Annotated in this window: 56 protein-coding genes, 1 tRNA gene and 1 pseudogene (1 of these 58 running past the window's edge); 24 read left to right on the forward strand and 34 right to left on the reverse strand. The window is 73.1% G+C overall.

Features of this window, described 5'->3' with window-relative positions; translation table 11 throughout:
* On the reverse strand, positions 1-240 hold the beginning of the coding sequence (locus JOF36_RS33065; RefSeq protein WP_210034599.1) for a L,D-transpeptidase. The gene continues 315 nt to the left of window position 1, outside the view; only the first 240 of its 555 coding nucleotides appear in the window; it begins with the start codon at positions 238-240; its stop codon lies off the left edge, out of view.
* Between the two features lie 256 nt (positions 241-496).
* Here JOF36_RS33065 and glmU point away from each other — a divergent pair, with 256 nt between their 5' ends.
* The 6 genes from glmU to JOF36_RS33095 all read left to right on the forward strand — a co-directional run bounded on the left by glmU (position 497) and on the right by JOF36_RS33095 (position 7540).
* Positions 497-2077 carry a bifunctional UDP-N-acetylglucosamine diphosphorylase/glucosamine-1-phosphate N-acetyltransferase GlmU gene (gene glmU / locus JOF36_RS33070; protein WP_210034600.1) on the forward strand — a complete coding sequence of 527 codons (1581 nt, stop codon included), beginning with the start codon at positions 497-499 and terminating at the stop codon, positions 2075-2077.
* Entirely contained in the window at positions 2074-3054 is a 981-nt protein-coding gene (locus JOF36_RS33075) for a ribose-phosphate diphosphokinase (RefSeq protein ID WP_210034601.1), read from the forward strand. Before glmU ends, JOF36_RS33075 begins: the two co-directional genes overlap by 4 nt.
* Before the next feature lie 324 nt (positions 3055-3378).
* Positions 3379-3888 carry a L,D-transpeptidase gene (locus JOF36_RS33080; RefSeq protein ID WP_210036411.1) on the forward strand — a complete coding sequence of 170 codons (510 nt, stop codon included), beginning with the start codon at positions 3379-3381 and terminating at the stop codon, positions 3886-3888.
* Between the two features lie 223 nt (positions 3889-4111).
* A complete protein-coding gene (locus JOF36_RS33085; RefSeq protein ID WP_210034605.1) occupies positions 4112-4528 on the forward strand; it encodes an ArsR/SmtB family transcription factor in 417 nt (138 codons plus the stop codon).
* Positions 4521-6713, forward strand: a complete 2193-nt coding sequence (locus JOF36_RS33090) for a heavy metal translocating P-type ATPase (protein ID WP_210034608.1) — start codon at positions 4521-4523, stop codon at positions 6711-6713. The genes JOF36_RS33085 and JOF36_RS33090 overlap by 8 nt, the downstream gene beginning before the upstream one ends.
* Positions 6714-7072: 359 nt before the next feature.
* Complete coding sequence (locus JOF36_RS33095; protein WP_210034609.1) at positions 7073-7540, forward strand: ArsI/CadI family heavy metal resistance metalloenzyme; 468 nt, start codon at positions 7073-7075, stop codon at positions 7538-7540.
* A 57-nt stretch (positions 7541-7597) separates the two neighbouring features.
* Here JOF36_RS33095 and JOF36_RS33100 read toward each other — a convergent pair whose 3' ends face one another.
* Complete coding sequence (locus tag JOF36_RS33100) at positions 7598-8197, reverse strand: sigma-70 family RNA polymerase sigma factor (protein ID WP_210034610.1); 600 nt, start codon at positions 8195-8197, stop codon at positions 7598-7600.
* A 142-nt stretch (positions 8198-8339) separates the two neighbouring features.
* Positions 8340-8867: a DinB family protein gene (locus JOF36_RS33105; protein ID WP_210034612.1), complete on the reverse strand. Its 528-nt coding sequence runs from the start codon at positions 8865-8867 to the stop codon at positions 8340-8342.
* A 61-nt stretch (positions 8868-8928) separates the two neighbouring features.
* On the opposite strand from JOF36_RS33105, the gene JOF36_RS33110 reads away from it, so the two are divergent.
* Entirely contained in the window at positions 8929-9276 is a 348-nt protein-coding gene (locus JOF36_RS33110; RefSeq protein ID WP_210034614.1) for a hypothetical protein, read from the forward strand.
* Positions 9277-9311: 35 nt separating this feature from the next.
* On the forward strand, positions 9312-9713 hold the full coding sequence (locus JOF36_RS33115) for a MerR family transcriptional regulator (protein ID WP_210034616.1): 402 nt from the start codon (positions 9312-9314) through the stop codon (positions 9711-9713).
* A gap of 21 nt (positions 9714-9734) precedes the next feature.
* Here the strand turns inward: JOF36_RS33115 and istB are convergent, their stop codons facing one another.
* Positions 9735-10517, reverse strand: coding sequence for an IS21-like element helper ATPase IstB (istB, locus tag JOF36_RS33120; protein WP_210025094.1), 783 nt, complete (start codon positions 10515-10517; stop codon positions 9735-9737).
* Complete coding sequence (istA, locus tag JOF36_RS33125; protein ID WP_245350681.1) at positions 10514-12094, reverse strand: IS21 family transposase; 1581 nt, start codon at positions 12092-12094, stop codon at positions 10514-10516. The genes istB and istA overlap by 4 nt, the downstream gene beginning before the upstream one ends.
* A 298-nt stretch (positions 12095-12392) precedes the next feature.
* Here istA and JOF36_RS33130 point away from each other — a divergent pair, with 298 nt between their 5' ends.
* Positions 12393-12680 carry a hypothetical protein gene (locus tag JOF36_RS33130; RefSeq protein WP_210034617.1) on the forward strand — a complete coding sequence of 96 codons (288 nt, stop codon included), beginning with the start codon at positions 12393-12395 and terminating at the stop codon, positions 12678-12680.
* 197 nt (positions 12681-12877) lie between these two features.
* On the opposite strand, the gene JOF36_RS33135 is transcribed toward JOF36_RS33130, so the two are convergent.
* Positions 12878-13489: a TetR family transcriptional regulator gene (locus JOF36_RS33135; protein WP_210034618.1), complete on the reverse strand. Its 612-nt coding sequence runs from the start codon at positions 13487-13489 to the stop codon at positions 12878-12880.
* Positions 13490-13747: 258 nt separating this feature from the next.
* Here JOF36_RS33135 and JOF36_RS33140 point away from each other — a divergent pair, with 258 nt between their 5' ends.
* The 5 genes from JOF36_RS33140 to JOF36_RS39595 all read left to right on the forward strand — a co-directional run bounded on the left by JOF36_RS33140 (position 13748) and on the right by JOF36_RS39595 (position 18404).
* A complete protein-coding gene (locus tag JOF36_RS33140; protein WP_210034619.1) occupies positions 13748-15157 on the forward strand; it encodes an amidase family protein in 1410 nt (469 codons plus the stop codon).
* Positions 15154-15705, forward strand: coding sequence for a DinB family protein (locus tag JOF36_RS33145; RefSeq protein ID WP_210034620.1), 552 nt, complete (start codon positions 15154-15156; stop codon positions 15703-15705). Before JOF36_RS33140 ends, JOF36_RS33145 begins: the two co-directional genes overlap by 4 nt.
* A 58-nt stretch (positions 15706-15763) precedes the next feature.
* Positions 15764-16627 (forward strand): Vgb family protein, encoded by an 864-nt coding sequence (locus JOF36_RS33150; protein WP_210034621.1) that lies wholly within the window; start codon positions 15764-15766, stop codon positions 16625-16627.
* Positions 16628-16772: 145 nt separating this feature from the next.
* Entirely contained in the window at positions 16773-17534 is a 762-nt protein-coding gene (locus JOF36_RS33155; protein WP_210034622.1) for a dienelactone hydrolase family protein, read from the forward strand.
* A gap of 420 nt (positions 17535-17954) precedes the next feature.
* The gene (locus JOF36_RS39595) at positions 17955-18404 is read left to right on the forward strand and encodes an MBL fold metallo-hydrolase (RefSeq protein WP_307862709.1); all 450 of its coding nucleotides are present in this window, start codon (positions 17955-17957) and stop codon (positions 18402-18404) included.
* A 443-nt stretch (positions 18405-18847) separates the two neighbouring features.
* Here the strand turns inward: JOF36_RS39595 and JOF36_RS33165 are convergent, their stop codons facing one another.
* The 11 genes and pseudogenes from JOF36_RS33165 to JOF36_RS33210 all read right to left on the reverse strand — a co-directional run bounded on the left by JOF36_RS33165 (position 18848) and on the right by JOF36_RS33210 (position 28817).
* On the reverse strand, positions 18848-19438 hold the full coding sequence (locus JOF36_RS33165; protein WP_210034623.1) for a TetR/AcrR family transcriptional regulator: 591 nt from the start codon (positions 19436-19438) through the stop codon (positions 18848-18850).
* Positions 19439-19512: 74 nt separating this feature from the next.
* Positions 19513-20274 carry an SDR family NAD(P)-dependent oxidoreductase gene (locus JOF36_RS33170; protein WP_210034625.1) on the reverse strand — a complete coding sequence of 254 codons (762 nt, stop codon included), beginning with the start codon at positions 20272-20274 and terminating at the stop codon, positions 19513-19515.
* A complete protein-coding gene (locus JOF36_RS33175; RefSeq protein ID WP_210034626.1) occupies positions 20271-21053 on the reverse strand; it encodes an enoyl-CoA hydratase/isomerase family protein in 783 nt (260 codons plus the stop codon). The genes JOF36_RS33170 and JOF36_RS33175 overlap by 4 nt, the downstream gene beginning before the upstream one ends.
* Entirely contained in the window at positions 21050-21940 is an 891-nt protein-coding gene (locus JOF36_RS33180; protein ID WP_210034628.1) for an enoyl-CoA hydratase, read from the reverse strand. The genes JOF36_RS33175 and JOF36_RS33180 overlap by 4 nt, the downstream gene beginning before the upstream one ends.
* Entirely contained in the window at positions 21937-23130 is a 1194-nt protein-coding gene (locus JOF36_RS41150) for a thiolase family protein (protein WP_210034630.1), read from the reverse strand. The genes JOF36_RS33180 and JOF36_RS41150 overlap by 4 nt, the downstream gene beginning before the upstream one ends.
* Before the next feature lie 85 nt (positions 23131-23215).
* Positions 23216-24826, reverse strand: a complete 1611-nt coding sequence (locus JOF36_RS33190) for a class I adenylate-forming enzyme family protein (protein ID WP_210034631.1) — start codon at positions 24824-24826, stop codon at positions 23216-23218.
* Complete coding sequence (locus tag JOF36_RS41490) at positions 24823-25113, reverse strand: SMP-30/gluconolactonase/LRE family protein (RefSeq protein WP_210034632.1); 291 nt, start codon at positions 25111-25113, stop codon at positions 24823-24825. The genes JOF36_RS33190 and JOF36_RS41490 overlap by 4 nt, the downstream gene beginning before the upstream one ends.
* Positions 25114-25151: 38 nt before the next feature.
* A pseudogene (locus JOF36_RS39600) lies at positions 25152-25715 on the reverse strand (SMP-30/gluconolactonase/LRE family protein); the annotation flags it as partial.
* Between the two features lie 42 nt (positions 25716-25757).
* Positions 25758-26906: an acyl-CoA dehydrogenase family protein gene (locus tag JOF36_RS33200; protein ID WP_245351064.1), complete on the reverse strand. Its 1149-nt coding sequence runs from the start codon at positions 26904-26906 to the stop codon at positions 25758-25760.
* A gap of 28 nt (positions 26907-26934) precedes the next feature.
* Positions 26935-27693 carry an SDR family NAD(P)-dependent oxidoreductase gene (locus JOF36_RS33205; protein ID WP_210034633.1) on the reverse strand — a complete coding sequence of 253 codons (759 nt, stop codon included), beginning with the start codon at positions 27691-27693 and terminating at the stop codon, positions 26935-26937.
* Positions 27693-28817 (reverse strand): SMP-30/gluconolactonase/LRE family protein, encoded by a 1125-nt coding sequence (locus tag JOF36_RS33210; protein ID WP_210034634.1) that lies wholly within the window; start codon positions 28815-28817, stop codon positions 27693-27695. The genes JOF36_RS33205 and JOF36_RS33210 overlap by 1 nt, the downstream gene beginning before the upstream one ends.
* A gap of 282 nt (positions 28818-29099) precedes the next feature.
* On the opposite strand from JOF36_RS33210, the gene JOF36_RS33215 reads away from it, so the two are divergent.
* Both JOF36_RS33215 and pth read left to right on the forward strand, forming a co-directional pair.
* Positions 29100-29795, forward strand: a complete 696-nt coding sequence (locus tag JOF36_RS33215) for a 50S ribosomal protein L25/general stress protein Ctc (RefSeq protein ID WP_210034635.1) — start codon at positions 29100-29102, stop codon at positions 29793-29795.
* Entirely contained in the window at positions 29792-30385 is a 594-nt protein-coding gene (gene pth, locus JOF36_RS33220) for an aminoacyl-tRNA hydrolase (protein ID WP_210034637.1), read from the forward strand. The genes JOF36_RS33215 and pth overlap by 4 nt, the downstream gene beginning before the upstream one ends.
* Before the next feature lie 28 nt (positions 30386-30413).
* On the opposite strand, the gene JOF36_RS33225 is transcribed toward pth, so the two are convergent.
* Entirely contained in the window at positions 30414-32087 is a 1674-nt protein-coding gene (locus tag JOF36_RS33225; RefSeq protein WP_210034639.1) for a fatty acyl-AMP ligase, read from the reverse strand.
* 89 nt (positions 32088-32176) lie between these two features.
* Here JOF36_RS33225 and JOF36_RS33230 point away from each other — a divergent pair, with 89 nt between their 5' ends.
* Entirely contained in the window at positions 32177-33544 is a 1368-nt protein-coding gene (locus JOF36_RS33230) for a dipeptidase (RefSeq protein WP_210034640.1), read from the forward strand.
* Between the two features lie 37 nt (positions 33545-33581).
* Positions 33582-34412 carry an LLM class F420-dependent oxidoreductase gene (locus JOF36_RS33235; RefSeq protein ID WP_210034643.1) on the forward strand — a complete coding sequence of 277 codons (831 nt, stop codon included), beginning with the start codon at positions 33582-33584 and terminating at the stop codon, positions 34410-34412.
* A 214-nt stretch (positions 34413-34626) separates the two neighbouring features.
* Here JOF36_RS33235 and JOF36_RS33240 read toward each other — a convergent pair whose 3' ends face one another.
* The 8 genes from JOF36_RS33240 to rsmI all read right to left on the reverse strand — a co-directional run bounded on the left by JOF36_RS33240 (position 34627) and on the right by rsmI (position 44864).
* Positions 34627-36426, reverse strand: a complete 1800-nt coding sequence (locus JOF36_RS33240; RefSeq protein ID WP_210034645.1) for an ABC-F family ATP-binding cassette domain-containing protein — start codon at positions 36424-36426, stop codon at positions 34627-34629.
* 16 nt (positions 36427-36442) lie between these two features.
* Complete coding sequence (locus JOF36_RS33245) at positions 36443-37417, reverse strand: 4-(cytidine 5'-diphospho)-2-C-methyl-D-erythritol kinase (protein WP_210034647.1); 975 nt, start codon at positions 37415-37417, stop codon at positions 36443-36445.
* Between the two features lie 108 nt (positions 37418-37525).
* Complete coding sequence (locus tag JOF36_RS33250) at positions 37526-39130, reverse strand: DHA2 family efflux MFS transporter permease subunit (RefSeq protein ID WP_307862711.1); 1605 nt, start codon at positions 39128-39130, stop codon at positions 37526-37528.
* Positions 39131-39155: 25 nt separating this feature from the next.
* The gene (gene rsmA / locus JOF36_RS33255) at positions 39156-40028 is read right to left on the reverse strand and encodes a 16S rRNA (adenine(1518)-N(6)/adenine(1519)-N(6))-dimethyltransferase RsmA (protein ID WP_210034649.1); all 873 of its coding nucleotides are present in this window, start codon (positions 40026-40028) and stop codon (positions 39156-39158) included.
* 45 nt (positions 40029-40073) lie between these two features.
* Positions 40074-41009 carry a resuscitation-promoting factor gene (locus JOF36_RS40465; RefSeq protein ID WP_210034651.1) on the reverse strand — a complete coding sequence of 312 codons (936 nt, stop codon included), beginning with the start codon at positions 41007-41009 and terminating at the stop codon, positions 40074-40076.
* A 266-nt stretch (positions 41010-41275) separates the two neighbouring features.
* Positions 41276-42130, reverse strand: a complete 855-nt coding sequence (locus JOF36_RS33265; protein ID WP_210034652.1) for a TatD family hydrolase — start codon at positions 42128-42130, stop codon at positions 41276-41278.
* Entirely contained in the window at positions 42127-43917 is a 1791-nt protein-coding gene (gene metG, locus JOF36_RS33270) for a methionine--tRNA ligase (RefSeq protein WP_210034654.1), read from the reverse strand. Before metG ends, JOF36_RS33265 begins: the two co-directional genes overlap by 4 nt.
* Positions 43918-43982: 65 nt before the next feature.
* Entirely contained in the window at positions 43983-44864 is an 882-nt protein-coding gene (gene rsmI / locus JOF36_RS33275; RefSeq protein ID WP_307862712.1) for a 16S rRNA (cytidine(1402)-2'-O)-methyltransferase, read from the reverse strand.
* Positions 44865-44889: 25 nt separating this feature from the next.
* On the opposite strand from rsmI, the gene JOF36_RS33280 reads away from it, so the two are divergent.
* From JOF36_RS33280 to JOF36_RS41155, 3 genes are all read left to right on the forward strand, one after another.
* Entirely contained in the window at positions 44890-46485 is a 1596-nt protein-coding gene (locus tag JOF36_RS33280; protein ID WP_210034656.1) for a dolichyl-phosphate-mannose--protein mannosyltransferase, read from the forward strand.
* An 89-nt stretch (positions 46486-46574) separates the two neighbouring features.
* Positions 46575-47186, forward strand: coding sequence for a copper resistance CopC family protein (locus tag JOF36_RS33285; protein WP_307862713.1), 612 nt, complete (start codon positions 46575-46577; stop codon positions 47184-47186).
* Positions 47117-48133, forward strand: a complete 1017-nt coding sequence (locus JOF36_RS41155) for a CopD family protein (RefSeq protein WP_210034658.1) — start codon at positions 47117-47119, stop codon at positions 48131-48133. The genes JOF36_RS33285 and JOF36_RS41155 overlap by 70 nt, the downstream gene beginning before the upstream one ends.
* On the opposite strand, the gene JOF36_RS33295 is transcribed toward JOF36_RS41155, so the two are convergent.
* From JOF36_RS33295 to JOF36_RS33320, 6 genes are all read right to left on the reverse strand, one after another.
* Positions 48121-48738 (reverse strand): DUF5701 family protein, encoded by a 618-nt coding sequence (locus JOF36_RS33295; protein WP_210034660.1) that lies wholly within the window; start codon positions 48736-48738, stop codon positions 48121-48123. The genes JOF36_RS41155 and JOF36_RS33295 overlap by 13 nt on opposite strands.
* 63 nt (positions 48739-48801) lie before the next feature.
* Positions 48802-48877, reverse strand: a tRNA-Ala gene (locus JOF36_RS33300).
* 44 nt (positions 48878-48921) lie between these two features.
* Positions 48922-50196, reverse strand: coding sequence for a divisome protein SepX/GlpR (gene sepX / locus JOF36_RS41160; protein WP_210034662.1), 1275 nt, complete (start codon positions 50194-50196; stop codon positions 48922-48924).
* A 218-nt stretch (positions 50197-50414) separates the two neighbouring features.
* Positions 50415-51080 carry a GNAT family N-acetyltransferase gene (locus tag JOF36_RS33310; protein ID WP_307862714.1) on the reverse strand — a complete coding sequence of 222 codons (666 nt, stop codon included), beginning with the start codon at positions 51078-51080 and terminating at the stop codon, positions 50415-50417.
* 4 nt (positions 51081-51084) lie between these two features.
* Positions 51085-52305: a molybdotransferase-like divisome protein Glp gene (glp, locus tag JOF36_RS33315; RefSeq protein ID WP_210034664.1), complete on the reverse strand. Its 1221-nt coding sequence runs from the start codon at positions 52303-52305 to the stop codon at positions 51085-51087.
* Between the two features lies 1 nt (position 52306).
* A complete protein-coding gene (locus tag JOF36_RS33320; RefSeq protein ID WP_210034665.1) occupies positions 52307-53209 on the reverse strand; it encodes a UTP--glucose-1-phosphate uridylyltransferase in 903 nt (300 codons plus the stop codon).
* Between the two features lie 36 nt (positions 53210-53245).
* Here JOF36_RS33320 and JOF36_RS33325 point away from each other — a divergent pair, with 36 nt between their 5' ends.
* Positions 53246-53893: a 5-formyltetrahydrofolate cyclo-ligase gene (locus JOF36_RS33325; RefSeq protein ID WP_307862715.1), complete on the forward strand. Its 648-nt coding sequence runs from the start codon at positions 53246-53248 to the stop codon at positions 53891-53893.
* Between the two features lie 264 nt (positions 53894-54157).
* On the opposite strand, the gene JOF36_RS41170 is transcribed toward JOF36_RS33325, so the two are convergent.
* Complete coding sequence (locus JOF36_RS41170; protein WP_307862775.1) at positions 54158-54430, reverse strand: hypothetical protein; 273 nt, start codon at positions 54428-54430, stop codon at positions 54158-54160.
* 72 nt (positions 54431-54502) lie between these two features.
* Here JOF36_RS41170 and JOF36_RS33335 point away from each other — a divergent pair, with 72 nt between their 5' ends.
* Complete coding sequence (locus JOF36_RS33335) at positions 54503-55156, forward strand: SAF domain-containing protein (protein ID WP_210034667.1); 654 nt, start codon at positions 54503-54505, stop codon at positions 55154-55156.
* A 56-nt stretch (positions 55157-55212) separates the two neighbouring features.
* On the opposite strand, the gene JOF36_RS33340 is transcribed toward JOF36_RS33335, so the two are convergent.
* On the reverse strand, positions 55213-55380 hold the full coding sequence (locus JOF36_RS33340) for a hypothetical protein (RefSeq protein ID WP_210034669.1): 168 nt from the start codon (positions 55378-55380) through the stop codon (positions 55213-55215).
* A 140-nt stretch (positions 55381-55520) separates the two neighbouring features.
* Here JOF36_RS33340 and JOF36_RS33345 point away from each other — a divergent pair, with 140 nt between their 5' ends.
* Positions 55521-55940: an antitoxin gene (locus JOF36_RS33345; RefSeq protein WP_210034671.1), complete on the forward strand. Its 420-nt coding sequence runs from the start codon at positions 55521-55523 to the stop codon at positions 55938-55940.
* Positions 55941-56001 lie beyond the last annotated feature (61 nt).

Below are 56001 nucleotides of genomic sequence, written 5' to 3' on the forward strand. Positions count from 1 at the left end.
GTCGACGCAGGCGCGGGCCTCGGTGCTGCACGGGGTGCCCTCGATGAGCCCGCCGGGCGCCCCGTCCTCCGCACCGGGGTCGTGCTCCGCCGATGGCGCGTGATCGCGGTCGTCCGGCCCGTCCGGCGGCGCCGCCGAGGCCGTGCCGACCAGCAGCGCACCGAGCACGAGTCCGAGCACCGTGACCAGGACCGTCGCCCCGCGGGACCGCCTGCGGCGTCTCCCGAACTCGCGCTTCATCGCGCTCCCGCCGTCGCCGCCCGTGGGGCCGGTTCGGCCGCCGCGTCCGGTTGAACGAGGGGCGCCGGACGGGGTTACCACCCGAAAGTTTGATCTTCGTCGGATTCCCGTCCGCGGCGGGGAGAGGCGCGTACGACCGGGCCCGTACGATCCCGTACCGGTGCGGCGGACCGGCGCACGCCGGTCCGTCCCGCGCAGCTGAGCGCACGGGCCGCCCGCGCCGGGCGGCGGTGAACCCCCAGCAGGAGGACCGAACATGCCCGAGCCCCACCAGGGCGCGACCGACGACCATCCCGTCCCCGCTCGCGCCGCGGTCGCCGCGGGGGTGGTGCTCGCCGCCGGCGCCGGCACCCGGATGCGCTCGGCGACGCCCAAGGTGCTGCACCCCATCGGGGGCCGTCCCATGCTCGGCCACGCGCTGCACGCGGTCGCCGGCGTGGCACCGGAGCACCTCGTGGTCGTCGTCGGGCACCAGCACGAGCGGGTGACCGAGGCCGTCACCGGCGTCGCCGGCGAGCTGGGCCGCGACATGACGACGGCGCTGCAGCACCAGCGGCTGGGTACCGGCGACGCCGTGCGCTGCGGCCTGTCGGCCCTGCCGCCGGAGCTCACCGGCACCGTGCTCGTCACCTACGGCGATGTCCCGCTGCTCGACACCGGCACGCTGTCCGCGCTCGTCGAGGAGCACGAGGCGGCCGGGGCCGCGGTGACCCTGCTGACCGGCGAGCCCGCCGACCCCACCGGCTACGGCCGGATCGTCCGCAACACCGACGACCCGGCCCATCCCGTCACCGCGATCGTCGAGCACGGCGACGCCACCGAGGCACAGCGCGCCATCACCGAGGTCAACTCGGGTGTCTACGCCTTCGACGCGCGGTTCCTGCGCGAGGGCATCGGCGGGCTGGCCGCGCACAACGAGCAGCAGGAGCTGTACCTGACCGACCTGGTCGAGACCGCGGTCGCGGACGGCCGGCCGGTGCACGCGCTGCGCTGCACCGACGAGTGGCTGCTGCGCGGGGTCAACGACCGCGTGCAGCTGGCGGAGCTCGCTGCCGAGCTGAACCGGCGGCTGCTGCGGCGGTGGATGCTCGACGGCGTCACCGTCGTCGACCCGGCCACGACCTGGGTCGACGTCCAGGTGCGACTGGGGACCGACGTCGTGCTGCACCCGGGCACCCAGCTGCACGGCGCCTGCACGGTCGGCGACGGCGCCGAGATCGGGCCGGACACCACGCTGGCCGCCTGCGTCGTCGGCGCGGGCGCGACCGTGGTCCGCACGCACGGCTCGGACTCCGAGATCGGTGAGAACGCGTCAGTCGGACCGTTCGCCTACCTGCGCCCGAACGCGCACCTGGGCGCGGGCGGCAAGATCGGCACCTTCGTCGAGGTGAAGAACGCCGACATCGGTGCCGGTAGCAAGGTGCCGCACCTGACCTACGTCGGCGACGCGTCGATCGGCGAGCTGAGCAACATCGGTGCGTCGTCGGTGTTCGTGAACTACGACGGCGTCCGCAAGCAGCGGACGACGATCGGTTCGCACGTCCGGACCGGATCCGACACCATGTTCATCGCCCCGGTCACGGTCGGGGACGGCGCCTACACCGGTGCCGGCACGGTGCTCCGCGAGGACGTCCCGCCGGGGGCGCTGGCGGTGTCGGGTGGGACACAGCGCACCATCGAGGGGTGGGTGACCCGCAAGCGCCCGGGCACCCCGGCCGCCGAGGCGGCCGAACGGGCGGGCTCCGGCCCCTCCGGGAACGGCGTGGCCGGCCAGAACGACCCCGAGCACGATGCCGGGACCAACAGAGACCTCAGCCGAGGAGGCACCGCACGGTGAGCGCGATCGCAGGCACGCCGAAGAAGAACATGATGCTCTTCTCGGGGAGGGCGCACCCGGAGCTGGCCGAGCACGTGGCCAAGGAGCTCGACGTCACGGTCACTCCGCAGTCGGCGTACTCCTTCGCCAACGGGGAGATCTTCTGCCGGTTCGAGGAGTCGGTCCGCGGCAGCGACGCGTTCGTGATCCAGGCGCATTCCGCGCCGATCAACGACGCGATCATGGAGCAGCTGATCATGGTCGACGCGCTGAAGCGCGGCTCGGCCAAGCGGATCACCGCCGTCATGCCGTTCTGGGGCTACGCCCGCCAGGACAAGAAGCACCGCGGGCGCGAGCCCATCTCGGCCCGGCTCGTCGCCGACATGTTCAAGACCGCGGGCGCCGACCGGATCCTCACCGTGGACCTGCACACCTCGCAGATCCAGGGCTTCTTCGACGGCCCGGTGGACCACCTGTTCGCCCTTCCGGTGCTGGCCCGGCACATCAAGAACACCCGGCCGGACGAGGCCATCGCGGTCGTCTCGCCCGACTCCGGCCGCGTGCGGCTCGCCGAGCGCTGGGCCGAGACCCTGGGCGGCACGCCGCTGGCCTTCATCCACAAGACCCGTGACCCGATGAAGCCGAACGAGGCCGTCGCGAACCGTGTGGTCGGTGACATCGAGGGCCGCTGCTGCGTGGTCATCGACGACATGATCGACACCGGTGGCACCGTGGCGAAGGCGGTCGAGGCGCTGCTCGCCCAGGGCGCCTCCAAGGTCGTCGTCGCCGCGACCCACGGCGTGCTCTCCGGCCCGGCGACCGAGCGGCTGGCCAACTGCGGCGCCGACGAGGTGATCTTCACCGACTCGCTGCCGATCCCGGACGAGAAGCGCTTCCCGAAGATGACCGTGCTGCCGATCGCCCCGCTGCTGGCCGAGGCGATCCACCAGGTCTTCGAGGACGGCTCGGTGACGAGCCTGTTCGACGGCAACGCCTGACCGGCGGTTCCGCTCCGCACCACCCACCAGCCGGGACGCGCGCGCCACCCCTTCTGACCTCCCGCGCGATCCCGGCTGATCCACCTCTGCTGCTGTTGATCATCCGCCGTCAGGAAGAAGACGGGCCCGGCACGGCATCCGACCGCTCGTCCTGCGTGCCGATCCGGTCACCGACCGGCCGCCTGATGGAGCAACCCCGCATCGCGTCAGCCCGTCGTAGACAGGGGCCGGACGAGCGGTAGGCAGGCTCTTCGGCGCAACCGATGTACGGAGGTATCTCAGGTGGGCTACCGACAGCGACGGGTCGGCGCACTCGTCGCGGGGATGGTCGCGGTGATCGGAGTGGGGCTGGCCGGTACCGCGGTCGCAGCCACCGGCCCGGAGAGCAGCACCGTCGCGCAGGAGGCCCACGCCGAGGCGCTGGTGCCGGGTACCCCGTGCACGGTGTCCACACGGGCGTGTGTCGACCTGGAGTCCCAGCGGGCGTGGCTCATCACCGACGGCGCCGTCTCGTACGGGCCCGTTCCGATCGCCTCCGGCGGCGCCGGGCAGGAGACCCCGTCGGGCCACTCGTTCCGCGTCTACCGCAAGTCCGCCGACCACAAGAGTGGCGAGTTCACGGGTCCGGACGGTCAGCCGGCACCGATGCCGTGGTCGGTGTTCTTCGCCGACGGCGGTGTGGCCTTCCACGGTGGTGACCGGGACAGGGCCTCGGCCGGATGCGTGAAGCTCGATCCCGGGCCGGCGCAGACGTTCTTCAACGACCTGGTCGAGGGTGACAAGGTCCAGGTCGTCGACGCATCGGTCGAACAGAAGGCCCGGGCAGGGAGCTGACCCAGGGCCACCCCGGTGACAGGGCCCCGGCGGCGCCTGCGGCCCGGAGGAGCGCCGAAGGCCCGCTTCGGCACGAAGGGGATCACGACAAGCGTCCGGAGACCCGCTCCTGCACACGATCGATCTCGCGCAGATGTCCACGCGCGTCACGTACCCAGGTGTATCCCCGGGCGTTGCGGAAGTACAGATAGGCAAACATATCGACGATCGTTAGAGTGTTTGTATGGCCGTGGATGACGCGTGTGACCTGCTCTGTCTCGATCTTCCGCACGCCGAACGGATCCGTGCCGCGCTGCCCGACCCCACTCGTGTCGAACCGGCCGCCGACATGGCCCGCGGACTCGGGGATTCCACCCGGCTGCGGATCGCGGCCGCCCTTCTCCAGGGTGCCGAGCTGTGCGTGTGCGACACCGCCTGGGTCGTCGGTGCGTCGCAGGCACTGGTGTCACACCACCTGCGCCAGCTGCGCACGGCCGGGATCGTGACCTCACGCCGGGACGGCCGGATGGTGATGTACCAGCTCTCCGACCGGGGCCGCGCCGTGCTGTCGGTGCTGCTCGACACCGACATCGCCGTCGACACCGCCGTCGACACCGCCGGGGCCGGCGACGCGCTGCCGGAAGGAGCCGATCGTGTCTGACTCCGGCACGGCACCCGCACCCCCCAACGACACGGCTACGGGAGGCGACCAGGGACCCGGCCGCATCTGGCAGGTCCGGGAACTGCAGCTCGCCGCGGTCGCTACGGTGCTGCTCGCCGTCGCCTGGGTGATCGCCCTCGCCGTCGGTGGTCCGACATTACTGATCGGCGGGATCGAGCTGGTCGCGGCCGTGGTCGCGGCGTCGACGTTCGTGCCCGACGCGCTGCGCAACCTGCGCCACGGCCGGATCGGTGTCGGCACCCTGATGACGATCGCCGCGATCGGCGCCGTCGCACTCGGACAGATCGCCGAGGCCGCCCTGCTCGGGATCCTGTTCTCCATCGCCGAAGGGCTCGAACACCATGCCGTGACCCGGACCCGCCGCGGCCTGCGCGCCCTGCTCGGGCTGGTCCCACCATCGGCCTCGGTGCTGCGCGACGGCGACGAGGTCACCATCTCCCCCGACGACCTCGTCATCGGCGACATCCTCATCCTGCGCCCCGGCGAGCGGGCCGCGACCGACGGCACCATCCGGTCCGGGCGAACCAGCCTGGACACCTCCGCGATCACCGGCGAGTCGGTCCCGGCCGAGGCAGGACCGGGCGACGACCTCTACGCCGGGACGATCAACGGCGGCGGCGCCATCGAGGTCGAGGTCACCGCCCCCGCCTCCGACAGCTCGCTCGCCCGCATCGTGCACATCGTCGAGCAGGCCCAGGAACGCAAGGGCTCCGGGCAACGCCTCGCCGACCGGATCGCACGCCCACTGGTCCCCGCCATCATGATCCTCGCCGCTCTGATCGCCGGGATCGGCGCGCTCCTCGGCGACCCGGTGCTCTGGCTCGAACGAGCCCTCGTCGTGCTCGTCGCCGCCTCACCGTGCGCACTGGCGATCTCGGTACCGCTGACCGTGGTCGCCGCGATCGGCGCGTCCAGCCGGCACGGTGCCCTGGTCAAGGGCGGCGCGGCACTGGAGGAACTCGGCCGGATCCGCGCCGTCGCCCTCGACAAGACCGGCACCCTGACCCGCAACCGGCCCGAGGTCATCGAGGTCCTGACCGCACCCGGGCAGGACCGCATCGACGTGCTGGCCACCGCCGCCGCGCTGGAGTCGCGCAGCGAACACCCACTCGCCCGGGCGATCCTCACCGCCGCCCAGGAGCCACCATGGTCGATCGCTGTACAGCCCGCCGACGACGTCACCGCCGTGCCCGGGCACGGCCTGACCGGCACCCGTGACGGAATCGAGCTGCGGCTGGGCAAGCCCGGCTGGATCGACCCCGGCCCGCTGACCGACGATGTCGCCCGGTCACAGGGCCACGGCGCCACCGTCGTCCTCCTCGAACGCGCCGGCACACTGCTCGGCGCCCTCGCCGTCCGCGACGAGCTGCGCCCCGAAGCCGCCGACGCCATTCGCCGCATGCGCGCGCTCGGGATCGAGGTCGCGATGCTCACCGGCGACAACCACCGCACCGCGGCGACGCTCGGTGAGCAGGCCGGGATCGACGTCGTGCACGCCGAACTGCGCCCCGAGGACAAGGCTCGCCTGCTGCCCGAGATCGCCGGTGGCTGCCGGATCGCCATGGTCGGTGACGGCGTCAACGACGCCCCCGCCCTGGCCACTGCCGATGTCGGCATCGCCATGGGGGCGATGGGCACCGACGTCGCCATCGAGACCGCCGACGTCGCACTGATGGGCGAGGACCTGCGCCACCTCCCGCAGAACCTCGCCCACGCCCGCCACGCCCGCACGATCATGCTGCAGAACGTCGGCTTCTCCCTGCTGATCATCGGCACGCTGATCCCGCTCGCCGCATTGGGCGTCCTGGGCCTGGCCACCGTCGTCGTGATCCACGAGGCCGCCGAGGTGCTGGTCATCCTCAACGCCGTCCGCGCCGCGCGAGCACGGACCCTGCCCGGCCTCACGGCCGCCCCGGCCACCTCGGACCGACACCACATCACCGTCGAGCCCGCACCCGAACCGGACGACCCCTGCTGCGCACCAGCACCCCGGGGCTCCACACCCCAGGACGTGGCCACCGGACCGGCAGCCCTCGCCGACTCGCGACCCGCCCCGGCACAGTCGCCGCACCAGGGCGGTTGTGAGGACGGATGCGCATGCTGCAGCGCCGAACCGTCGGCTGCCGACCGGGAGGCACAGAATCACGAGGGCTCTCACCGATGACCACGGCCGATCGGGCGGCACGGCCGGCCGGCACCGTCCTCGCCGCCGCCGTGACTTCTTCACCGGAGGCGCAACGAGCTGGACCGGGACGGAACCCTACGACGGGGAACCCAGCGGACGATGTGGACGGCCTACGCGACCTTCGGACTCCTTCCCAACGGTGTCGAGATCACGACTCATCGGAGGAGCTTCCTCGATGCGGGTGTGTGTCCGGTGCTGACGACGGGCTCTGCCCACGGACGCGCGCATCGGAGCCCGCGCGTCCGTGTCGTCACCGGGGCGTCAGCAGGAGGGCCAGCCGGTGACGACGGTCCACAAGGGCCCGCCGCGCCGGTGTCGGGAACCAGGAGGTAGGACCGATGCCGACCACCACGACCGCATCCACCACGCGGGTCCAGCTCGCGCTCAACGTCACCGACATCGCGGCCGCGACCGACTTCTACTCCGCGCTGTTCGGGGTGCCGCCGCACAAGGAGCACGCGGGCTACGCCAACTTCGAGGTGGCGGACCCGCCACTGAAGCTGGTGCTGATCGAGAACTCCGCCGCGACCGAGTCGCTCAACCACATCGGTGTCGAGGCGACGGCTCCCGCGACCGTGACCGCGGCGCTGACCCGGTTCCGGGCGGCCGGGCTGCAGACGACCGTGGCCGAGCAGGACGTGTGCTGCCACGCCGTGCAGGACAAGGTGTTCGTCACCGCCCCCGACGTGCCCCACGGATGGTGGGAGTTCTACGCCGTCACCGACGACGACCCGGCCAACCCTGAGGGTGAGTCGACCTCCGCGTGTGCGGCGGCCTGTGGGGAAGGCGGGCCCTGCTGCCACTGACCGGTCCCGCGCAAAGGGCCCCGCCGATCCGGCGGGGCCTCGTGCGTGCGGTCGGGCTCAGCCGCAGCGGCAGTCGCGGCGCGGGGTGTAGTCCATCGGAACGCCGCGCGCGTCCAGGACGAGCTCACAACACTGCCCGAGCAGTTCGCCGAGCCGGTGGCGCCCGCGCTGCACCCGGGACTTCATCCCCGACACCGTCAGCCCCTCGCGCTCGGCGGCGCCCGCCTGGCTCAGGCCGTCGAGCTCGGTGAGTTCCACGGCGCGGCGCTGTTCGGGGGACAGGCCGCTGAGCAGTGGGCGCACGCAGTTCGCGAGCTCGGTGAGCACGCCCGCCTGCTCGTCGTCGACCGCCGGGGCCGCTGGCTCGGGCGCGAGGGCGGGCAGCGGGGCAAGCCGGGCCCGCTCGCGCTCCGCGCGCCGGTACTCGTCGATGATCGCGTTGCGGGTGATCCGGTACACCCACCGCACCAGGTGCTCGTGGTCCGTGACCCGGTGCACGTTGCGGTGGATGCGCAGCATGATCTCGGCGTCGTCAGCCCGGTCCGGGTCGAGGATCCGCCGGTGCACGAAACCGCGCAGCTGCGTCCCGAACTCGCGCCAGATCCGCTCGGTGGTCGGCGCAGCCGCGCCGGAAGTGGCGATCGGTGTCTCTGTCATGTCCGGTCCCGTTTCGAGAAGGGCGCCCTGAGGCGGACGCCACACCCTCGGCTGACGACGGTACCGCCGCGGGGACGCAGCGCCGAGCCGCCACGGCCCGGTGGTGCCCGACCACCCGCGCTCGGCGTACAGGAGCGGGTCTCTACGGCTTCTCGGCGGACGGTGTCGTGAGGGTCAGCTGGCGTCGATGGTGGTCGAAGTGCTGGGTCCCGAAGTGGTAGACGTCGAGCACGCTCATCGTCGGCGTGAAGTAGGGATCCCAGTCCGTCGGCATGGACATGCACAGGGCCAGGCTCCGCTCGGTCTCGGTGGCCAGGCGACGTCGTAGCGAGCCGATCACGGCGTCCAGCAGCACCGCGATGGCACGCGACGGCAACAGCCGAGCGGCGAGGCGGGGACCGAGGTAGTTGATCGCGTGGAAGGGCCGGCGCCCGGCGTTCACGGTGGCGGCGAAGCCTCGGCTGTAGCCGAGGCGCCCGAGCGTTCGCACCAGGGGCAGCAGCATCCGGACGACTCCGTAGCCGAGGACCATGTGGAACAACAGCTGCCGGTTCGTCCACCGCGTGCCGTTGGTCGGGCGGTGCAGGTCCTCTCGCGAGGCCGTGGCGATGAGCTGGTGGAACTCGGCCCGGGCTCGCCGCATCTCCTCGCCGATGTCGTACGGGTCCATGCGACCGCCTCCGCCAAGCGATGCTACGGCCGTCGCGGCGGGCGGGGAGCACACTGGTGGGATGCGGGTGGAGCTGCTGGTGGTGCCGAACTGCCCCCACGAGAACGTCGCCTCGGAGCGTCTGCGCCGGGCGCTCGACGACACCGGACATGCCACGACTCCGGTCGAGGTCCGGAGCATGACCGCGGAGGCGGTCGCCGGGGCTCCTGAGTTCGCGGGTTCACCCACGATCCTGATCGACGGAGCGGACCCGTTCGCGGAGCAGGCCAGCGGTTCGGGCGCGTTCTCGTGTCGCATCTACCGCGGCGAGACCGGCCTGTCGGGCGCCCCGTCGGTGGAGCAGCTGCGGCACGTGTTTGCGCCGCTGACGTGCGGTGAGGCCGAGCAGGGCCGGTGCGTTCGCGCTTGACCTTCGACCCGGCTTGAAGGTTTACCGTCTGCCGCGTGGGCCGATACCGCATCTCCCAGCTCGCCGAGCGCGTCGGCGTTCCGGCGACGACGCTGCGCTACTACGAATCCGAGGGCCTGCTGCCCACCCGGCGCACCCCCAACGGCTACCGCACCTATGACGACCAGGACGCCGAACGAATCCGGTTCATCGCCACAGCCAAGGACCTCGGGATCCCGCTCATCCGGATCCGGGACCTGCTCGGGGTGTGGCAGGACGGCATGTGCCGTGATGTCCGCGGGCGACTGCTGCCGCTGGTGGCCGAGCAGCTCGCCGACCTCGACTCCAGGATGCGAGACCTCCAGGACGTGCGCCGCGATCTGCGTGGCGCCCAGGACCGACTCCGGGCGCTGCCCGTGTCAATGGCCAGTTTGTGGTCCCCGCTGGTGGCCGGGTGAAAGTCCCCGGTCCGGGGTTGTTCAGCTGGTGTTGATGGCGGCTCCCTTCTTCGCGTTTCGGGCTTCGCGCATGCGGTAGGAGTCGCCGCTGGTGACGACGACCTGGGCGTGGTGCAGGAGCCGGTCGAGCAGGCTGACCGCGGTGGTGTGTTCGGGCATGAACCGCCCCCATCGGTCGAAGGGCCAGTGGGAGCTGATGGCGAGGCTGCGGCGTTCGTAGGCGGCGGCGACGAGCCGGAACAGCAGTTGGGCGGCGGTGTCGTCGAGTGGGGCGAACCCGATCTCGTCGATGATGATCAGGTCATGGCGCAGTGTGTGGTCGATGAGTCGGCCGACGGAGTTGTCGGCCAGGCCGCGGTAGAGCGCTTCGACCAGGTCGGCGGCGGTGAAGTAGCGGACCCGGTGCCCGGCCTCGACCGCCGCCGTGCCAAGCGCGACGAGCAGATGCGACTTCCCGGTGCCGGCCGGGCCGACCAGGGCGAGGTTCTCCGGGGCGCGGATCCATTCCAGCGAGGCGAGGTAGTCGAACGTGGCCTGGGGGATCGAGGAGGCGGACAGGTCGAACTCGTCGAGGGTCTTGGCGACCGGGAACCCGGCCGCCTTGCGCCGGTTGGCGATGTTGGAGGCGTCCCGGGCGGCGACCTCGGCCTCGACCAGGACCCGCAGCAGCTCCTCAGGACGCCAGCGCTGGGTGCGGGCGGTGAGCAGCAGCTCCGGCGCGAGGCGGCGCATCGCGGCGAGCTTGAGTCGTTTGAGCCCGGCCTCGAGGTCCGCGTCGAGCGCCGGGGGCTTGCTCGCAGTCATGACGCATCACCCTCGACGACACCGCCGGCGGGTGTGGCGGTGTCGGTGAAGACGGCGTAGTCGGTCAGCGAGCGGGTCGGGACCGCGGGCAGCTCGACCACCAACGCCTGCCCGGCCGGTTGGGGTCTCGGTGCGGCAGCGCCGGCGGCGAGGATGGACCGGACGTCCTCGGCCCGCCAACGACGGAACGCCGTCGCTCGGGCCAGCGCGTCGAGCAGAGCCTGTTCGCCGTGAGCCTGGCCGAGTGCGAGGAGCTCGCCGAGCTCGGTGCCCAGGCGGGCCGATCCGGCTGCGACAGCACCGGTCAGGAACGCCTGCGCGGCGGGCCCGAGTGCGCAGAACGTCTTCTCGTCAGCGGTCTTCGGGCGGGCCGCCCGAACCGGAGTCGTGGGGCGCGGCCCGCCGTAGTGGGCGTCGATCACCGACGCCTCGCCCGGCCCGACCAGGCGGTGCTCGGCCAACACCACCCCGGCCCCGGCAACTGCGCCGACCCTGCCGCCGGGTGTGGCGGTGGACAGGATGGTGAGGCGGTCGGCGTGGGTGCGGACCTCGACCCGGGTGCCGATCGCGGTGGTGGGGACCGAGTAGCGGGCCGACCCGAACCTCACGCAGGACAACCGGTCGACTTTGCGGATCACCGCCGGGCCGGTGATCCGAGGGCGCAGCGACGGGAGCCCGCCCAAGACGTCGAGCTCGTGTTCGGCCAGCCGCTCAGCGGGGATCGCCGCGATCTCCGAGTGCGTCACCGCGTTGACCTCCGCGCACCACTGCTGCGCTGCGGCGTTGGCCGCGGCCAGGTCGGGGCGTCCCGGCCCCCCGGTGTCCCCGGTGTCGAGGTCGACCAGGTCGCAGCCGATGATCAGGTCGGCTTTGGCGTAGCCGACGAGGTTCTCCACGATGCCCTTGGACTCCGGATCGTTGCCGTGGCAGAAGTCCGGGCGGAACCGGTAGTGGCTGGCGAAGCGCACGTAGTCCGGTGTCGGGACCACGAGGTCGGCGACCACGGCGGCCTTCAGACACCCCATCCGGTCGGCGAGCACGACCTTCGGGACCCCGCCGATGGTCTCGAAGCACTCGGCCAGCATGTTCAGGGTGGTCTCGGCGCGTTCGTCGACGGCGAAGCGGACGAACCGCACCCTCGACCAGGCCAGCACGGCGCAGAACACGTGCAGCCCGGCGATCACGCCCCAGTCGATGACCAGGTGCTCGCCCGGGGACCACACCGCCGGACGCCGCCCGCGGTGATGATCGCGGCGCCAGTCGGCCTTCGCTTGCGCGACGAGGCGGCGGAAGTTGCGCGCCGAGCCCTCGTAGCCCGCGGCGCGAGCATCGGGCAGCAGCCGCTTCGCCGAGATCCTGCCCTTGGTCTTCTCCACTCGCCCGGCGACCAGCTCGGCGACCGACTCATAGTTCCGGGAGCGTGGTTTGCGTTGCGGGACAACACCCCCCGCGTCATGACGCTCGATGACCCGACGCACGGTCTTCGGTGTCGTGGCGCAGATCGCGGCCGCGCCGCGATAACTGCCGACATCCCGATAGGCCGAAATGATGTCCATCCGTTCCCTCGCAGACTTCAATGGGAGACCCCTGGGTGGTGCGGCGGCTGGCTTCGACAACCACCACCGTCACCGCCCAGGGCCTCAACCCGGCGTACGACACGACGAGGGACCGGGGACTTCTATCTGGCCACCAGCGGGGACCTCACAAGGCCACCCGCGGGGACCTGAACCTGGCCACCAGCGGGGACTTTTTCATGGCCACGGACAGCCCGCGCGTGACGCGCCCTGTGATCCGGACTGTACGTCCCTGACCGGCGACCAGGCCGACATCGCCGACACGACCGGGGAGACGGATTCGGTGCCGATCGCGTGTTCGTTGGGACCGGACGACCATGCCGACCGTCTCGCGCGCTGGCGGACGGTCCTGGCGGGAACGACCACACAGCCGGTCGACGAGACCACCGTTCGGGTCGAGCTACCGACCGAGCGGACCGCGGAGATCGCCGCCCTCGTCGCCGACGAGGTGGCGTGTTGCCCGTTCTTCACCTTCACCCTCACCGTCACCCACAACGGGTTGCACCTCGACGCCACCGCTCCGGCCGATGCCCGGCCGCTGCTCGACGACCTGTTCACCGCCGACACGACCGGACGCCGCCCTTGCTGATCATCAAGTCCATCGCGCTGTCCACCCCTCGCCGCACTGTTCGAGGTCGAGGACCAGGTCCACAACAACACGATCTGGCAGGTCTCCGACGGTGGCTCCGGACCGAGCGGAGGCTGGGGCAAGGGCGAGAGCCGATGCGCAGCCGCCGCCCGGGGGGCGCACCGGGATCGGAAGAACGACCCCATATCGGCCGACGGTCAGCGTTCTGACTGTTCGTCACTCGAGCGACGAGCGCCGCGCAGGACCAGTTCGGTAGCGGTCACCACGGCATCTGCCGGGACCCCGTCCGGGTCGAGGGCACGTTGAATAGCCAGACCGTCCTCCAGTGCGTGCACCACGAGAGCGGCGAAGGACGCCTCGGTGGCATCGATCCCCAACTCGCGGGCCACGGCACCGGTCAGTGCTTCACGAGCGATCTCTTCCCGATCGGCGAGGACAGATCGCCGGCCGGGTGTGCGCTGAAGCGCGTGGCGAACCAGCTCCAACCGCAATGCCAGCCACTCCTCGACGTGGGCAGATCGGGTGCGATGCCAGGCGCGCAGCCCTTCCCATGTGTCGCCTTCGGCCGCGGCGAGTCCGGCCACCTCGTCGCGCTCGCGGCGGGTGCGCTCCTCCAGCAGCGCCGCGACAAGGGCGTCCTTGTCGGCGAAGTGGCCGTAGAACGCTCCGCGCGTGTAGCCGGCTCGATCGGCGATCCGTTCCACCGAGGCCCCTGCCACTCCGGTCTCCGCGAACACCTCGGCGGCGGCGTCGAGCAGCCGGGACCGAGTTCGTTCCTGCGATTCCTGACGGGACAGGCGCCTAGCCACGACCGCTCCCGCGAGTGGTCGGACGCCGGACCTTGATGTCGTCCAGACAGGTCACGTCGACGCGATCGGCGATCACATCGACGCCGTGGCGATCGGCCCAGGCCCTCAATGCGTGCCTGCCCTCGGTCTCGGCCCGTAGGCGACCACCAGCCGGTTCGGGCAGCTCGACGAAGCAGCCCCTGACCGTCACTCGGTAGGTGCGCACGACGCCCTCAAAAACACTGATGAATCCAGAAACACTTATGTATCTTAAGCGATATGACCGCCACCCTGCACGACCCCACCACGTGGACGGCGACATACATCCAGAGCTCGGTCGCCTCTGGCCGAACCAGCGCGGCCGAGGTCGTGGAAGCCCACCTGGCCCGCCTCGATCGCCTCAACCCGCGACTCGGGGCCGTGACCTCCCGGCGCGACGAGGAGGCGCGGCGTGACGCTGCGGCCATCGACGACGCGGTCGCGCGTGGCGACACCGTCGGCCCCCTGGCCGGAGTGCCGATCACGGTCAAGGAGACGACCGACGTTGCCGGTCTTGCGACGACACACGGCCTGCGGACCTTCGGCGATCGCGTGGCCGGGGTCGACGCCCCGCCGGTCGACCGTCTGCGCCGCGCCGGCGCGATCGTGATCGGTCACACGAACATGCCGACCCTGACGCTGAGCGGCATGCACCCGCGCAGTGAGCTGTTCGGCGACACCGTCAACCCGTGGGACACGCAGGTGACCCCCGGCGGAAGCAGCGGCGGCGATGCCGTGGCAGTGGCCGCCGGCCTGGCCGCTTGTGGGCTCGGGAACGACTCCGGGGGCTCGACGCGGCTTCCCGCGCAGTTCTGTGGCATCGCCGGATTGAAGCCGACACCCGGGCGGTTCCCCGCCGATCACCGGATCGGCTCGGCCGACCCGTCGCCGGCAGTTGCACTGTTCCCCGTCGACGGCCCTCTCACGCGGACCGTCGCCGACTTGCGCGCCGTGTTCGACGTGCTCGCCGTGGCCGACCCACGGGATCCGCGAGCCATCCCGGTGCCGCGGCGTGGGCCGGAAGTTCCGCGCACGGTCGGCGTCGTCCGCGACCCGGGTGGCCATGGTGTGGACAGCGCCGTGGCCACCGCGCTGGACGAGGCGGCTCAAGCGCTCGTCGAGCGCGGATACCAGGTCGACGAGGCCGAGGTGCCGATGCTCGACGACGCCCTGGAGGTGTACACGGGCATGGTTCTGACCGAGTTCGCCGGGAACTGGCCCGCGATCAGCGCACTCCTCGGCCCGGAGGCCTCGCGCTACATCGACTTCGACCTCGACGAACACCCACCGCTGGACCTCGCGGGCTATCTCGACCGCGCTGCCCGGCATCTGACCGTCCGGCGTGCCTGGTCCCAGCAGGCGGTGGACCAACCGCTCCTGCTCGGCCCGGTCAGCACCCGAGCGTCCTTCGCCCCCGGGCAGGAGTCCAGCTCCGTCGAGGAGAAGCGCCGCTTCGGGCGCTCGATGACGCTCACGGTGTGGTCCACCGCAGTCGGAGCGCCCGCGGTCGCCGTGCCGACCGGCCTCTCCGACGGCCGGCCGGTCGGTGTGCAGCTGATCGGCCCGGCATGGCGGGAAGACGTCGTGCTCGATGCCGCGCAGGCGATCGAGGACGTCCGCGGAGTGCTGACCCCGATGGAGCCCCGATGACCGACACCCTCACCGTCCTGCGGAACCAGTTCGAACTCGTGTGGGCCCTGGCCGAGGTGCACCTCGCCACGCTCACCGACGACGACCTGCTGTGGGTGCCGGCCACCAACCACTGGACCGTCCGGCGCGGCGATGACGGCAGCTGGCTTCCGGACTGGGACCTCGACGAGGCGGGCCGCGAGCCCGACCCGGTGCCGGCACTGACCGGCGCGTGGGTGAGCTGGCACCTCGGGTGGTGGTGGACGACCGCACATGATCACCTACGCGGTCTCGACCCGCCGCGGCGCGAGGACGTGCACTGGCCCGGGTCCGCCACCGGGACGATCGAGTGGCTGCGCGGACTCGCCGACGACTGGCGCGCCCTGCTCGTCGACCTCGGCAACGACACGAACGCGCTCGACGTCCCCGCCCCGTTCCCGTGGCCACCCGACTCGGGCCACTCGGTCGGGGACACCCTCGCCTGGGCCAACGCCGAACTCATGAAGAACATCGCCGAGCTCGGCCAACTACGGATGCTCCACACAGCGGACAGGACCGAGATCCGATGAACCGCTCGACCCGCGAAACCGTGTTGCGAGCCGCTCGCGCCTGTGGAAGGACGACGGCATGGCAACCATCACGTACGAGGTCGGGCCGGGCGCCTACGGCATGGCGATCGATCCGGCAGGGCGGGCGTGGACCACGCTCGTCGAACGCGGTGAGCTGGCCCGTGTCGACGCCGATGGAAATGTCGACCGATTCCCGCTCGAGGACCGGAACGCCCGGCCGATGGTGCTGGCGACCGGCCCCGACGACGCGGTCTGGTTCAGCTGTGGCGACGGGACTCTGGGCCGGGTGGACGCCACCGACACGATCTCAATGCGGTCGGTGGCCACCCCGCAGGGCGGGCCGTACGGCCTGTGCACCGGCCCCGACGACGCGTTGTGGTTCACCCTGCTGTCCGCCGATCGCGTCGGGCGCCTGGCGCCCGACGGCACGGTGGAGGAGTTCCCGCTGGCGAAGGGCGTGATGCCCTCCCTGATCACCACCGGTCCCGACGGCGCGGTCTGGTTCACCCTCAACCAGGCCGACGCCCTCGGCCGGATCGACACCGCCGGACAGATCACGACCTGCCCGCTGCCCACCACCGGTGCGGCGCCCGTCGGGATCCACGGCGGCCCGGACGCGGTCTGGTTCGCCGAGATCGGTGCCGGCTGGCTCGGACGCATCGAACCGGACGGTCGGATCGAGGAGTTCCCGTTGCCCGACCCGGCCTGCCGTCCGCACGCCGTCGCGGCCACGGTCGACGGCGGGTGCTGGGCGACGTTGTGGGCCACCGGCTCGGTCGTCCGGCTCGACCGCGACGGCCGGATCACGGCCCAAGAGACCTTCGCGCACGGAGCCGAACCGCACGGCCTGGCGGTGGCGGCCGACGGCTCGGTGCGGGTGGCCCTGCAGTCCGGTCAGGTGGCGCACGTCGTCGCCGACTGATCCGGTCGAGGGCGCGGCCGGCATCCGGTCGCGTCGCCCGACAGCAACTACGTCGGCGGCCGGCTCGTTCCAGAACACGATCCGCCCGTCCGCCGGCGGCGAACATCAGCCCGCACCGCCCACCCGGTCTCTAGCGTCCGCTGTCATGACAGAGGTGACGACACGCTCGGTCGAGTACCCGGCCGACGGCCTGACGATGGTGGGACATCTCGCGCAGCCGGCCGGTGTCGGCCGCCGGCCCGCGGTCCTGATCGGTCCTGAAGGGACGGGGCTCAACGACTTCCAGCGCCGCCGAGCCGACGCCCTCGCCGAGCTGGGGTACGTGGCGCTGGCCTTCGACATCCACGGCGGGCGCTGGTTCAGCGACCCCGAGGAGATGCTGGCGCGCTGCATGCCGCTGCTCGCCGACCCCGACCGGATGCGGGACATCGGCCACGCGGCCCTCGATGTGCTGCGCGCCGAACCGCGCACCGACCCCGACCGGATCGCCGCCATCGGCTACGGCACCGGCGGCGCCATCGGACTGGAACTCGGGCGCGACGGCGTCGACCTGCGCGCGATCGGCACGATCAACGCCGTGACCACGGGCCGACCGGGCGAGGCGGCGCACATTAGGTGCCCGGTGTGGGCCGGGGTCGGGTCCGAGGACCCGATCATGCCGCCCGCGCAACGGGACGCGTTCGCCGCCGAGATGCAGGCCGCGGGCGTCGACTGGCGCCTCGTGGTCTACGGCGGCGCCCTGCACGCCTTCCACCACCCGCCCACCGATCCGGACGGCACGGTCTCGGCCGACGGCACGTACGGCCAGGCTCTGGTTCCCGGCGTCGGATACCACCCGCGGCACGCGCAACGAGCCTGGCGCGACGTCGTCGAGCTGCTCGCCGAGTGCCTGCCGGTGGCGACGTGAGCACCATCGATCGGGATCGACCAAGGCTGCGATGACCACCGCGCGGGTCCCCGGGGGGCCACGAACGCCAGGATGCGGTCACGTGCTCGGCGTTGGCTGCGACGTCCCGTCGCGGTGGGCGACACCGCGTTCCGACCGGCAGGAGGAACCCGACCGTGACCGACACGATTGCCGACCCCGAGATCACCGCAGCGGCCACCGACATGGAGGCACACCTGCCCTTCTCCGACACCGCGGACTCCATCGACGCCGCGCACGGTTTCCTCGGGGCGGTGCGCCCGGGACAGTTACACGCCGCCGACGGGCGGGTCGTCTGGGACGCCGACGCCTGGTCCTCGGTCCTCGAGGCGTCGCGGCCCGAAACGGTGAACCCGAGCCTGTGGCGGCAGGCGCAGCGTCGCGCTGCACGGCCTCTACGAGGTGACCGAGGGCATCTACCAGGTCCGGGGACTCGACCTGTCGAACATGACCCTGGTCGAGGGCACCGCGGGTGTGATCGTGATCGATCCGTTGGTCTCCACCGAGACCGCCGCGGCCGCCCTCACGCTCTACCGCGAGCGCCGGGGGAACCGGCCGGTCACCGGAATGATCTACACCCACAGCCACGTCGACCACTTCGGCGGCGGACCGGGCGTGGTGTCCGACAACGACGTCGCCGCCGGCCGGGTCCCGATCCAGGCCCGCGACGGATTCGTCGAGCACGCGGTGGCGGAGAACGTCTACGCCGGAACCGCGATGGAGCGCCGCGCCGCCTACATGTACGGCGCCGCCCTCCCGGTCGGGACCGTGACGCTGATCTCGCCGACCCGCGACATCACCCGCACCGGGCAGGAGGGACTGTCGACGGCGTCCGGATCGGCTTCCAGGTGATCCCGGCACCGAGGCGCCCTCCGAGATGAACTCGTGCTGACGACATACGGACACCTGATGCCGGGCTCGGAGGAGGTTGCACGGAAGGCGATCGACGCTGCCTGGACGGCTGCCCAGGGGGCCGTCGCGGGCGCTCTCACTGCCCGGTGGATCATGAACGCGCCCCATGTGCTGGTCGCTGCACTACTCACGCCCAGATCCGCCTGTTCGACGGCAACGCCTGACCGGCGATCCCACTCCGCACCACCCACCAGCCGGGACGCGCGCGACACCCCTCCCGACCGTTCCGGAGCCTTCCGCGCGTGGTCCTGGCTGGTCCGTCCCCCGCAGGCACCGGTCAGGTCCGACCCCGTGAGCATGCGGCCGTCTACGTCACGACCGCCTGACCACCTGCTCGATGTCGCCGGGATGCGGACCGGTCGTACCGCCCTGCAGGCCCGCTCTCAGTCCACGACCGGGAGGACGAAACCGGTCAGGAGGCGGAGTACGTGGGCGTGCAACTCGTCGGGGCTCAGCCGACCCGTCCCGTGGTACCAGCGGGAGACGGACAGCAGCATCCCGTTGATCAGGTTCACCGCCGTCGGAACGTCCAGATCGTCGCGCACCACTCCGGCCCGGGCGCAGTCGTGCAGCAGCTGCTCGGCCGCGTGGTTCACGTCGCGGGCCCATGACCGGTAGTTGCGCAGCGCCTGCGGCGAGAGCTGGTGCTCGTCGGCGGTGAGCACCCGGTAGTAGGTGCGGTACCGGACCGCCGAGTCCACCTGGAGGCGAAGGTAGGCCTCGAGCTTGGCACGCGGTGAACGCTCGCTGGTGACGATCTCCTCGACGCCGTGCCGGAGCGGGTAGATGACCTGCTCGACGATGGTCTCCAGCAACCAGCGCTTCGAGTCGACGTACTGGTACAGCGTCGGTTTGCTGACCCCCGCCTCGGTCGCCACGTCGCTGATCGTGGCGTCCACGTACCCCTTGCGCTCGAAGACCCTGGCCGCGGCGTCGACGAGCTCCTGGACGCTGGTGGCTCGCTGCCGTGCCATCCCTCTCCTCTCGGTGTCGCCGGCCCGGGCCGGCGACACCTGTCTGCAGACGTTATCGGCCGTGTCGGGGCGGCTCAGCGGGCCGGCGGACGGACCGCGGCGTCGAGGCGGATGCACTCGGCGTTGAGGTACCCGTTCTCGACGATGCCGAGGACCATCCTGGCGAACTCGGCAGGCCGGCCCATCCGGGCCGGTTCCACCAGTGTCGCCTCGATCCCCGCCCGCACCCGGTCCGGTAGCGACTCGGTCATCGGGGTCTCGAACAGGCCCGGCGCGATCGTGTTCACCCGGACCCCGGTGCCCGCCAGGTCTCGGGCCACGGGCAGGGCCAGCCCGATCACGCCGGCCTTGCTGGCGCTGTAGGCGGCCTGGCCGCTCTGCCCGTCGTACGCCGCCCCGGACGCGGTGTTGACCATGACGCCGCGCTCGCCGTTCTCCGGTTCGTTCTGCAGCATCGCCGCGACGGCGACCCGCATGACGTTGAACGTGCCGCACAGGTTGATCCGCACGACCCGCTCGAAGTCCTCCAGACGAGCCGGCCCGCGCCGGGAGACGACCCGGGCGGCATCGACGACACCCGCGGTGTTGACGCCGACGTGCACCGCCCCGAACCGGTCCAGTGCCCGGTCGATCGCCCGTTCCACCGCCGCGGCGTCCGCGACGTCGGCCTCGATCCCGAGCGCCGCCGGCAGTTCGGCCGCGAGTCTCTCCGCTCCCGCACGGTCCCGGTCCAGTACGACCACCGACGCGCCGGCCTCCGCCAGGTGGGTGCACACGGCCCGGCCGAGGCCCGAGGCACCACCGGCCACCACCGCGACCTTTCCCGTGATGTTCATTCGCCCACGAACTCCGGCTCGCGGCGGTCGGCGAACGCCTGCAGGCCCTCCGCGAAGTCCCGGCTCGTCGCGTACTCCTCACAGGCCCGCAGCTCGTAGCCCAGGGCGTCGTCGAGCGGGCGGTCGAGCCCGGTCTCGACAACGTCCTTGATCCGGGCCAGTCCGAGCGGACTGAGCCGGCCGATCCGCTCGGTCAGCTCCTGTACCGCCGCGTCCAGCCGGTCGTCGTCGACCACCTCGTTGACCAGGCCCGCCTCGTACATCCGGTCGGAGCTCCAGCTCTCGGCGGTGAAGAGCAGCTGCTTGGCCCGGTTCGCGCCGATCCGGCGGGGCAGCCGGGTGGCGCCGCCCGCGGCCGGGAACAACCCGTACCGGGCGTGCCCGTCGGCGAAGGTGGCCGTGCGGGTGGCCAGGACCAGGTCGCAGGCCAGTACCAGCTCCAGCCCACCGGCGATCACGCCGCCGTGCACGGCGGCGATCACCGGCTGCGGGTGCCGTGCGACCTGGTCAAACAGCGCCGCGGCCCGCCGCAGGAAGTCGGTCACGCCGGCTCCGCCGAGCTCACCGAGGACCCGCTTGAGGTCGGCACCGGCACAGAACATCGGCCCGGCCCCCGCGAACACCACCGACCGGACGGCCCGGTCGCCCTCGGCGTCACGCAGCCCGGCGGCGACGCCGTCGAGCAGCTCGACCGACAGCGCGTTGCGCCGCTCGGGCCGGTTCAGGGTGATCCAGGCGGCGCTGCCCCGGATCTCGTACCGGACGTCGTCGTGCGTCACGGGTGGTCACTCCGATCGCTGGTGTGGTCGGGCCGTCCGCGTTGCGCGTCGGCCCGGATGATCGCCGCGCCGGCCGGGTCGACGAGCCCCCCGAACCGCTCGCGGTTGTGCGCGTGCGCGAGGTGGTGGGTGTCGAAGGTCGACTCCACCGTGCTGCGCATGCCCTGCAGGTCGAGGGCCCGGTTGACCGCACGCTTGGCCAGCCGGATCCCGAACTGCGGACGGGCCGCGATCCGCTGCGCGAGCGCCAGCGTCTCGGCCTCCAGCTCCGCGCGCGGGGCGACCCGGTTGACCATGCCGAGGGCCTGGGCGTCGCGGGCGCCGATCGGTTCCCCGGTGAACAGCATCTCCTTGGCCCGCCGGTGCCCGAGCTCCCACGGGTGCACGAAGTACTCGGCGGCGGCCGCCCCGAACGCGCTGGTCGGATCCAGGAAGACGGCGTCGTCGGCGGCGACGATCAGGTCACACGGCCAGATCAGCTCCAGGGCCCCGCCGATGGCCCGGCCCTGCACCTGGGCGATCAGCGGGCGGGGCAGCTCCCGCCACCGCAGGCACAGCCCGAGGAAGACCTCCTCCTCGGTCGCGTACCAGCCCTCGGCGCCGGGCGCGTCAAACCCGCCGGTCAGGGTGCGCGGGGTGACCCCGTCCATGTCGAAGGCACGCTCGATGTCCAGGTCGTGCCCGGAGGAGAAGTCCTCCCCGTCGGCGGCCAGCACCACCACCCGCACGGCCTCGTCGCGCACCGCCCGCTGGTAGGCGTCGTCGAGCTCGTGCAGCATCCGGCGGTCCTGCGCGTTGAGCTTCGCCGGCCGGGCCAGCACCACCCGGGCCACACCGTCCGCCGGGTACTCGAGGCGGACCCGTGGCTGCGTGGAGTCCTCGCTCATGCTCCCGTCCTTCCCAGAATGGTGACCGCCGCGACGGCGGCGTCCGGTCCGAGATAGCCGCCCGCGTTCTCCGCGACGGCGTGCCGCGCGCCCTCGACCTGCCGGTCCCCGGCACGGTCGCGCAGCTGGTCGGCGAGCTCGACGATCTGGGCCAGACCGGTCGCGCCGAGCGGATGACCCTTGGACTGGAGCCCACCACTGGGGTTCACCGGCAACCGGCCCCCGATCCGGGTCTGCCCGTCGCGGAGCAGGCCCGGGGCCTCCCCCGCGGCGCACAGACCGAGCTGTTCGAGGACGATCAGCTCGGCCGGGGCCGCCGCGTCGTGGCACTCGACGACGTCGATCTCGTCCGGCCCCAGACCCGCCGCCCGGAACGCCCGGGCAGCCACCGACGGCACCAGCTCGCCATAGGTCCCCGCACGGCCGGACCCGAGCGCGGTGGCCAGCAGCCGCACCGACTCCGCACCGTGCCGCCCGGCCAGCTCGGGCGTGGTCAGCACGACCGCCGCGGCACCGTCGGACAGCGGGGCACACATCGGCACCGTCAGCGCACCGCTGACCGTCCGGGCCCCGAGCACGTCGGCGACGGTCAGCTCCCGCCCGTACTGGGCCTTGGGGTTGGCCGCACCGTGTGCGGCGTTCTTCACCGCGACCAGGGCGAAGTCCTCGGCCATCGCGCCCGAGGCCTCCTGGTACCAGGCCGCGAAGCGCGCGTAGACGTCCATGAAGACCGAACCGGTGTCCCGGCTGCCCAGCTCCGCACGGATCTCCGCCAGCCGCTCCTGGTCCAGCGCCGACGTCAACGCCGCCAGGGCACGGCCCTTGTCCCCGACGACCAGCTTCTCCGCACCGAGCGCGACGGCCACCTCGACCTGCCCGGACGCCACCGCCAGCCACGCCTGGTGCAACGCCGTCGCACCCGAGGCACAGGCGTTCTCCACGTTCACCAGCGGCACCCCGGCCAGGCCGGTCTCCCGCACCGCGTGCTGGCCGCGGACCGACTCCTGGCCCTGCAACAACCCGCCGAGCACGTTGCCGTAGTACACCGCGCCGATCGCCGGATCGGATGCGGCCGTACCGGCATCCGCCAGCGCCTCGCTCGTCGCCTCCGCGACGAGCGAGGACACCGGCCGGTCCGGGTGCTTCCCGAAACGGGTCATCCCGACCCCGCTGATCACGACCTCACGCACGTATTACTCCTTTGTCCCGGCGACCGAGGGCCCGGCGAACGAGGCCCGCGAACGAGGGCCCGCCGGACGAGCACCGCCGGTCGGTTCAGGCACCGCTGATACCGGCGGACCGAGCGAAGTGCTCTTCCCGGACCTGGCGCCGCAGCAGCTTGCCCACCGGGGTCCTCGGCAGCTCGTCCGCGAAGACCACACCGATGATCTTCTTGTAGGAACCGACCTCCTGGCGGGTCCACTCGACGAGCTCGTCCTCGGACACCGCGTGTCCCTCCCGGAGCACGACGACCGCATACGGTGTCTCGCCCCACTTCGGGTGCGCGACACCGACCACGGCAGCGTCGCGAACGGCGGGGTGCGCGGCGATCGCGTGCTCGATCTCGGCGGGCCAGATGTTGAAGCCGCCGGAGTTGATCAGGTCTTCCTTCCGGTCGGCCAGGTAGAGGAAGCCGTCCTTGCAGACGTAGCCCATGTCCCGGGTCCGCACCCAGCCGTCCGCGGTGAACCGTTCCGCGGCGGCCTCGTCGTTCTGCCAGATCCCGGCCATGACGCACGGCGCGGACGCCTCGATCTCGCCGACCTCGCCGGGCGGGAGCTCCGCGCCGGTCTCGTCGACGATCCGGAAGTACGAGTTCGGGGTCGGCAGTCCCGCGGAGGTGAGCCGGCGCCGCTCGGCGTCGGTCCCGTCCACGTGGTGGTGGCGCGGGGTCAGCACCGCCATCGGCACCACCTCGCTCTGCCCGTAGAGCTGGTACATGATGTTGCCCCAGAGCCGGAGCGCCTTCGACAGGGTCGCCTCCGAGATCGGCGCGGCCCCGTACATCACCGCCCGCAGGCTGGACACGTCGCGGCTCGCGGCATCCGGGTGCTCGGCGACCATCTGGATCATCGTGGGGACCAGGAGGGTCGCGGTGATCCGCTCCCGTTCGACGATCTCGAGGAAGCCGGCCGGGTCGAACCGGGGCAGCACGATCGTGGTGGCCCCGACCGCCAGCAGCGAGTAGATGAACATGCTGGCGGCGTGGGTGAGCGGGCCCGCCGCGAGATAGCGGTCGTCCTCGTCGAAGCGGGGCAGCACGAGCGCGAGCTCGTTGCCCATCGCCATCGTGCCCTCGACCGAGATGATGATCCCCTTCGGGAACCCCGTGGTACCGGAGGTGAACCGGATGACGTTCGGGTCGGTCCCCTCGAGCGCCACCCTGGGTGGCCGGGGCGACGCGGCGGCGAGCCAGTCCTCGTACCCGACGACGGGCACCCGGCCCGGGCTCTCCGGCAGGTCACCGAGGACGACCACGAGCTCCAGCGCCGGCACCTCGTCCAGCTCGGCCACGAGCGCGTCGTAGTAGTGGTCCTGCACCACGAGGACCCGCGAGCCGGTCATCTCGATCAGGTACCGGTGGCGGGCCGGGGCGTCGTGTGCGTGCAGCGAGCACCGCACGAACCCGCCTGCCCCGGAGCCGACGATCTGCTCCAGCGACTCCAGGCAGTTGTCGCCGAGCATCGCGACGCGGTCGCCCTTGTGCAGCCCGCTCGCGGTCAGCGCGTTCGCCAACCGGTTGGCCCGTTCGGCCAGGGCGGCGTAGGTCAGAGAACGCTCGCCGCAGGCCACCGCGACCCGCTCCGCGTAGGTGACCGCGATCTTGCGCAGCAACGTCGCGGGGGTGCTCACCGCCGGCGCCACCCCCGCCTGCCGGGTGCTCATCGCGCGGCGGGCACCTCGACCGTGCTGGTGACCAGCTCGGCGGTGCCCGTCACCCCCTGGGCCGCCTCGAAGAACCCGTCGGCCGCCGCGAGCGCCAGGGTCCGCCCGTCGGCGCCACCCAGCGCACAGCTGTAGACGTTGGTGCCCCGCGGGTGCGCGACCTCGTCGACCACCACACCGTCGGGCGAGACCCGCACGCACCGCCGGCCCACGGCGTCCGCCGCCCAGATGTGGTCCTCGGCGTCGATCGCGAGCCCGTCCGGGGCGAGCTCGGCGGCACCGAGCATCTCGGCAGCGCCCCCGGAGCGGGCGGTGTACCGAACTGGGCGAGAACCCGGCGCTCGCTCAGCGCACCGTCGGCGCCGATCGTGAACGCGGTCAGCCGGGCCGCAAAGCTCTCCGCCACGACCAGGGTCGATCCGTCGGCGGTCACGACGACACCGTTCGGGCACCACAACCCGTCCACGGCGACGGTGACCGTGCCGTCGGGGTCGACCCGGTACAGGGCGCCCGGTTCCGGGTCGGCACCGTCGACGATCGCGAACCCGATGGTGCCCACCCATGCCCGGCCCTGCCGGTCGACGACCATGTCGTTGATCCAGTGCTCGGACACCGGCGCGAGGTCCGCATGCGTCGAGACCGTCCCGTCGGGGGACCGCCGGAGCAGGGTCCGGTCCTTCATCGAGACCACGAGCAGGGAGCCGTCCGGGAGCCAGCCGAGTCCCGAGCACAAGGCGTCGACCTGCATCAGGTCCTCCCGCACCCCGGCGGGATCGAACGCGCACACGATGCCCCGGAAGGCGTCCGAGGCGTACCAGCGGCCCTCGTGCCACCGGACGCCCTCGAAGTAGTCACCGCCGTCGACGACGGTCTGGAACGCTCTGCTCACGTCAGTTCTCCTCGATTGCGATCGTCTGGGTTCGATACATGCTCAGAGGCCGTAGGACCGGCCGATGATCTCTCGCTGGATCTCGCTGGTGCCCGCATAGACGGTCGCGATGATCGATTGCCGGAGGTGGCGCTGCATGTCGTACTCCAGCGTGTAACCGGCCCCACCCATCATCTGCATGCCCTCGATCGCGATCCGCTTGGCGGTCTCGGTGACCTTCAACTTGATCATCGAAGCCTCCCGGGGCACCTGCCGGTCGGGGTCGCGGTCCAGCTTCCGGGCCGCGTCGCGCACGAGCAGCCGGCAGCACTCCACCTCCGTGGCCAGGTCGGCGATCCGGTGCCGGAGCGCCTGGAAGCTGCCGATCGGCCGATCGAACTGCTCCCGCTCCTGGATGTAGTCCAGCGCGTCGTCGAACGCCCGCCTGGCGTGACCGAGGAACACCGCACCGCACATCAACCGGTCCGCGTTCAAGCAGCGCATGATCTGGTGCCAGGCACCGCCCTCGGTGCCGATCACCCGGTCCTCGTCGACCTCGACATCGGTGAGGTAGACGTCGTTAACCTCGTCGCCGCCCATCGTCGCGATCGGACGGATCTCGAGCCCCGGGGTGCCCACCGGGATGTCGAGCATGGTGATCCCGGCGTGCTTGTCCCCGGTGCTGTCGGTCCGGCAGAGAACCAGGATCCGGGAGGCGATGTGCGCACAGGAGATCCAGGTCTTCTGCCCGTTGACGATGAACTTCCCGCCCCGCCGCTCGGCCCGGCACATCATCGCTCCGGCGTCCGAGCCGGCGCCGGGCTCGCTGATCGCGGTGGCCAGGACCTCTCCCCGGCAGACCCCGCCGAGGATGTCCTGCTTCTGCGCCTCCGTGCCGAAGCGCTGCACGACCGTGGCGCTCACCAGGGAGACGCCCAGCCCGAACAGCGGCGCCTTCCCGTAGGCCATCTCCTCGACGAGATGGCAGGCGTCGCTGGTGCTCCCGCCTCCGCCGCCGTAGGCCTCCGGGATCGCACAGCCGATCCAGCCGAGGTCGGCCAGCTTGCCGAACAGCTCGGCGCTGTGCGTGATCCGGTCGCCCTCGCTGAGCGCGCGCCGCTGCTCGCGCGTCCCGCACTCCCGCCGGGCGAAGTCGCGCAGCGACTCCACGAACTCGTACCGGTGAGCCGGCATGTCCTCCGTCGACGTCATGTCCACCCTCTTCCGCGCGCCCTCCCGGTCAGGAGGCGCTGCCGCCGTTGTCGATCGCATAGAGCAGTCCCGAGGTGAAGGCCGTGGCGTCCTCGACCAGGTGCACCGCGACCTCCGCCACCTCGTCCGGTCGCCCCCACCGGCCCTGTCTGCGGTCGAGGTAGTCCCCGACGTCGTCCACCCCGAGGCCCCGGGCCAGCACCGCAGCCCCGCCGTGCGCGGCCGCGGTCCCGATCAGTCCGGGCACGATCGCGTTGACCCTGATCCCGGCGCCACGCAGTTCGACCGCCGCGGTGCGGGTCAGCGCCTCGACCCCGGCCTTCGCCGCCGAGTACGCCCCCATCCCCGGCAACGCCCGTCCGCCGGCGAGCGAGGACATGTTCAGGATCGCGCCACCACCCCGGCGCCCGATGGCCGGAGCCGCGTGCCGGATGCCGTGGAAGGTTCCGGTGAGGTTGACCCCGATGACCCGGGCCCACTCCTCGTCGTCGAGGTCGACCAGGTCCCGCGCCGAGCCGAGCCCGGCGTTGTTGACCATGATGTCCAGCCCGCCGAACCGGGCCTCGGCCTCGGCGACCGCCGCGGCGACGTCCTCCGGCACCGAGACGTCACAGCGGACGGCACGTCCGCCGGCCTCCTGCCCCGCCGCCACGTCGGCGACGAGCACATCGGCGCCCTCCGCGACGAACCGGTCCGCGATCGCCGCCCCGATGCCGTGCGCGCCACCGGTGACGAGCACGGCCTTCCGGTCCAGCCGTCCCGGCGTGACGGCGATGTCCGTCGGCATCAGCGCACCCGCGGACGGAACTCGGCCCGGCCGGGCTCGCCGGCGTAGACGTCATGGACAACCCATGAGGCAGGATTCCCGATGAACAACGTGTGGTTGGTGACCAGGACACGGTCGCCCAGGAACGCCACGCTGGCCGGGTCGTCCATCGGCACGTCGAGCAGGAGGTTCTCGGCCGGGTTCGCGGGGTTGCGGCCGATCTCGCGCCCCTCGGGCGAGAGCACGACCACCGCGTTGGCGAACGCCAGAGCGGCGTAGACGTTGCCCGACTCGGCGATCGCGAAGCCGTCGATCCCGTCCGCCGGCCGGCTCTCCCAGAACAGCTCGAGCTCGCCGGCGCCACCATCGGGTCCGATGTCGATGGTGTAGAGCCTGCTCGTGTCCGGACGCGGCGGGAGGCCGTCCGCCGGGCCGGTCAGGGACTGGGCGAACATGATCGTGTCCTCGTCGACGAACTCGATCCCGTTGGCGCCGAAGACGCTCTCGATCCGCGGATCGGAGAACCAGACCTCCGCCTCGCCACCGCCGGGCGGGACACGCCAGATCAGGGCCTGGGCCACGTCGGTGACGTAGAGCGCACCGTCCGGTCCGAAGGTGAGACCGTCCGGGATCGCACACTGGGTGACCAGCGTGAGCGCGCTCGCCTGCACGCAGAGCTCCTTGACCTGGGCGAACGTCGCGTAGTCGGTCTGCTCACCGGTCGCCGGATCGAGCGCGATCACCCGCTGCGGATACCGGTCGAGGGCATAGACGATCCCGTCGCCGTCCTGGGCCAGGCCGACGACGCCGGCGCCGTGCCGCGGATCCTGCCCCTCGATCACGTGTTCCGCGACGAGCTCACCGGCCGGATCGTAGGCGAAGATCTTCGACGGGCCGGTGTGCGGCTCGCTGATGTGCTGCTGCGTGCCGACGTAGACGGTTCCGTCGTCGGCGACGGTGATTCCCTCGGGGTGCCCCGGAGCCGGGACGTCCGCGAAGATCTCGATGTCGAGCCACTCCCGCTCGACTCCCCCGTCTGCCTCGGCGTGTGCCGTCGCGACCAGCGCTCCCACGCCGAGTGCTGCGACGGCTCCCACCGCTGCCGCGCGCCGCATACCTCGGCGCCGGTTCTTCTGCCACCTCATCGTGTCCGAACCTCTTTCAATCTTACCTAACCAGTTAGGACTGTTTAGCAGCCGGTAGAGGCTCGGTCAATCACGAAGAGCGCATCGGCGCGCCCCGGCCGACGCCGGACTCGGGCGTCCGGGCAGGGGCCCGGAGGATGTAGGCACCGGTCACGTAGACTTCCCGCATCTCCGCGGCGAGGGCGGGTGCACGCTGACCCGCCGTGATCGACGTGGGCCGATCCCGATCGGCTCCTCTCGCCGCGCGCCCTTCACGCAGCAATATCGACGAGGAGCACTCCCGTGGCCCAGACCCGCATTCCTGCCGAGAACCGGACCGAGTTCGGCAAGGGCGCCGCCCGCCGCACCCGCAGGGCAGGCAAGATCCCCGCCGTCCTCTACGGGCACGGTACCGACCCGGTGCACCTGTCGCTGCCGTCGCTGGAGTTCGCGGCCGTCGTCCGTGACCAGGGCCGCAACGCCGTGGTCGAGCTGGACGTGGCCGGCAGCGCCCCGCAGCTGGCGCTGACCAAGACCGTGGTCGTGCACCCGCTCCGCCCCTACGTCGAGCACGTCGACCTGCTCGTGATCAAGCGCGGCGAGAAGGTCGAGGTCGAGCTCGACGTCCACGTCACCGGCACCGCCGCCCCGGGCTCGCTGGTCACCCAGGACATGAACACCGTCGTGATCGAGGCCGACGCGCTGAACATCCCGGAGAGCATCGAGGTCTCCGTCGAGGGCGCCGAGATCGGCACCCAGTACTTCGCCAAGGACCTGAACCTGCCCAAGGGCGTCGAGCTGCGCACCGACGAGGAGTACCTGGTCGTGCAGGTCGTCCCGGCGCCGACCGAGGCGGACCTCGAGGCCGAGGTCGACACCGAGGGTGCCGGCGTCGTCGAGGAGCCCTCCGACGAGGAGCAGGCCGAGGCCGCCGAGACCGCCTCCGACGAGTCCGCCGAGGGCGGTTCCGCCGGCTCCGAGGGAGACTCCGAGAAGTGAGTTCCCCGCCCGGCCCCGCTCTGGTGGTCGGGCTCGGCAACCCGGGCCCGGAGTACGCCGAGACCCGGCACAACGTCGGTGTCCACGTCGCCGCACTGCTGGCGTCGCGGGCCGGCGCGGGCCGGTTCTCGGTGCACAAGCGGACGAACTCCGATGTGGCCCAGGGCCGGCTCGCCGGCCGCCCGGTGACCGTGGCCGTCCCCCGGACGTACATGAACCTCTCGGGCGGCCCGGTCGCCGGGCTCGTGAACTACTTCTCGATCCCGCCGACCGAGGTGATCGTCGTCCACGACGAGCTGGATCTCGAGTTCGGAGTCGTCCGGCTCAAGCGTGGCGGCGGCGAGGGCGGGCACAACGGCCTGCGCTCGATCAGCCGCTCGCTGGGGACGAAGGACTACCTGCGGGTGCGGTTCGGGATCGGCCGCCCACCCGGCAGGCAGGATCCGGCGGACTACGTGCTCAAGCGGTTCTCCGGCACCGAGAAGAAGGAGCTCGATCTCGGGCTCGACCTGGCCGCCGACGCCGCCGAGGCGCTGCTCACCGACGGTCTGGAGCCGGCGCAGAACCGGTTCCACCCGCTGTCCGGCTGACCCGCCCCTCCTCAGGGAGGGGGCGGGGTCAGACGATCAGGTCGGCGGTGGCGGCGCGGCGGAGCTTGCCGGACGGTGTCTTGGGCAGGCTGCCCGGGGCGAGGACCGCGACCTCGGCCGGGCGGACGCCGACCGCGGAGACCACACGCCGGATGACGTCGTCGCGGATCGCCTTCATCGCCTCGGCGCTGTCGGCACCCTTCGCCTCGACCGCGACGGCGAACGACTCCCGGTGCCGGCCCTCGCCGGCCGCGATCCGCACGGCGACGACGTTGCCCGCCCGCACGCCCTCCGCGGCGCCTGCCGCACGCTCGATGTCGGTCGGGTAGATGTTGCGGCCGCCCATGATGATCACGTCCTTGGTGCGGCCGCAGACGACGACGGCGCCCCCGTCCGTCAGGTAACCCTCGTCGCCGGTGTCGAACCAGCCGTCGCCGTCCTGCGTGGACACCGGCCCGTCGATGGTCAGGTAGCCCGGGGTCACCGCGTCCCCGCGCAGGTGCAGCACGCCGACCTCGCGCGGGCCCAGCTCCCGCCCGCCCCGGCCGACGACCTTCACCTCGATCCCCGGCAGCGGGGGGCCGAGCTCCGGGAACTCACGGGCCGGACCGGACGCCGCGGGGGTCGCCAACCGATGTGCCTCCAGGGCCTCGGCGTCCACCCGGTCCACCACCAGTCCGTTGTGGACGGGCGCGAAGGCGACACCCAGCGCGGTCTCGGCCATGCCGTAGGCACACAGCACCGACTCCGGCCGCAGCCCGAAGCGGGCCCCGGCGGTGGTGAAGGCCTCGACCGCGGCCGGGTCGACCGGCTCGGCGCCGTTCAGCGCGATCCGCAGCGACGACAGGTCGAGCTCGCCGTCGTCGACCCGGGCGAGCTGGCGGGCCAGCACCGCGTAGGCGAAGTTCGGAGCGGCGGTGACCGTGCCGCCGTAGCGCGAGATCAGCTCGGCCCACAGCCGCGGCCTGCCGAGGAAGTCCATCGGGGTCACCGTGACCAGGTCCAGCCCGACCGTCATCGGGACGGTCAGGAACCCGACCATCCCCATGTCGTGGAACAGCGGCAGCCAGGACACCATCCGGTCGGTCGTGACGTCCAGTTCGGACGCGGTGACCATCGCCCTGATGTTGGCGTGCAGGTTCGCGTGGGTGATCCGGACGGCCTTCGGGGTCGCGGTGGACCCACTGGTGAGCTGCAGCAGCGCCGTGTCGTCCTCGCCCGCCACGTCCGCCGAGGCGGTGAACGCGGCCGCGTCTCCCGCCAGCGAGTCCAGCGTCCGGAACGGGATGCCCTGCTCGGTCAGGACCGGGGCGAGCGCGTCGAACGGCGGGCCGAGCAGCACCAGCGAGGCGTCGATCATCTTCAGCGTGGCGACGGTGTCGGCAGCCCACACCGCGAGGTCGGTGCGCGCGGTCGGCTGGTGCAGCATCGTCACGCTGCCCCCGCACAGCCACACCGCCTGCGCCACCGGCGCGATCGACACCGGCTCCCCGGCGAGCACGCCGATCGCGCCGCCGAACGGGAGTGCGGGCTCGCCTGCTTCCCCGGGCCTGCGCAGCGCGTCCGCGGTCGCCCGGGCGGCGTCGTGCACGTCCGCCCAGCTCCGCCGCAGCGCGTGGTGCGGCTCCCCCGTCGTCATCCCGCGCAGCTCCCGATCGGGGCCGGTCGCGGACTCCAGCAAGGTCGCCAGGAAGCGGGACATGCTCACGACCCTACTGACCCACCGTCGCCGGGCGCGCGTGATCGGCGACCGGTCGGCCGCGACACCACCCCGGCGTAACATCCGGCGACATGGTCGAGCAGCAGATCAGCAGCCCTCCAGCGGAGCTCTCCGAGGCCGTCGACGCGGTCCTGCCGGGTGCCCGCACCGATCTGGAGACCCTGGTCCGCATCCCGAGCATCTGGGCCGATCCGGCGCACGCCGAGGACACCCGCCGCAGCGCCGACGCCGTCGCCGGCCTGGCCCGCGACGCCGGTGCCACCGATGTGCAGGTCATCGCCGCCGAGGGCGGTGCTCCGGCCGTGGTCGCCCACTGGCCGGCACCGGAGGGCATGCCGACGGTCATGCTCTACGCCCACCACGACGTCCAGCCCACCGGCGGCGACGAGCACTGGGCCAGCCCGCCGTTCGAGCCGACCGAGCGCGACGGGCGGCTCTACGGTCGCGGCGCGGCCGACGACAAGGCCGGCGTCATGACCCACCTCTCGGTGCTGCGCGCCTACGGCGGCACGCCCCCGGTCGGCGTCGTCCTGTTCGTCGAGGGCGAGGAGGAGTCCGGCTCCCCCACCCTCACCGCGCTGCTGGAGCAGCACCGCGACGCGCTCGCGGCGGACGTCATCGTGATCGCCGACGCGGCCAACCCGGCCGTCGACGTCCCCGCGCTCACGACCAGCCTGCGCGGGCTGGTCGACGTCGTCGTCGAGGTGTCGATGCTGGAGCGTCCGGTGCACTCCGGCATCTACGGCGGCCCGGTCGGCGACGCGCTCACGGCGCTCTGCCGGACGCTGGCGACCCTGCACGACGACAAGGGCGAGGTCGCCGTCCCCGGCCTGGTGCACGGCAGCTCCGACGCGCCCGACCCGGACGAGGCGACCTACCGCGCCGACGCCGGCCTGCTCGACGGCGTCGAGTTCCTCGGTACCGGCAGCATCCCGGACCGGGTCAACCAGAAACCGGCCGTCGCGGTGCTCGGCATCGACGCGCCGAAGGTCGCCGAAGCCGCCAACGTGCTGCTCCCCCGGGCGCGGGCCGTGGTGAGCATGCGCCTCGCCCCCGGCCAGGACGCGGCCCGGGCGCAGCAGTCCCTCGCCGAGCACCTGCGGCGCAACGTGCCGTGGGGCGCGCACGTGAGCGTGACGCCGGGAGCCGGTGTCGCCGAGCCGTTCAGCCTGTCCTCGACCGGCGAGGTCTACGACCACGCCCGGGCCGCGTTCTCCTCGGCCTACGGCAACGCGGCGGTGGAGACCGGGATCGGCGGCTCGATCCCCTTCATCGCCGAGTTCGCGCGGACCTTCCCGGGTGCCGCCGTGCTGGTGACCGGGGTCGGTGACCCGGCCAGCCGCTGGCACGGCATCGACGAGTCCCTGCACCTGGAGATGTTCGGCAAGGGCGTGCTCGCCGAGGCACTGCTGCTGCACCGGCTGGCCGGGCGGACCTGACCGCGTGCCGCCCGGCGCCGCCGGGTATGCAGAGCCCATGAGATTCGGCATCGCGACGTTCGTGACCGACGAGGGCATCCGCCCCGGACCGCTGGGGCGTGCACTGGAGGAGCGCGGTTTCGACTCGGTGTTCCTCGCCGAGCACTCCCACATCCCGACCAGCCGGAAGTCGCCGTACCCGGGCGGCGGGGACCTCCCCCGGGTCTACTACCGGACCCTCGACCCGTTCGTCACGCTGGCCGCAATGGCCGAGACCACGACCGACCTGTTGCTCGGCACCGGCATCGCGCTGATGCCGCAGCGCGACGTCATCCACACCGCGAAGCAGACGGCGAGCCTCGATCTCATGTCCGGCGGGCGCCTGCTGTTCGGGGTCGGCGCGGGCTGGAACCGCGAGGAGATGCGCAACCACGGGGTGGACCCGGCGAAGCGCGGCCCGCTGATGACCGAGCAGCTGCACGCGCTCAAGGCACTCTGGACACAGGAGGAGGCCGAGTTCGACGGCGAGCACGTCCAGCTCGAGCGCTCGTTCTGCTGGCCGAAGCCGGTCAGTACCCCGCACCCGCCGATCTACCTGGGCGGCGAGAGCGAGGCCGCGCTGAACCGGCTCGCCGAGGTCGGCGACGGCTGGCTGCCCCGCGCGCACACCTCGTTCGACGAGATCAAGCGGGTGCGGGCGGATCTCGCGGACCGCGGCAAGCCGGACGTCCCGACGACCGTGTTCGCCGGCCCGCCGGACCCGGCGGCGATCGCCGGATACGCCGAGGCAGGCGTCGAGCGGGTGACGTTCCTGCTCCCGACGCGGCCGGAGTCGGAGACCCTCACGAAGCTGGACGAGCTCGCGCAGGTGGCCGAGAAGGCCCGCTGAGGCGGGAGCCGCGGCGTACCTACGACGTCGGCCGGTCCCGTCGCCGTCCCCCCGACGAGCGGCGACGGGAACCGGCCCGTTCCCCCCGCGCCCCGGCGACGCTCCCCAAGCCCGCCGTGACGCGTTCACGACGGTAGCCGCACACCGGGGCGTTCCGGATCGGTCGAAATACTGATATCCGGGCCGATCGTCTCCTACCTGAGTAGGAGAGGACCTAACCCTCGGCGCGCTCGGCCGCGTCCATCCACTCGATCTCGACCGACTCCCGCTCGGTGACGACGGCCTTGCGCTCGCGGTCCAGCTCGACCAGCCGGCCCGGGTCGGTCGCCGCCTCGGCCAGCTGGGCGTGCAGCTTCTCCTCCTGCTTGGTGAGCTGCTCCATCCGCCGTTCGAGGCGCTGCGCCTCCTTCCGGGCGGCCCGCTGGGCGGCGGCGTCCACCTTGGGCGCGGCAGGCTTCGCCACGGGCGCACCGGACGCCTGCGGTGCCGTGGGTGCCGCGCCGGCCGGGCCGCGGCCGGCGGCGGCCCGCCGGGACAGGTACTCGGGGATCCCGCCGGGCAGGTGGGTGAGCGAGCCGTCGCCGAACAGCGCCAGCACCTGGTCGCAGACCCGCTCGGTGAGGTACCGGTCGTGGCTGACCACGACGAGCGTGCCCGGCCAGCCGTCGAGCAGGTCCTCCAGGCCGGTGAGGGTGTCGACGTCGAGGTCGTTCGTCGGCTCGTCGAGCAGCAGGACGTTCGGCTCGTCCATCAGCAGCCGGGTGAGCTGCAGCCGGCGCCGCTCGCCGCCGGACAGGCGTCCGACCGGGGTCCACTGCCGGGAGGCGGGGAACCCGAGCCGCTCCAGCACCTGCGACGCCGTCATCTCCTGCTTGCCGAACCGCACGTACTTCGCGACGGCCTCGGTCGCCTCCAGCACGCGCATGTCGGCGGGCAGGTCGATCAGCTCCTGGCTCAGCTGCGCCAGCTTCACGGTGCTGCCCTGCACCCGGCGGCCGCCGTCGAGGTCGCACTGACCGGACAGGGCGCGCAGCAGCGTCGTCTTGCCCGAGCCGTTGATGCCGACGATCCCGACCCGGTCCCCGGGACCGAGCCGCCAGGTGACCCGGTCCAGCAGCGTGCGGCCGGCGACGTGCACGGTCGCGTCCTCCAGCTCCAGCACGGTGCGGCCGAGCCGGTTGGTGGCGAACTGCATCAGCTCGACGGTGTCGCGCGGGGCCGGGACGTCGGCGATCAGCGCCTCGGCGGACTCGATCCGGTACCGCGGCTTCGACGTGCGCGCGGGCGGTCCGCGGCGCAGCCACGCCAGCTCCTTGCGGGCGAGGTTGCGGCGGCGCTGCTCGGCGGCGTCGGCCTGGCGGCTGCGCTCGGCGCGGGCGTAGACCCAGTCGGCGTAGCCGCCGAGGTAGGACTCGACGCGCCCGTTCGCGACCTCCCAGGTGCGGGTGCAGACGGTGTCGAGGAACCAGCGGTCGTGCGTCACGACCACGAGCGCGATCCGCCGGTCGACCAGGTGCTGCGCGAGCCAGCCGATGCCCTCGACGTCGAGGTGGTTGGTGGGCTCGTCGAGCACGACGAGATCGAGCTCCCCGACCAGGGTGGCGGCCAGGGCGACCCGGCGCTTCTCCCCTCCGGACAGGCCGTCGGTGGATCGCTCGACGTCGGTGATCCCCAGCCCGTCGAGCACGTCCCGCACGCGGGGATCGGCCGCCCACTCGTGGTCGGCGTCGTAGTGCTGCAGGACGATGTCGCGCACCCGGGACCCGGCGGGGAAGCGGTCGCGCTGCGCGAGATGGGCCATCCGCAGGCCGCCGACCCGGCTGACCCGGCCGCCCTCGGCCGGGCGCTCGCCGGTGATCACGTCGAGCAGGGTGGTCTTGCCGCCGCCGTTCAGCCCGACGACGCCGATCCGCTCGCCCTGTTCGACGCCGAGCGAGACGGCGTCGAGCAGCACGCGGGAGGCGTCGCCGGGAACGTGCGCGGTGACGTTCTCGAGGTTGAGCAGGTTCGCCATCAGTCGTTCACTCTCATCAGGCACGAGCCGGGGGCCAGGCGTCCGACGCCGACGGCCCGCCGCGTTCGGGTGGGGGTTCGTCGTCGATCACACGGGCACCGTGCACCGGGCCGTGCGCGACGCGGACGGTGCGGCACACGCCCATCCCGGCCAGCTCGGTGGCGACCTCGACGGCCGCGTCGGCGTCGGCGCAGAGGAACGCGCAGGTCGGCCCGGACCCGGACACCAGCCCTGCCAGCGCGCCCGCGTTGACCCCGGCGCGCAGCGTGCGGCGCAGGTCCGGGGCCATCGAGACGGCGGCGGCCTGCAGGTCGTTGCCGAGGTTGAGGGCGAGCTGGCGCGGGTCGCCGCCGGCGAGCGCCTCCAGCACCGGTTCGACCGGGCGGTCCGGGGCCTCGCCGTCGCCGCGCAGCCGGTCCATCTCGCCGAACACCGCCGGGGTGGACAGCCCGCCCCGGGCCAGCGCGATCACCCAGTGCAGCTTGTGCCGGGCCAGCACCGGGATGATCCGCTCGCCGCGGCCGGTGCCGAGCGCGGTGCCACCGTGCAGCCCGAACGTCACGTCCGAGCCGAGCTCGGCGGCCAGCTCGGCGAGATCGTCGCGGCCCAGCTCCATCCGCCACAGCGTCGACAGCGCGACGAGCGCGCCGGCGGCGTCGGCGGAGCCACCGGCCATCCCCCCGGCGACCGGGATGCCCTTGCGCAGGGTCACCCGGACGTCCGGGTCGCGGCCCGCCTTCTGCGCCAGCAGCTCCACGGCGCGCCAGGCCAGGTTGGTGGCGTCGATGGGGACCTCGGCGACGCCGTCGCCGTGCACGTCCAGGGCGGGCTCGTCGGCGCGCTCCACCGAGACCTCGTCGAACAGGCTCACCGCGTGGAAGACGGTGACCAGGTCATGGAAGCCGTCCGGCCGCACCCCGCCCACGGCGAGGTGCAGGTTGATCTTCGCGGGGACCCGGACGGTGACCGGTCGCGGAACGGCGGACAGCACCGTTCAACCCTACGGGCCGCGGTCGAGGTCGTGCCGCCGACCGGCCGATCCAGGTGGGAGGGCTCACCCGCGGCCGGGTGGGCGGGGTGCAGGGTGCGCGGAACCCGCTCACCTCGCGAGCGGTTCTCCGGGTGGAGGGGCCCCGACCGGCGCGACCTCGTCCGCTGAGACCGTGGCCGACCGGCGGGCCAGGAGGTGGCGCGGTGTGGCGAAGAACGCCACCGCGACCAGGCCGATCACCAGGACGGCGGCGGGGAGCAGCACCGACTGGGCCATCGCGTCGGCGAACGGACCCCGCACCGCCTCGGGCAGCGGCCCGCCGGCGGCCGCGGTCTCCGGCGAGCCCGAGCCCCCGTCCCCCGCACCGGGGACCAGGGCGGCGATCCGGGACTGCATCAGCACGGCGATGCCCGCGCTGCCCAGCACCGCGCCGACCTGGCGGGTGGTGTTGTAGATCCCGGACCCGGACCCGGCCTGGTCCATCGGCAGGTTGCGGGTGGCGCTGGTGGAGATCGGCGCCCACACGCACGAGTTCGACACACCGAGCAGCGAGATCGGCAGCAGGAGCTGCCAGACAGGGGTGTCGGGCCCCATCACCAGCGCCAGCCAGAGCAGACCGAGGACGAACGTGGCCATGCCGAACCCGCCGATCAACCGCGGGTGGATCCGGTCGGTCAGCTTGCCGGTCCACGGCGCGAGCCCGCCGGAGAGGATCGCCAGCGGCGCGAGCAGCAGCGCGGCCTCGGTCGGCGAGAACCCGCGGACGCTCTGCGCGTAGATCATCAGCGGGAAGCCCTGGGCGGTGATCGCGAACCCGACGGTGCAGATCGCGATGTTGGCCAGCGAGAAGTTGCGGTCCCGGAACAGCCGCAGCGTCACCAGCGGTTCGCTGCCGCCGAGCCACCCGCCCGGCCGATCGCCGGGCCGGCTACCGAGCACGGCCTGCCACCACACGAAGACGACGAGCACCGCGGCCCCGGTGACGATCAGCGCCCAGACCGGTACCGCGCCGACGATCGGGCCCCAGTCGTACTTCTGGCCCTCCTGGATACCGAAGACGAGCAGGAACATGCCGGTCGCCGACAGCACGACGCCGACCAGGTCGAACCGCCGCTTCGAGACCGTCAGGGACGGCACCAGCTTCCAGACCGCGACGAATGCGGCGACACCGAACGGCACGTTCACGAAGAAGATCCACTGCCAGCCGAGACCGCCGACGAGCAGCCCGCCCAGGATCGGACCGGTCAGGGTGGCGACCCCGGCGACCGCGCCCCACAGGCTCATCGCGCGGCCACGCTGGGCAGCCGGGAAGGTGCGGGTGATCACGGCCATCGTCTGCGGCGTCATCATCGCCGCGCCGAGCCCCTGGGCGACGCGCGCGAGGATCAGCCCGCCGACAGTCGTCGTCAGGCCGCACCACAGCGACGCCAGGGTGAACACCGCGAGCCCGGCCAGGTAGACGCGCTTGGGCCCGAACCGGTCACCGAGCCGGCCGGTGATCAGCAGCGGGACGGCGTAGGCCAGCAGGTAGGCGCTCGTCACCCAGATCACGGAGTTGACGTCGGTGCCGAACGCGCTCAGCAGCGCCGGGGTCGCGACGGTCACGATCGTGGCGTCGACCAGGATCATGAAGAACCCGATGACCAGCGCCCACAGCGCGGGCCAGGGGCTGGTCCCGTCCGTGCCGACCACGCGTTCGCTCGACAGTGTCACGGCGTCATGATGCACGGCACGGGCGTCATGATGCCTTCGCCCGCGCCACCGCGGCGAAGTCCGCGACCGTCAGCCGCTCGGCCCGGGTCATCGGGTCGATACCCGCGGCGCGCAACGCCGTCTCGGCGGCGGCCGGGGAACCGGCCCAGCCCGCGAGGGCCCCGCGCAGCACCTTGCGCCGCTGCGCGAAGGCCGCCTCGATCACCGCGAACGTCGCGGCCCGGTCGGCACCGGGCGGCGGGTCCTGCCGGGTGAAGGAGAGCAGTCCGGAGTCGACGCCCGGGACCGGCCAGAACACCGACCGCGGGACGGGGCCTGCCCGGCGGGCGTCGGCGTACCAGGCGAGCTTGGCGCTGGGCGAGCCGTACTCCCGCGAGCCGGGACGCGCCGCGAGCCGGTCGGCGACCTCGGCCTGCACCATGACGAGGCCCCGTTCGATGCCGGGCAGCTCGGCGAGCAGGTGCAGCAGGACGGGGACGGCGACGTTGTAGGGCAGGTTCGCGACGATCGCGGTCGGCGCGGCCCGGCCGGGGACGGCGAGGTCGGCGGCGCTCACCCGCAGCGCGTCCGCGCCGGTCACGGTGAGCCGGTCCGCGAGATCGGGAGCCCGGTCGGCGACGGTCTCCGCGAGCCGGTCGGCCAGCACGGGATCGATCTCGATCGCGTGCACCCGGTCGGCGACGGGGAGCAGGGCGAGGGTGAGCGAACCGAGGCCCGGACCGACCTCCAGCACGACGTCGTCGCCCCCGACGCCGGCGACCTTCACGATCCGGCGGACCGTGTTGGCGTCGTGCACGAAGTTCTGGCCGAGCTTCTTGGTGGGCCGCAGACCGAGCTGGTCGGCCAGCACCCGGACCTCGGCGGGGCCCAGCAGCCGGGCGGTCCCGTTCTCGCTCACACGCTCATTCTCGCCGGGGCCGCTTCGGCCCTCGACCGCCGGGCCTCAGTTCAGGCCGAGCTTGCTGGAGCACGAGGGCCAGGCGCTGTAGCCGCCACGGTCGTCGCGCACCTTCTCGGCGACCGAGATCTGCTCCTCGCGGCTCGCCTTGCCCGCGGTGGGCGCGTACTCGTCGCCGCCGTAGGACTGCCAGGTCTGCTTGTCGAACTGCAGGCCACCCGAGTAGCCGTTGCCGGTGTTGATCGACCAGTCGCCGCCGGACTCGCACTTCGCGAGCTTGTCCCAGGTGGCGCCGTTGGAGACGGCCGGAGCGGAGGACCCCGTCTTCTCCTGGGCCTTCGCCTGGGCCTCCTCCACGATCTCCTCGGCCTTCTTCTTGGTGCCGACCTTCACCACGCGCGGCGCGGCCGGCGTGTCCTGGCCGGCGCCGATCCGCTCGCGGGAGACCTCGCGGCCCTGGTCGTAGGTCACCCGCCAGATCACGCTGCGCTCGCCCTCGCGGCCCGGGTCGACGACGGTGCGGGTGCCCTCCTCCAGGTTCGGGTCCTGCACCTCCCGCTCCGGGACCGGCAGCTTCTGCGACTCGACGACCTGCGCGGCGACGATCTGCGACCCGGTGACCGGCGCGGCGACCGGGGCGAACGACGCGGGCGACGACCGCTGCTGCTCCAGCGCCATCGACGCGGTACCGAGATCGGTCGACGCGGCGGCCAGGTCGGCGCGCAGGGTCTGCGGCTCCGGCTCGGCCTGCGGCGTCATCACGGCGGCGGCGAGCCCGCCGGTCGGCACGGAGAACAGCGCGGCGGCGGCGACGGTGCGGACACCGGCCTTCGACCGGCCGGCACCGGCGCGGTGCCGGCCGTCGTAGGTGACGTACCCGGCCTCGTCGGCGGACAGCCCGGCCGGGGCCGGCGCACCGGACACGGGAAGGGGACGCGTGACGTCGTCGTCGGGGGAAAGACCAACGCTGCGCTCGAACATGATGTCCCGGTGTCTCGGCTGGCCGGTCAGGGGGCGTGACCTGCGGAGACGACGGCCGGCGCGGAGCCGGGGAGCGGAACCGCATGCTGGGGAGCGGACGACCGTCGTCCCGCGGGTCGGGGGAGCGACCCCATCCCGGCGGGTACGGCGAGCGACGTTAGCGGACCGTGACCGACCGTGAAGCACCCCGGCACCCCGGCGGCGGCGAACGGACGGTGATCCACGCCGAGTGACAGCGACTCCGCCATCCGCCGCGGTGGGCGGCGTTATTCGGTTGCGCCCGTCCGGAAGACCCGTTCGGCGTTGCGCCGTGCCATCTCGGCGACGCGGGCTTCCGGCTCACCACGGGTGGCGGCGATGCCGCGCACGGTCCACGGCAGCACGTACGGCTCCCCGGCCCGCCCGCGTTGCGGGTGCGGGGTGAGGAACGGGGCGTCGGTCTCCACCAGGAACTGCTCGTCCGGGACCAGCGCCGCGGCGGCCCGCAGCTCGTCGTTGCGCTTGAAGGTGACCGGCCCGGCGAAGGACAGCACGTAGCCGGCGTCGACGCACTCGCGCGCCATCGCGGCGTCGCCGGAGAAGCAGTGGAAGACCACCGTCTCCGGGGCGCCCTCCTCGCGCAGGATCCGCAGGACGTCGTCGTGCGCGTCCCGGTCATGGATCATCAGCGGCTTGCCGATCCGCTTGGCCAGCCCGATGTGCCAGCGGAAGGCGTCCTGCTGGGCCGAGGGCGGCGCGTGGTCCCAGTAGTAGTCCAGGCCGGTCTCGCCGACCGCGACCACCCGCTCGTCGGCGGCGAGCCGCTCGATCTCGGCCAGGTCGCCGGAGGTCACCGACGCCGTGCGGGTGGGGTGCAGCGCGACCGCCGCCCACACCCGGTCGTCGGCGTGCGCGGCGCCGACCGCCCAGCGCGCGGCGGCCAGGTCGTCAGCGATCGTGACCGCCCCGACGACACCGACCGCCGCCGCCCGGTCCATCGCGGCGACGACGTCGGCGCCGGTCTCGCAGCCGGTCGCGTCGAGGTGGGTGTGGCTGTCGATCGTCGGTGCCGCGAGCGGCTCCGGCGGCTCCGGGCGAGGACGGCGGCCGTGCGCACCGCTCTGCCCGGACGACGGGCTCACTGCTGGACCGGGGCCCACTCCGGGCCCGTTTCCCCCAGCTCCGGCGCGAGCTTGGCGAAGATCGGCGCCGGCTTGGCCAGCGGCCGGCCGGTCGCGATCGGGGTGGATCCCCAGTGCGCCTGTTCGGCCGCGTAGTCCCCGGTCAGGACCGGGTACGCGGGCCCGTCACCCAGGTCCTCGACCGTCTGCCGCTCGGGCTGCGCCGCCCACACCCCGGTGCCGCCGAGCGCCTCGTGCACCTTCTGCGCCGAGTGCGGCAGGAACGGGGTGAGCAGGGTGTTGGCGTCCTGCACGACCTGCAGCGCGGTGTGCAGGATCGTGTCCCGCCGCTCCGGGTCGTCCTTGCGCTTCCACGGCTCCTGGTCGGACAGGTAGCGGTTGGCCGCGGTGACCACCCGCATCGCCTCGCCGGCGGCCTGCTTGAACCGGTTGCGCGCGAGCAGCCCGCCCACGGTGTCGAACCCGGCCTTGGAGTAGGCCAGCAGCTCGGCGTCGGCCTGCTGCGGGGCCTTCGGCTCCGGGATCGCGCCGACGTTCTTGTGCGCCATCGAGATCGACCGGTTGACCAGGTTGCCCCACTCGTTGGCCAGCTCGAAGTTGACCCGGCGGACGAACTCGTCCCAGGTGAAGTCGACGTCCTGGCTCTCCGGCCCGGCGACGGCGATGTGGTAGCGCAGCGCGTCCGGCCCGAACTCGCGCAGGAAGTCCCCGACGTAGATCACGTTGCCGCGGCTGGTGGAGAACTTGGAGCCGCTCATCGTCAGGTACTCCGACGACACGACCTCGCTGGGCAGGTTCAGGTTCCCGAACGCCCCCGGCTCGCCGCCGCGGTCGCCCTGCCCGTTGTGCCCGAGCATGATCGCCGGCCACATCACCGAGTGGAAGGTGATGTTGTCCTTGCCCATGAAGTAGTACGCCTGGGCCGCCGGGTCGGTCCACCACTGCTTCCAGGCGTCCGGGTCGCCGCTGCGCCGCGCCCACTCGACCGACGCCGAGAGGTAGCCGATCACCGCGTCGAACCAGACGTAGATCTTCTTCATCGGGTTGTCCGACCAGCCGTCCAGCGGCACCGGGACGCCCCACTCGAGGTCGCGGGTGATCGCCCGCGGCTTGAGGTCCTTGGCCAGGTTCGCCGAGAACCGCAGCACGTTGGGCCGCCAGTCGGTGCGGGTGGACAACCAGGACCCGAGCGACTCGGAGAACGCCGGCAGGTCGAGGAACAGGTGCTCGGTCTCGATGAACTCGGGGACCTCACCGTTGATCCGCGAGCGCGGGTTCTTGAGGTCGGCCGGGTCGAGCTGGTTGCCGCAGTTGTCGCACTGGTCGCCGCGGGCGCCGTCGTAGCCGCAGATCGGGCAGGTGCCCTCGATGTAGCGGTCCGGCAGCGTCCGCCCGGTGGACGGGCTGATCGCGCCCAGCTGCGTCTTGGGGATCACGTAGCCGTTCTTGTACAGCGACGTGAACATCTCCTGCGCGACCTCGTAGTGGTTCGAGGTCGTGGTGCGGGTGAACAGGTCGTAGGACAGGCCCAGCCCCTGCAGGTCCCGGGTGATCACGTCGTTGTACTTGTCGGCCAGCTGCCGCGGGGTGAGTCCCTCGGTGTCGGCCTGCACCTGGATCGGGGTGCCGTGCTCGTCGGTGCCGGAGACCATCAGCACCCGGTCCCCCGCCATTCGCCGGTACCGGGCGAAGACGTCGGAGGGCACACCGAAGCCGGACACGTGGCCGATGTGCCGGGGACCGTTGGCGTAGGGCCACGCCACGGCGGTCAGCACGGCATCGTTCATGGTGTCCAGCGTATTCACCGGTACGAACGCGCCGCGCGGCGCCACCCGCCGCCGGACCGGCCGGCTCAGTCCCGGGCGGCCAGGGCCGCGTTGTACAGCTCCCGTTTCGGCACGCCGGTCGCCTCGGCGACGGCGGCGACGGCGTCCTTGAGCCGCTCACCGTCGTCGGTGCGCTCGCGGACGGCGTCGACCAGGCTCTCCACCGGCGGCGCCTCCCGCGGCTGCGCCCCGGCCAGCACGATCGTCACCTCGCCGAGCACGTCCCCGGCCGCCGCCCAGTCCGCCAGCTCGGCCAGGGTGCCCCGCACCACCTGCTCGTGGGTCTTGGTGAGCTCCCGGCACACCGCGGCCCGCCGCTCGGCGCCCAGCACCTCGACGGCGGCGGCGAGGGTGTCGGCGGTGCGCCGCGGCGACTCGAAGAACACCGCGGCCCGGCGCTCATCACGCAGCGCCTCCAGCCACCGGCGCCGCTCGCCGGGGCGGCGCGGCGGGAAGCCGTCGAAGCAGAACCGCTCGCAGGGCAGCCCGGAGAGCACCAGCGCCGTCGTCACCGCCGACGGGCCGGGCACGCAGGTGACCGGCAGGTCCTCGGCGGCGGCCGCGGCCACCAGCCGGTAGCCGGGGTCGGACACCGCGGGCATCCCGGCGTCGGACACGACCAGCACCGTCGCCCCGTCCCGGACGGCGGCGAGCAGCCCGGGCAGACGCTCGGCCTCGACGGCGTCGTAGTGGCTGACGATCTTGCCGGTGTAGGTGACCGGCAGTGACGCGGCCAGGGTCCGGAACCGGCGGGTGTCCTCGGCGGCGATCACGTCGGCGGTACCGATCAGCTCCCGCAGCCGCGGGGAGGCGTCCCGCGGGTCGCCCAGCGGGGTCGCGGCCAGTACGAGGACGCCCGGCGCGGACGCGGACGGCGCCTCGCGTCCGGAGGCAGCGGGAGTCGGCACGCCGTCCAGCCTACGATCGAGGGCGATGGCCACCTCGACCACCGACCCCGGGAGCCGGGTGGCCGGCACGGCTCCGGAGCGGGGGCTGACGCCCCTCGGCAGTCCCCCGCCGCTGCGGCGGGCCGACCCCGGACAGGCTGCCCGGCTCGGCGTCCCGCCGCCGTCGGACCGGCTGCGCGGATGGCTGGTGACGGCCGGCGTGGTGCTGATCGCGGTGCTGCTGCGGTTCTACGACCTGGGCGATCCGACCGATCGTGGCACCCCGGTCTTCGACGAGAAGCACTACGTGCCGCACGCCTGGGAGATGGTCCGCAACGGCGGCGTCGAGAACAACCCGGGCTACGAGAAGATCGTCCATCCGCCGCTGGGCAAGCAGCTGATCGCCCTGGGGCAGCTGGTGTTCGGCTACGACGGCGTCGGCTGGCGGGCCGCGGCCGCGCTGGCCGGGGTGCTGACCGTGCTGCTCGTGGCGCGGGCCGGGCGCCGGCTCACCCGCTCGACGGCGCTCGGCGGACTCGCCGGGCTCCTGCTGGCCGCCGACGGGCTCTCGCACGTGCAGTCCCGGATGGGGATGCTCGACGCGTTCTCCGCGCTGTTCGTGGTGGCCGCGTTCGCCGCGCTGCTCTGCGACCACGACGACGTGCGTGCCCGGATGGCCCGGGTGGTCGCCGACGGCAGGGTCGGCGACACCCCGTTCGGGCCGCGCTGGGGGGTGCGCTGGTGGCGGCTGGTGGCCGGGGTCTGCCTCGGCCTGGCCTGCGCGGTGAAGTGGAACGGCTCCTACTACGTGGCCGCGTTCGGCGTGCTCTGCGTGCTGTGGGACGTCTCGTTGCGCCGCCGCGCCGGGGTCGCCCGGCCCTGGGCGGGGACCGTCGTGCGGGACCTCGCCCCGGCGCTGTGGGCGCTCGCGCTGGTCCCGATCATCACCTACGTGGCGTCCTGGTGGGCGTGGTTCGGCAGCGAGAACGCCATCGACCGCTACCAGGTCGGGCGCGAGATCGGCACCGGCGGGCCGTTCGCCTGGGTGCCGGACGCGATGCGGTCGCTCTGGTACTACCACGGCCGGGCGCTGTCCTTCCACGAGAACCTGACGACCACCTCGACCGGGGCGCACCCGTGGGAGTCGAAGCCGTGGACGTGGCCGATGGGGCTGCGCCCGATGCTCTACCGCTACTCCGACAACGCGGCCGGCTGCGGCGAGTCCGAGTGCGTGTCGGCGGTCATGCTGATCGGCACCCCGGCGCTGTGGTGGGCGTCGATCCCGGTGCTGGCCTGGGGCCTGTGGCGGGCGGTGACCCGGGCCGACTGGCGGTGGACGGCGGTGCTGGTCGGCTACGGCGCCGGGTTCCTGCCGTGGTTCGTCAACCTGGACCGGCAGATGTACTTCTTCTACATGATGCCGGTGGCGCCGTTCCTGGTGCTGGCGGTCGTGCTGGTCATGGGACGGCTGCTGGGGCACACCGGGCAGAGCGAACGACGGCGGCGGATCGGGCTGCTGCTCGTCTCGGCCTGGGTGGCGCTGATCGCGGTCAACTTCGTGTGGCTGTGGCCGATCCTGGTCGGTGACCCGATCACCCAGGCACACTGGCAGGCGGAGCTCTGGCTACCGTCCTGGCGGTGAGAACAGGGTTGCGGGCCGGTCGTTGCGCTGAACAGGTGAGTACGGCGTCGGTTCGGAACCCTGGGGGGTTCCGAACCGACCACTCTTCTGTGAGCACTGCCCTCCCCACGATCCGCCGCGCCGCCGTCGTCCTCGTCGCCGGCGCCGTCGCGCTCCTCCTCGGCGCCTCCCCCGCATGGGCGCACACCGAGCTCGAGTCCAGCAACCCCGCCGCGGAGTCGGAGGTCGCGCAGGCCCCGGCCGAGGTGACCCTGACGTTCACCGAGGCCATTCCCGCCGGGACCGCACGCGTCACGGTCACCGGGCCGGACGGCACCGACCGTGCCGCCGGTGCACCCACCGGCCAGGACGGCACCCTGACCGTGCCGCTGGAACCGCTCGGTGCAGCCGGGGTCTACACGATCGAGTACCGGGTCGTCTCCGACGACGGCCACCCGGTGTCGGGCACCGTCCCCTTCACCCTGACCGCGCCGGGCCCGGCGGCGGCGCCCGCGAGCGCTCCGGCGGCCGTGCCCGCTGCACCGTCTGCCGGGCCGTCCGACGCACCGTTCGTCACGCCGGAGACCACCGGGACCGCCGAGACCCCGGTCGCCGGTACGGCTGGGGACGGCGAGGGCGCGCCGGTGTGGCCGTGGCTGCTGGGCGCCGTCGTCGTGCTCGGCGGCGGGGTGGTGTACGCGCTGCGCCGGGCGAGGAGCTGAGCTCCGCGGACGCACCGGCCCGGGAGCCGGCGGCCGTACCCGCCGCCTGGGTCGCCGTCGTCCTCGGCGCGGCGGTGGCCACGGCCGCGCTGACCGGCGGGATCGGGCCGGGCGGCACCGGACCGGACCTCGCCCGGACCCTCGCGCGGGCCGCGGCCGATCTCGCGGCGCTGGCCGTCGCCGGGGCGGCACTCGTGGCCGTCCTGGCACCCGGCCGGGTCCCGGGCGCCGACCGGGTGCTCGCGGCGGCCGTGCCCGCCTGGCTCGCCGCGCTGCTCGTCGAGGCCGTGGCGCGCGGCGCGCTCCTCGCCGGTGTCCCGCTCACCGCGGTCCGGATCGGCGACGTCACCGGCCAGCTCACCGGGATCCGGGCCGGTCAGGGCCTGCTACTGGCCGGGGTCGCGGTACTGCTGCTCGCCGGGGCGGCCGCCGGGCGCCCGGCGCGCCCCGGCCAGGGCACCGGGCCGCCGGTGCTCGTGCTCGTCCTGGCAGTGATCGGGGCGGCCGCGCCCGCCGCGACCGGGCACGCGGCCGCGTCGGCGCGGGCGGTGCTCGCCGTCCCGGGTGTCGTGCTGCACGTGGCGGCGGCCCTGCTGTGGGTCGGCGGGCTCGGCGCGATACTCGTCCTGGCCCGGGACGCCGACGTCCTGCGCACGGCGCTCCCCCGGTTCTCCCGGCTCGCCGGCGCCGGCATCGCGGTACTGGCGCTGTCCGGGCTGCTCGCCGCGACCGCCCGGCTGTCCTCGCCGCTGGAGGTGTTCACCACCGCCTACGGCGGCGTGCTCCTGGCGAAGATCGTGCTGCTCGCCGGGGCGGGAGCGCTGGGCTACCTCACCCGGCGCCGGCTGGCCGCCGGACGGCTGCCGGTCCTCGCCTGGGCGACGATCGAGATCCTGCTGCTCGCCACCGCGACCGGTGTCGCGGCGACGCTGACTCACACCGCGTAGCGGCGCGCGCCGGAGCCGAACCCGAGCCAGGTGTGCCGGTTGTTCCACCAGCACCAGCCGACCTTCGGCGCGTCCCGGCGTTCCTTCCCGTCCCGCCCGGTCCCGTTGGAGATCCAGACGGCGGGGGTGCGGGCGTCGAGCCGGCCGTTCGCCTTCCGGAGCCGGGAACCGGTCGTCATGAAGCAGTGGTTGCGCTCGAGCACCTCCGGGGCCTGCAGCACCCACTGGACGCCCTCGGTGAGCAGCATCGGCACCCGGGCGCGGGCGGCGAACTGCTCCTCGGCCTCCGCGGGTGAGGCGTTCTGCAGGTCGTCCCCGCGCTCGAGGTCCTCCAGCAGCCACACCGGTGTGTCCGGGACCTCGGTGACCGGGGCGAAGTCGTCGGCGTCGGTCATGTCCTCGACGACGAACCCGGGCCGGCCGGCGCGGCGCATCAGCGGTGCGATCACCGACGGCGCCAGACCTCCGACGACGAGCAGCCCGGGCCGGTCGGGCAGCGCGGCCGCCTCCTTCCGAAGCAGGTCCGGGGTGAGCGGGCCGGTGGCCCCGATCTCGATCAGCTTCTCGGCCTGGTCTGCGACGGGCGGCAGGGCGGGGAGGGGCACCCGCGCGATCGTACCCACGAGACGACGAAGGCCGGACCCGTCCGGGCCCGGCCTGTGAGGAAATGGTGGAGCTGAGGGGAATCGAACCCCTGACCTTCTCGATGCGAACGAGACGCGCTACCAACTGCGCTACAGCCCCGTGGCCCGCCCTCGCGGACCGACCTGGAGAACACTAACAGACCCCTACTCACCCACCGCACGCCGGTGGGTGATCGGGTCGTCGAGCACGTCCGGCTCCTCCTCGGCGTTCACGTCGACCAGCGACGTCCCGGTCGGGACCGGGGGCGGCGGGGCAGCCGCGAGCCGGGGCAGCGACGACTCGTGCTCGGTCGAGGCCGGCCCCTCGACGGTCCGGCGGCGGGCGGGCAGCACCCCCAGCGGCTCGCCGGTCCCGCGGACGCGGGAGGGCTCGCCGTCGTCGGAGGTCCAGTCCACCTCGTCCTCGACCTGCGCCGTCCCGTCCTCGTCCGCGGCCTCGTCCTCGGGAGCCGGGGTGTCCCGCTCGTCCTGGTCCCCGATCTCCGGCTCGACCTCCTCCACCGGGGCTCGGCGGGCACCGGTGAGCCGTGCGGCGCGGCGTGCCCGGATCGACTCCTCGATCCGGACCTGGCGGCGCAGGTAGGTGAGGTACCCGACCAGTCCGACCCCCAGCGCGCCGGCCACCCACCAGAACACGGTCGAGACCAGCAGCGCGGTGGCGCCCGCGGCGAGCAGCAGCACCAGCAGCGCGAGGACGACGCGCTGGCGGAACGTGTACTTGGCGTGCGCCGTCGCGGCGGCGGCCTCCGGGTCGAACCCGCCCCGGCCGGGCCGGTAGCGGGCCGGCGGGTCCCGGTCCTCCTCCTCGTCGAGCTCGTCGTGCGGCCCGTCGTGGTCGAGGTGGTCGTCGTGGTCGAGGTCGGCGTCGTCGTCGTGGTCGGTGTCGTCGAGCCGGTCGTCCGGAGTCCGGTCGTACGAATCCCCGTCGTCCCGGTCGTCGTCCCGATCAGCCCGGTCGTCCAGCTCCTCCGGGTCGCCGCGGCGGTCCCCGAGGGCGGAGCGATCGCCCCGGTCCTGCTCGTCGAGCTCGAGATCCGCGTCGCCGGGGCCGTCCCCCTCGCGGTCCGTGGCCGGCCGGGGGTCGCGCTCCCGGCCGTCCCACTCGAGGTCGTCGTCGAGGCCGTACACGCGGCCGTCGTCGTCGATCTCGGCATCGAACTCGTCGTAGCGGTCGGCGTCGTGGTCACGTTGACCCGGGACGTCGCCCCGGGTCTCGACCAGCTCGCCGACGGTGCTCGGAGCAGATCGCTCCATCTGGCCCACCTCCGGGTATCGATGCCGCATCGGACGTTCCAGCACCCGCCCGGACAACAGCGCCGGGCTGAGCCGCGCCACCTCCTGCTGACGCCGGGCGACGGTCGGCACGAGAATCAGGAGCCACAGCACCACCAGGCCCACGAAGATCAGAGAGCTGGGCACGGCTGCCTCCTCCCCGACCGGCGCAGTCCACCCGGTGAGCCGGTCCCGACCCCGCCCACCGTGGATCACCATAAGAGGGAGACGGCGCGGGATCCGGCCGCGACGCGCCGTGGTCCCTCGGACGGACCGCGCGAAAGCAGTGACAGCCGGTACTCATGTGACTCCGGTGGGTCACAACCCACTCGGGAATGATCACTGACCGTGCTCGGAGCCGCCGGTCAGGCCCGTGCCGCGCGACCCTCCCGGACGAGTTTCGCGACGAAGCCGCCCGGCGGGATCTCCTCCGCGGTCAGGGCGTAGCCGTAGTGGTCGCGCCAGGCCCCGTCGACGTCGAGGTAGCGGCGCAGCAGCCCCTCGCGCCGGAACCCGAGCCGGCTCAGTACGGCGATGCTGGCGACGTTCTCCGGCCGGACGGTGGCCTCCACCCGGTGCAGCCGCACCGGCCCGAAACAGTGGTCGAGCACCAGCGCGACCGCCGCCGTGGTGATCCCCCGGCCGCCGAGCCGCGAGTCCATCCAGTACCCGACGTACGCCGAGAGCAGCGGCTCCCGCACGACGTTGCCGACCATGACGTGCCCGGCCAGTACTCCGTCCACCTCGATCGCGAACGGCAGCGACAGCCCCCGCCGCGCGGACGAGCGCAGCAGGTACCAGCGGCCCGGCCACTCGACCGACGAGTTGCGGCGGGCCCAGCCACCGTGCGTGGTGGTCTCCCACGGGCGCAGGTGCTCCTCGTCGCGCAGCCGGATCCGGGCCCACTCCCCGCCGTCGCGCAGCCGGACCGGACGGAGCCGGAGGACGTGCTCGCCCACCCGCACCGGCCCGAGCCGGGCCGGCCAGCCGGGGTGGCTGCCCGGCGGCTCCGGGACGGTGGGCGGGGGCACGCCGTCAGCCGCGGCCGCGGGCCACGAGCTCGAGCTGCTCCCCGACGGTCAGCTCGGTGACCTCCTCCGGGACGATCGCGAGCGCGTTGACCTCGGCCAGCACCGCGAGCAGGTGGGTGCCCGACACCCCGAGCGGCTGGGCGAGCAGCTCCCCGCCGCCGTCCTCACGCAGCAGCCGGGCCGGGAGGTAGGAGCGTCTGCCGTACGGCGAGACGATCGGCGAGGTCAGCCGGGCGGTCCAGGTGCGGCGGTGCGGTTCCTGGCCGAGCGCGAGCCGGACCAGGGGACGCACGAACACCTCGAACAGCACGAGCGCGCTCGCGGGGTACGACGGGAAGAGGAACACCGGGACCGAGTCCGGTCCGAGCCGACCGTACCCCTGTGCGGACCCGGGGTGGATGGCGATCCTGGTGTCGTCGATCCCGCCGAGCTCGGACAGGCCGCTCTTGGCCTCGGCCGCCGCCGTGCCGCCGCCCACCCCGCACACCACGACGATCTCGCTGGCCGGCAGCAGGTCCTCCACAGCAGCCCGGATCTCGGCGGCACTGCCGCCGACGGTGCGTGCCCGGTTGGTCTCCGCCCCGGCCTCGCGGGCGGCGGCGACGAGCGCGTGCGAGCAGACGTCGGCCACCTGCCCGGACGCCGCCGACCGGCTCACCTCGACCAGCTCGTCGCCGACCGCGACGACCGACACCCGCGGGCGGGGGTGCACCAGCAGCTTGTCCCGGCCCGCCGCGGCGAGCATGGCGACCTGCGCCGACCCGACGATGTCGCCCTCGCGGACGGCGACGTCACCGGACTGGACATCCTCGCCGACCCGGCGGACGAACCCTGCCGACGGGACGCCACGGTGCACCGTCAGCCGGGCCGAGCCGGCGTCGGTCCAGCCCAGCGGCGCGACGGCGTCGGCCAGCGTGGGCAGCGGCGCCCCGGCCGCCACCCGGACCGCCTGTCCCGGCTGCAGCCGCAGCGGCTGACGGGACCCGGCGGCGATCTCGCCGACCACCGGGACGGTGATCGGACTGGCCTCGCTGGCTCCGGCGACGTCGACGCTGCGCACGGCGTAGCCGTCGATGGCCGCCTGGTCGAAGACCGGTAGCGGACGCGCCGCGACGACCTCCTCCGCGCTGCGCAGGCCCTGGGAGTCGGCGATCGCGACCCGGACCGGGGCGGGCCGCACGGCCACGTCCAGGATCCGGGTCAGGTGCTCGGTGACCGTTCGCACGTCACTCCTTCAGGCGGTCGTTCAGCCAGCCGCGCAGGCTCTCGCCGTACTCCGGATGGCCGAGCATGTGGTCCACGTAGGCGCGGACGTAGCCGGCCGGGTTACCCAGGTCGTGCCGGCCGCCGCGGTGGACGACCACGTGCACCGGGTGCCCCTCGTCGATCAGCACGGCGACGGCGTCGGTGAGCTGCAGCTCGCCGCCGGCACCGGGGGTGATCCGCTCCAGCGCGCCGAAGATCGCCCGGTCCAGCAGGTAGCGGCCGGCGGCGGCGTAGCTGGACGGGGCCTGGTCGGCGGGCGGCTTCTCGACCATGCCGTGCACCCACTTGACGTCGTCGTCATCGGTGTCGCTGACGTCGAAGACGCCGTAGGACGAGACCTGCTCGGGCGGGACGTCGAAGGCGCAGAGCACGCTGCCGCCGTGCTCGGCGCGCACCTGCGCCATCCGGGTCAGCACCCCGGTGGGGAACACCAGGTCGTCGGGCAGCAGGACGGCGACGGCCTCCTCGTCGTCGCCCAGCACCGGGCCTGCCTGGGCGACGGCGTGCCCGAGCCCCTTCGGCTCGTACTGGTAGACGGACTCCACGGCGAGCAGGTCGGGGGCGCGGCGGACCCGCTGCGCCAGCTCCTCCTTGCCCCGCGCCTCGAGGGTCTCGACCAGCTCGTCGTCGTGCCGGAAGTACGCCGCGACGGAGTCCTTGCCCGGTGAGGTGACGATCAGCAGCCGCTGGGCACCCGCCTCGGCGGCCTCGGCGGCCACCAGCTCGATCCCCGGTGTGTCGACGACGGGGAGCAGCTCCTTCGGCACGGCCTTCGTGGTCGGGAGGAATCGCGTGCCGAGACCGGCCGCGGGCACCACGGCGGTTCGGAACGCCCCGGCCGGGCTGGAGGTCTGCGCGCTCATGGTCGGCGAGCCTATCCACAGCACTACCCTGTAGCCGTGACGGCTCGCGCGGATGGCACCGACCGGTCCCCTGATCAGGGCGTGCCGGTCCGCGACGCCAAACGGCCGCTGCGGCGCCGGCTGCTCGACGCCCGCGCCGAGCGTTCCCCCGACGCCCGCGCCGCGGTCACCGCCGCGTTGATCGAGCACGTGCTCCCGCTCGCGGCCGGGTTTCGCGGGCCGGTCGCCTGCTACCTGCCGGTGGGCGCGGAGCCCGGTGCACTCGGATCCGGGACGGTCGCGCTCCCGGACGCGCTGCTCGCCGCCGGGCACGAGGTGCTCCTCCCGATCGTGCCCGCCGAGCCCGGGCCGCTGGACTGGACCCGCTACTCCGGCCGGGAGGATCTCGCCCCCGGCCCGCTCGGCATCCGCGAACCGGCCGGTGAGCGCCTCGGGCCGGGCGCGATCAGCTCCGCGGCGCTGGTGCTGGTCCCTGCGCTGGCCGTGGACCGCCGGGGGCTGCGCCTGGGCCGCGGCGGCGGCTACTACGACCGCACGCTGCCGCTCGTCGGGCCCGGCACCACGACCGCCGTACCGCTGCACGACGACGAGTTCCTCGACGAGATCCCGGCCGAGCCGCACGACGTCGCGGTCGGCGCGGTGGTGCTGCCGGGCACCGGCGTGGTGCACGTCTCGTCCCGATGACGGGTCCTGACCACACGGACGGGTCGGAGTCGCCGCGACGGCAGAGTATGCTGGCACTCGCAGCGGTGGAGTGCCAGCTGTCGAGTGCCTAGGCAGTCCGGAGGATGTTGTGCCGACCTACCAGTACGCCTGCACGGCGTGTGACCACCGCTTCGACGCAGTGCAGGCGTTCTCCGACGACGCCCTCACCACCTGCCCCGACTGCGAGGGCAAGCTGCGCAAGGTCTTCTCCTCGGTCGGCATCGTCTTCAAGGGCAGCGGTTTCTACCGCACCGACTCGCGGGCCGGCTCGGTGAACGGCGGCAACGGGTCGTCGGACTCGTCCTCGAACTCGACCTCGTCGGAGGGCTCGTCCTCCTCGTCGTCGTCCTCGGACTCCGCGAGCTCCTCGCCGGCGAAGTCGGACAGCGGTTCCTCGTCGTCCTCGTCGACGCCCGCCGCGTCCTCGTCATCGTCGTCCTCCTCGTCGTCGTCCTCGTCGTCGAAGGCCGCCGCTTCCTGACGCCGGTTCCGTCCACAAGTGGCGGAGTCGTCCACAGGCCCGTGATCGGGCCGGGCGGCCGCCCACTCCCGCCCTAGCGTCGAGGTGACGCCGGCGGAGGGGTGGACATGGACGACGAGGGAGGACGGCGGGCACGGCGCCCGTGGGACAGAGTGCTGCGTGGCCCGTCCTGGGCACGGGCGCTGCTCCTGCGCCGGCTGGCGGCCGCCGTCCTGGCCGTCGCGGCGCTGGTGGTGGCCGCGGCCCCCGATCCCGCCGACGAACGGGCCGCGGTGCTCGTCGCGGCCCGGGACCTCTCTCCCGGCGTCCCGCTGCGACCGGCGGACGTGACCGTCGCGGCCTGGCCGCCCGGTCTGGTGCCCGGTGGTGCGCTGCGCGCGGTCCCCGATGTCGACGGCCGGGCACCCGCCGGCCCGGTGCGGGCCGGCGAGCCCCTCACCGACCTGCGGCTGATCGGGCCCGAGCTCGCGGTGCGCGCCGGTGGCCCGGACGCGTCCGCGGTGCCGTTGCGGCCCGCAGACCCGGCCGTCGCGGCGCTGCTGTCCGCAGGCTCGCGGGTCGACGTGATCGCCGGCGGACCGGAGGGGCCGCGGGTGCTGGCTGCCCGGGCCGGGGTGGTCGCGGTGCTGCCACCCGCCCCCGGCGGTGTCGGCGCCGGGTCCGGTCCGGGACCGCTGGTCCTGGTGGCGCTGCCGGAGGCCGAGGCGACCGCCGTCGCCGCCGCGACGCTGGCCGGGGAGGTCACGGTGACGCTGCGCTGATCAGTCCCGCAGACACGTGCACGAGCGCGACGGACCGGGCGGCGGGTCCCGGGGTCTCAGCCCCCGTGGTGCGGTGGCCGGTTCTCGGTGAACCAGCGATCGGGGTCCCGGTCGTCGCGCTCCTCGGCGGAGCCGCCGTCGGAGCGCTCGTCGGCGGTGGTGGCCGGATCGTCGCCGAAGATCTCCTCGATCCGCCGGCGCAGCCGGTCCGCTGGGTCGCTCATACCGTCCATGGTGCCGTGCCCGCCGCGGCGGGTGTGCCGGGTGTCGATCCTGTTTCACCACACCGCGCAGCGGCCGCGGCGCCCCACGGCGGCGCCCTCCGGTGCCACCATGGGGCCAGGACTACAGAGGAGGACCGGTCATGGGTTTCCTGGACAAGGCCCGCGAAGCGGCGGAGAACGCCCTGGAGAAGGCGGCGCCGCACCTGGAAAAGGCGAAGGAGAAGGCCGGCCCGCACCTGGAGAAGGCCAAGGAGAAGGCGGGCCCGCTCGTGGAGAAGGCCGCCGGCAAGGTCGACCAGGCCACCGGCGGCAAGTACCACGACCAGATCGACGGGGTGAAGGGCAAGGTCGAGGGCGCGCTGGGCCACGGTGACGGAACGGTCCCGGGTGCCGGGACGCGCCCCGACGCCGTCCCGCCGGTGCCGCCGGTACCGCCGGGTGGCGACACGCTGAAGCCGCAGGGCAACCCGGCCGCCTCCCAGCCGCCGGCGACCCCGCCGGCGCCGCCGGGGGACGACCGGAAGGACGGTGGCGTCCCGCCGGTGCCGCCGCCGAACTGACCCCGCACGGCCGACGGGCCCCGGTGGAGTTCTTCCACCGGGGCCCGTCTGTCTGTGTGAA

Origin of the sequence: Pseudonocardia parietis, assembly GCF_017876315.1 — a bacterium.
In the GTDB taxonomy this organism is placed as follows: Bacteria; Actinomycetota; Actinomycetes; order Mycobacteriales; family Pseudonocardiaceae; genus Pseudonocardia; species Pseudonocardia parietis.

Coding starts and splice junctions, on each gene's coding strand:
- glmU (WP_210034600.1), top strand. CDS start 497: ATGCCCGAGCCCCACCAGGGCGCGACCGACGACCATCCCGTCCCCGCT.
- JOF36_RS33080 (WP_210036411.1), top strand. CDS start 3,379: ATGGTCGCGGTGATCGGAGTGGGGCTGGCCGGTACCGCGGTCGCAGCC.
- JOF36_RS33085 (WP_210034605.1), top strand. CDS start 4,112: ATGGCCGTGGATGACGCGTGTGACCTGCTCTGTCTCGATCTTCCGCAC.
- JOF36_RS33095 (WP_210034609.1), top strand. CDS start 7,073: ATGCCGACCACCACGACCGCATCCACCACGCGGGTCCAGCTCGCGCTC.
- JOF36_RS33100 (WP_210034610.1), bottom strand. CDS start 8,197: ATGACAGAGACACCGATCGCCACTTCCGGCGCGGCTGCGCCGACCACC.
- JOF36_RS33105 (WP_210034612.1), bottom strand. CDS start 8,867: ATGGACCCGTACGACATCGGCGAGGAGATGCGGCGAGCCCGGGCCGAG.
- JOF36_RS33110 (WP_210034614.1), top strand. CDS start 8,929: ATGCGGGTGGAGCTGCTGGTGGTGCCGAACTGCCCCCACGAGAACGTC.
- istB (WP_210025094.1), bottom strand. CDS start 10,517: ATGACTGCGAGCAAGCCCCCGGCGCTCGACGCGGACCTCGAGGCCGGG.
- JOF36_RS33140 (WP_210034619.1), top strand. CDS start 13,748: ATGACCGCCACCCTGCACGACCCCACCACGTGGACGGCGACATACATC.
- JOF36_RS33145 (WP_210034620.1), top strand. CDS start 15,154: ATGACCGACACCCTCACCGTCCTGCGGAACCAGTTCGAACTCGTGTGG.
- JOF36_RS33150 (WP_210034621.1), top strand. CDS start 15,764: ATGGCAACCATCACGTACGAGGTCGGGCCGGGCGCCTACGGCATGGCG.
- JOF36_RS33155 (WP_210034622.1), top strand. CDS start 16,773: ATGACAGAGGTGACGACACGCTCGGTCGAGTACCCGGCCGACGGCCTG.
- JOF36_RS33165 (WP_210034623.1), bottom strand. CDS start 19,438: ATGGCACGGCAGCGAGCCACCAGCGTCCAGGAGCTCGTCGACGCCGCG.
- JOF36_RS33170 (WP_210034625.1), bottom strand. CDS start 20,274: ATGAACATCACGGGAAAGGTCGCGGTGGTGGCCGGTGGTGCCTCGGGC.
- JOF36_RS33180 (WP_210034628.1), bottom strand. CDS start 21,940: ATGAGCGAGGACTCCACGCAGCCACGGGTCCGCCTCGAGTACCCGGCG.
- JOF36_RS33190 (WP_210034631.1), bottom strand. CDS start 24,826: ATGAGCACCCGGCAGGCGGGGGTGGCGCCGGCGGTGAGCACCCCCGCG.
- JOF36_RS41490 (WP_210034632.1), bottom strand. CDS start 25,113: ATGCTCGGTGCCGCCGAGCTCGCCCCGGACGGGCTCGCGATCGACGCC.
- JOF36_RS33200 (WP_245351064.1), bottom strand. CDS start 26,906: ATGACGTCGACGGAGGACATGCCGGCTCACCGGTACGAGTTCGTGGAG.
- JOF36_RS33205 (WP_210034633.1), bottom strand. CDS start 27,693: ATGCCGACGGACATCGCCGTCACGCCGGGACGGCTGGACCGGAAGGCC.
- JOF36_RS33210 (WP_210034634.1), bottom strand. CDS start 28,817: ATGAGGTGGCAGAAGAACCGGCGCCGAGGTATGCGGCGCGCGGCAGCG.
- JOF36_RS33225 (WP_210034639.1), bottom strand. CDS start 32,087: ATGTCCCGCTTCCTGGCGACCTTGCTGGAGTCCGCGACCGGCCCCGAT.
- JOF36_RS33230 (WP_210034640.1), top strand. CDS start 32,177: ATGGTCGAGCAGCAGATCAGCAGCCCTCCAGCGGAGCTCTCCGAGGCC.
- JOF36_RS33235 (WP_210034643.1), top strand. CDS start 33,582: ATGAGATTCGGCATCGCGACGTTCGTGACCGACGAGGGCATCCGCCCC.
- JOF36_RS33240 (WP_210034645.1), bottom strand. CDS start 36,426: ATGGCGAACCTGCTCAACCTCGAGAACGTCACCGCGCACGTTCCCGGC.
- JOF36_RS40465 (WP_210034651.1), bottom strand. CDS start 41,009: ATGTTCGAGCGCAGCGTTGGTCTTTCCCCCGACGACGACGTCACGCGT.
- metG (WP_210034654.1), bottom strand. CDS start 43,917: ATGAACGATGCCGTGCTGACCGCCGTGGCGTGGCCCTACGCCAACGGT.
- JOF36_RS33280 (WP_210034656.1), top strand. CDS start 44,890: ATGGCCACCTCGACCACCGACCCCGGGAGCCGGGTGGCCGGCACGGCT.
- JOF36_RS33320 (WP_210034665.1), bottom strand. CDS start 53,209: ATGAGCGCGCAGACCTCCAGCCCGGCCGGGGCGTTCCGAACCGCCGTG.
- JOF36_RS33335 (WP_210034667.1), top strand. CDS start 54,503: ATGGACGACGAGGGAGGACGGCGGGCACGGCGCCCGTGGGACAGAGTG.
- JOF36_RS33340 (WP_210034669.1), bottom strand. CDS start 55,380: ATGAGCGACCCAGCGGACCGGCTGCGCCGGCGGATCGAGGAGATCTTC.
- JOF36_RS33345 (WP_210034671.1), top strand. CDS start 55,521: ATGGGTTTCCTGGACAAGGCCCGCGAAGCGGCGGAGAACGCCCTGGAG.